The sequence below is a fragment of the Allobosea sp. ASV33 genome (assembly GCF_016428755.1).
Taxonomy (GTDB): domain Bacteria; phylum Pseudomonadota; class Alphaproteobacteria; order Rhizobiales; family Beijerinckiaceae; genus Allobosea.
Genome location: NZ_JAELTI010000037.1, coordinates 1 through 46,126, shown reverse-complemented (window position 1 = coordinate 46,126; position 46,126 = coordinate 1). Strand labels below are relative to the sequence as shown.

The following is a 46,126-nucleotide window of genomic DNA, read 5'->3' as shown; positions in this document are numbered from 1 at the left end:
GTCGATGACGTTGATGATCTCGGCGATATTGGCGGAAGCGCGCTCGATGCGCTCCATCGCCGCAATCGCCGCGGTGACGATGTCGCCGCCGCGATTGGCGATGGCATTGGCCTGTTCGCCCAGCGCCGTCGCCTCCTGCGCCCGCGCCGCGCTCTGCTTGACGGAAGCCGCGAGTTCTTCGGTCGTCGCGGCGGTTTCTTCGAGGCTGCTGGCCTGTTCCTCGGTCCGCTGCGCGAGGTTGCGGCTGTCCTGGTTGATCGTCGAGGAGCCGGCGCTCAGCGTGCCCGAGATGTCGGCCGTCGTCGTCACGACATCGCAGAGCGTCTCGATCAGCGCGTTCACGCCCTCGCAGAGATTGCGCAGGTCGCCGGCCTTGCCGGCCATGTCGATGCGCGGATTGAGGTTCTTCTGCTTGGCGGCCGCGACGACCTCACGGGTTTCTGCGACGGTGAGCTGGAGGGCCTCCTGCGCGCGGCGGCGCTCCGTGATGTCGGAGGCGAACTTGACCACCTTGTACGGCCGCCCCGCCGAATCGAGGATCGGGTTGTAGGTGGCGTGGATCCAGATCCGGCGGCCGCCCTTGCCGAGGCGCAGATACTCGCCCTCGTCGTATTCGCCCCGGCCGAGCTTCGACCAGAAGCGCTTGTATTCATCCGACTGATGCTGCTCCGGCGCGACGAACAGGCGGTGATGCTGGCCCTTGATCTCGTCGAGGCGGTATCCGAGGGCATTCAGGAAATTCTCGTTGGCATCGAGGACGAGGCCGTCGAGGTTGAACTCGATGACGGCCTGCGACTTGCGGATCGCGGCGATCTGGGCTTCCGAATTGGCGATCTCGGCCTTCTGCGCCGTGATGTCGGTCGCGAATTTCACGATCCTGGTCGGTTTGCCGCCGCGCCCCAGGATCGGGGCATAGATCGCCTGCAGCCAGATCGGCGCGCCGTCCTTGCGCAGGCGCAGGAACTGCCCTTCCTGTGGCTCTCCGCGACGCAACGCGCTCCAGAACGCCTTGTAATCGGGAGCGTCGGCCTCGTCCTTGCGCATGAAGAGCGCGTGAGGGCGACCGACGATCTCTGCGAGTTGGTAGCCGGTCGCCGCCAGGAAATTCTCGTTGGCGAGAAGGACCGTTCCCGTGATGTCGAACTCGATCACGGCTTGGGAGCGCTGGATCGCCGCGATCTGCGCTGAAGCGCGGTCACTGCTGAAGAGATTGAAAGCCATTGTCCGTCCCTAACGCGATGTGACGCAGGGAAGAAAGCTCTAGCCAAGTTAAATAACGAATGGTGGCGTCGAAGGGCCTGTTCAACGATTTGTTAAGGAAGTTCAACGGCAAGGCCGCAGTTTACGATTTAGCGCGCTGTTTTGCATATGAACGGCAGTTTTTGGCCGTTTGCGGGCCAAATTCATGGATTTTTGGGAGAAGGAGTGTTAACGCGTTAAGAGGTGTTAACGCATCGCTAACGAGACGCGCGCAGCTTTGTTGTCGTTTGATAACTATAAGATACTATCGGTTGACCTCATCGAGAGCCGATATTCTGCCGGATAAGATGAAATGCTGAGCGCAGCGCTCTGGGAAGACGAAGACTTCGCGCAACTGAAGGTTGAAATCTCAACCTTGAGCAGCGCAATTCCGGCGCCGGTGCGCGCTATGGTGGCAAGCACGGTCCGGCACTTTGCGGTCGAGCTGGTCGACGAACTCTGGAAGGATCTCGCGCACCATGTGCGGGTCCAGGCCCTGTTCGACAGCGAGGTCATCGCTCGCCGGTTTCGGGGCACCCTGTCGCAATGGCTCGTGGATATCTTTCCAAAGGAGCCGATCGAGGCGACGCCCTTCCTCATGCGCCAGGCGGAGATCGGGTCGACGCATGCCCGTATCCAGATTCCGACCTCGCTGAGCCTGCTTGCGGCACGCGTGTTCAAGCGCGGAATCTATAACAATCTCAAGCACACGCGGTTGTCGCGCGACGAATTCGCCCAGGCTGCGCTTTACGTCTCGGGTGTCATCGATGTCGCGACGGCGGCGATCGTCGCCGCCCATCTCAGCGGTCTCGACCGCAACCTGCGGGCGGAGGAAGCGCTTCGCCAGGTCTCGATCGACCATGACTTCCGCGCCGAGCGGGAAAAGCAGAAGGCGTCGCTCGCCGAATGGGCGCAGGCGGTCTTCTTCGGGTCTCATATCGCCGGCGAGGCCGATGGCGTGCTGCCGCTGAGCCGGTCCGAATTCGGTCTGTGGTTCTCCCACCGTGCGAACCTTCTCTTCGGCCGGACCGCGGAATATGCGTCGATCGCCCGGCTGGTGGCCGAGGCGGACGAACTCGTCCGGCGCCTGCATGATGAAGCGGATCCGGCACGACGCGAGAAACTCCTGCGGGAGATCAGGCAGATCGTCGGCCAGATCAACAATCTCCTGAGCGTCCAGTTCAGCCATTCCTTCGACATGGGCAGCGCCAAGGATCCGCTGTCGCGGCTGCTCAACCGCCGCTATCTGCGGGCCGCGATCTCCCGCGAGGTCGCGCTCCGCCGCAAGACGAGCCGGCCCTTCTCGATGATCATGCTCGAGATCTCCCAGTTCGATACGCTGCGCGCCCGTCTCGGCGAGGGCGGCGCCGACACGGTCGTCCAGCAGACGGCCGCCATGCTGCTGAATGCCGTGCGGTCGAGCGACACGGTGTTCAGCATGGGCCGCGAGACCTTCCTGATCATTCGCGTCGGGAGCGATGCCCGGGAGGCGGCGGCGTTCGCCCGCAGCATCGTCGACAGCTATGCGGCGACCCATTTCTCGATCGACGGCCAGACCGTGCTCAAGAACACGCTGAATGTCGGCGTCATCGAATATGACGGCCATCCCGACCCGCGCCGCCTTGTCGACCAGGTCGCGAACGCCTTGCGCAACGAGAAAGGCGGCAAGTGAGCCGCCTGCGCCGGAGGTACGCCGCGATTTTCAGGCTACGCTTTCCGGCTCGCGACAATCCTTTGCCTGGCTTGGGATCGAATCCGCCTCTCGTGTGTTGATCCGCAGCGCCACCGGTTCGGCGCAAGGAGCAGGATATGATGACGATCAGGCAGACAGCCACCACCATCGCCGCCGTTCTGATGCTGGCCACGCCGGCCATGGCGCAGCAACGCGCGCTCGGCCCCTCGACGGGGACCGTACGCCTTGAGCAGGTCCAGGCAGGCTTCATCGCCTCCGGCGAAGCCGGCGGCGGCACTTTGCGCTTTCGCGGCCGCTCCTATCCGGTCACGGTCGGCGGGCTCGGCATCGGCTCGATCGGCGCAGCGCGCTCGGTCGCTATGGGCACGGTCTACGGGCTGCGTCAGGTCTCCGATTTCGCCGGGGCCTATGTCCAGCTCAAGGAGGGCTGGGCGGTCGGTGACGCGGGCCGTGGTACGACTTGGCTGCGCAACGACAAGGGCGTGACGCTCAAGCTCGCCACGCGCCGCCAGGGGCTGCAACTGCAGCTCGGCGCCGATGGCGTGCTGATCGGCTTCCGGAACTAGCCTCGAGCCGCTTCGCTTCACGCGGATAAAGGCGGCGCGGCCTCTAGGCTTTTGCGCCGCCTCGACTATGGTGCGGGCACTTTGGACAACGTGCTCCGCCCTCTGATGATCTGTGCTGCCGCCGCCGTTCTGGCGGCGGTGCTGTGCGTGGTGCTGCGCCCGCTTCTCCTGCGCTATGCGCTGGCGCGGCCGAATGCCCGCTCCAGCCACACGATCCCGACCCCGCAAGGCGGCGGCATTGCCGTGCTCGCCGGGGCTTTCGTCGCATTGGGCCTGCCGCTCTGGCTCGCGCCGGTCGATAGCGAGGCGGCCCGTGCCGTTCTGGTGCTCGCCCTTGCCGTGGCGGGGCTCGGGATCGTCGGTGCCTGGGACGATATCCGGCCCTTGCCGGCCAGTGTCAGGCTGGTGCTTCAGGCGGCCTGCGTCGGTTTCGTGCTGTTTCGCGCCGCGCCGGAACTGCGCCTGTTTCCCGAATTCCTGCCCTTGTCGGTCGAGCGCGCCTTGGCGCTTCTGGCCGGGGTCTGGTTCGTCAATCTCGTCAATTTCATGGATGGGCTCGACTGGATCACGGTCGCCGGCATGGTGCCCGTCGCGGCAGCTCTGGCGCTGGCCGGCATGATGGGCACGATCGACCCGGTCACGGGTTGGCTCGCCGCCGCGCTCTGCGGTGGCCTCCTCGGCTTTGCCCCCTTCAACCGGCCGGTCGCCCGCCTCTTCCTCGGCGATGTCGGCTCGCTGCCGATCGGGCTCCTCACCGCCTACCTGCTTTATCGCCTGGCGGGCACGGGCGCTTTCGCCGCCGCTGTGATCCTGCCGCTCTATCACATCGCCGATTCGACGATCACGCTGCTGCGGCGCCTCGCCCGGGGCGAGAAGGTCTGGGAGGCGCATCGCTCGCATTTCTACCAGCAGGCGACGACGAACGGCTTCAGCGTGATGGGCGTCGTCGGCCGTGTCGCCCTGCTCAACCTGGCGCTTGCCGCGATCGCGGGTGTATCGCTCGCCTGGCCGGCGCTTCCGGTCCAGTTCGCGTGCCTGGCGGTCGGCACCGTGCTGACAGGCCTGCTCCTGCATCGTTTCGCGACAGGGCCTCGCCGTGGCTGAGGGGCGCGTCCTTGTCACCGGCGCGAGCGGCTTCGTCGGCCCGCATGTCGTTGCGGCCCTGATCCAGGCGGGCTATCGTCCGCGCCTCGCCCAGCGCAAGCCGCAGCCGGTCCCGGCCGACGCCGAAGCGGTGGTGACCGGCGATCTGGCGGCTCCCGTCGATTGGCGGGCCGCGCTGGAGGGCGTCGATCATGTCGTGCATCTGGCCGGTCTCGCCCATGCCGGGCCGGGCCTCGACGAGGCTCTCTATAGGCGCATCAACACCGAGGCGACGCTGGAGCTCGCGCGTGCCGCCGAAGCGGCCGGGATCGGGCGCTTTGTCTATCTCTCCTCGATCAAAGCGCTGACCGCCGCCTCCGACGGCCCGCCGCTGCGCGAGGGCATGCCGCCTGTTCCCGGCGACGTCTACGGCCGCTCCAAGCTTGCCGCGGAGCAAGGGCTTGCCGCATGCGATCTCGATTGGATCGCGCTGCGTCCGGTCGTGATCTACGGACCGGGCGTGAAAGCCAACATGGCGGCCTTGCTCAAGCTGGCGCGCTTGCCCATGCCGTTGCCCCTCGGCGGGCTGAAGGCACCGCGCTCGCTGCTTGCTGTCGAGAATCTCGCCGGTGCCATCCTGTTCGCGCTGACGCCGGCTTGTCCGGCGCGGCAGACCTATACGATTGCCGATCCCGAGCCGATCAGTGTCTCGGACATGCTCGCCGCCATGCGCTCCGGGCTGGGGCGTGGCCCCGGCCTGCTGCCGGTGCCGGAAACATGGTTGCGCCGGCTGGCGCGTCTCGCCGGCCGCGAGGAGACCTTCCTGAAGCTGGCCGGCAGCCTCGTGGCCCGGCCGGAGCGGCTGCTCAGCGCTGGCTGGCAGCCGCAGGCAGAGACGAAGACGGCGCTGGCGCGGCTGGCTGCCGCGAGTCGCGCCGGCTGAAATCCGGGATCGCCTCGTCGAGCACGGCATTGGCCGCGGCCTGGTCATTGGCTTTCACGGCGGCCCGGAGCTGCGTCAGCCAGGCCTCGATCCTGGCACGGCCGGCGAAGATCGGCTTGGCAGCCATGATGCCGTCGAGCCCGGTCTCGGCCATCGGTTCGTCGCGGGCGAACAGGATCTCGTTCAAGCGCTCGCCGGGACGGACGCCGGAGACGATGATCTCGATGTCCTCGCCCGGCTCGAAGCCGGCGAGGCGGATCATCCGCTCGGCCAGGTCCATGATCCGCATCGGCTGGCCCATCTTGAGCACGTAGACGGCGGCGCGATCGGCTTCAGCGTCGCCAGCGCGGGCATGGGAGGCGGCGGTCAGCACGAGGTCGCAGGCCTCGCGGATCGTCATGAAATAGCGGATCATCTCCGGGCTGGTGACCGTCACCGGCCCGCCGCGGGCGATCTGCGCCTTGAATTTCGGCACGACCGAGCCGGCCGAGCCCAGCACATTGCCGAACCGCACCGCGACCAGCCGGATGCCGGAATCCGCGGCCACGAGCTCGGCATCCCGCGATTGCGCGTAGATCTCGGCGAAGCGCTTGGTCGCGCCCAGCATCGAGACGGGCTCGATCGCCTTGTCGGTCGAGATCAGCACGAAGGTCCGCGCGCCGGCGGCGACGGCGGCATCAGTGACGTTCACCGAGCCGAAGATATTGGTCTTGATGCCCTCGCTCCAGTCGGCCTCCAGATAGGGCACGTGTTTCAGCGCGGCCGCATGAACGACGATATCGGGCTTGAAGCCGGCGAAGAGCGGCATGATGCGGTCGCGGTCGCGGACATCGGCCAGAACGCCGGAGACCGTGGTGTCGGGCGCCTGAACCGAGAGCTGTTCGCTGATCTGGAAGAGGGCGGGTTCCGAGCTTTCGACGACAAGCAATTCCGCCGCGCCGAAGGCGGCGCAGCGCAGGCAGATCTCGGAGCCGATCGAGCCGCCGCCGCCGGTGACGATGACGCGCTTGCCCTTCAGGAATCCGCCCAGCCGCTCGCGGTCGATGGTGACGGTCGAGCGCACCAGCAGGTCCTCGATCTCCAGCGGGGCGACCTCGGTGTCGCGCACGCCCTCGCCCAGGCTGTCGATGCGCGAGATCGGCAACGCGAGCTTGCGGGTCCGCGCCAGCCATTTTTCCGGCTGCGCTTCCGGCAATAGGGCGGAAGGCGTGGCGACGATGCGTCGGAAGGCTTCCCCGCGCTCAACCGCCTCGCCCGCGATGCGCTCGATATCGCCGAGCAGCCCGAGCACGGGCACGCCGCGGATCGATTGGCCGAGATCGTCGCTGCGCGGCGACAGGATGCCGGCCGGCCGCAAGCGCCGCATCGTGCCGGCTTCCATGGCGCGGATCACCATTTCGACCTCGACGCCGCGCCCGAGCAGCAGCGCAGGCAGGTTCGCCTCGCGCACCGCCGTGGTGCGCGACCGCGCGTATTTGAAATAGCGATAGGCGAGGCGGGGCCCGCCGAGCAGAGCGATCTGGACGAGCCAGTACAGCGCGATCGAGATCTTACCGAAGTAGAAGCCGCCGTAGAAATTCGGCGCGACCAGCACATAGTCGACCGCGAGCAGCGAAACGGTCAGGACCGAGACCGCCTTGACGATGTTCGAGAGGTCCGGCAGCGAGGCGAAGCGCCATTTCGAGCGGTAGAGCGAGAACAGCCAGTAGACCAGCCCGGCATAGGCGACGAAGAAGGGCAGGAAGCGCGGCAGATAGCGCAGATGCTCGACGAGCAGCGCGCCTTCGAAGCGGACGACGAAGACGAGCCAGATCGCCAGTGCCGTGACCGCGAGGTCATGCAGGATGACGGCGAGCTTCTTGAGATTCTGTTTGGGCAGGATGGCCATGTCCGGGCGGTATCCCGCTCCCTCGGCGGCTTGTCAACGCGTCGGAGCATCGGCCTGAAAAGGGGAGAGCGGTTTTCGGGAAAGCCGATGCGAAATCAAAAATCCAGCGGATCGCTCAGTGGGCCTGCGGCCGAGCTTCCAGCGCGCTGAGGACGAAGGCGATCATCTCGTCGGGATTCGGGCCGGGGATGCACTCGCATTGCGTGATCAGCAGCGGGTGCATGAAGCGGATCATCGCCGTGCGGATGCAGCCCGTGGCATGGGCCGGCTCCATCGGCCGGAACTCGCCGCGCGCGATGCCGTCGGCGACGACGCGGCGCAGGACGACATCGAAGCGTTCGATATGGGCGATGATCGCGTCCCAGCTCTCCTCCATCGCGGCGCAGACCATTTCCTGCATCCGGGCATGGCCGGCGAAGCGGGCGGCGTTCAGGCGATAGGAGGTGGCGAGGATGTCGCGCAGCCGCTCGGCGGCCGGCCGGTCCTCGTCGGCGATGGTGGCGATCGCCTCTTCCTGCTCGCGCTTGTAGCGCTCGAGCACGGCCTCGTTGATCGACTTCTTGGAATCGAAGAAGCGATAGACGTTGGCGGGGCTCATCCGCAGGGATTTGGCGATGTCCGCCACGGTCGTCTTCTGGTACCCGATATCGCGGAAGAAGCGCTCGGCGGTGTCGACGATGGTCTGCCTGGTATCGCGTTCGGGGTTGCTCACGGCGCCGCCGGCTGGGTTGTTTCAAACGAATGCAGTGAAGAATTGATCGTTATGACGAATTTCGTCATTCGTCAACATAATGGCGAATAAAGACTTTTGCCTTGATGTGCATCAATCCTCCTGCTCGCTCCTGCCAGGAGAACCGCTGGGGGCGGCTGCGGTTCCCGAAATGACCGCCTACCCCGAAATGCGGGTTTGGGCGAGATCGAGCAGTGTTTGCGTGTCGAAATGGCGTTCCAGATGCGCTGCCAGGGCATCCAGCGTCGCTTCGACCGCGTCTTCGTAATGCAGGCCCGATACGCGCTGCTGGCCGTCGAGGGCAGAAAGCCATGCGGAGCGCACCGCGTCGGAAGCAAAGACGCCATGCAGGTAGCTGCCGGCGACCCGCCCGTCCGGGCTCGCCGCGCCCTCCGCCCGGCCGTCGACGCGGAACGGAGCCCGGGCGGTATCGGCGCCGTCCGTACGGCCGAGGTGTATTTCATAGGCCCGGCCCTCGGTGCCGCTGGCGATATCGGTGAAGCCCACCTCGCGCACGGTCTTCTCGGCGTCGAGCGTGGTTGCGACATCGAGCAGGCCGAGGCCCAGTGCCTCCCCCGGCGGCCCCTCCAGCCCGAGCGGGTCTCGCACGACGCGCCCGAGCATCTGGTAGCCGCCGCAGAGCCCGAGGACGCGCCCGCCCCGGCGGCGATGGGCGAGGAGATCGATATCCCAGCCTTCCCGGCGCAGTGCCGCGAGATCGCGCATCGTCGTCTTGGAGCCTGGCAGGATGACGAGGTCGGCATCGCCCGGCAGCGGTTGCCCCGGGCCGATCATGGCGAGGTCGACATCCGTCTCCAGCTTGAGCGGGTCGAGATCGTCGAAATTGGCGATGCCCGGCAGGACGGGCACGGCGATCCTGATCCGGGCACCGGCTTTGCGTCCCGAGCGGATGTCGAGCCCGTCCTCGGCCGGCAGGCGCACGGCATCGGCAAACCAGGGCACGACGCCGAGGCAGGGCCAGCCAGTGGCCTCGGCGATCGTCGCGACGCCCGGCGCGAACAATTCCACGGCGCCCCTGAAGCGGTTGATCGCGAAGGCGCGGATCATCGCCCGGTCCTCGGCATCGAGCACGGCATGGGTGCCGACGAGGCTCGCGATCACGCCGCCGCGGTCGATATCGCCGATCAGGACGGCCGGCACGTTCGCAGCCCGCGCGAAGCCGAGATTGGCGATGTCGCGCGCGCGCAGGTTCGTTTCGGCCGGCGATCCCGCGCCTTCGACGATGACGAGATCGGCGCCTTCGCTCAGGCGTCCGAAGCTCTCCAGCACCTGCGGCATAAAATCCCCGCGTCGGGCGAAGTCGCGCGAGGCGAGGCGGCCGGCGACGCGTCCTTGCAGGATGATCTGGCTACCCTGCTCGCCCTCCGGCTTGAGCAGCACGGGGTTCATGTCGGGATGCGGCGGGATCCGGGCAGCGCGCGCCTGCAGCGCCTGCGCCCGGCCGATCTCGCCGGCGCCGGTCGCCGCGGCATTGTTCGACATGTTTTGCGGCTTGAACGGGCGCACCTTGAGGCCGCGATTCGCGAAGAGCCGGCACAACCCCGCGACGATCAGCGATTTCCCGACATTGGAGCCGGTGCCGAGGACCATGATCGCGGGAACGGGGGAGCGGGCCATGCGCCTGCTTAGAGCCTGCTGGATTTCGAGGGAAGCAGGGCGTCGTTGCTTCGCTGTGCTCGCAAGGAAGCCGCAGATTCGCGGCCCCGGAGGAGGCGGCAATCTTCACGCAAGGATGGCGAGGGAGCTTGGCGCGGATTTCGCGCGTCGGGAGACGGCTTGCATCATCCTGACAAGGTTCGCCGGCCTCCTACGGCATCCTGCTGCGCCAAAGGGGCGAAGTCGCAACAGGCGTCCGTCGAAGGCCGGCTGAACTGAATAAACACTGAACGCTGACGAATGTCAACATTCATCATTCGCTATTTTCAGCGCCGGGCCGAGATCGATTTTCCGTCGGATGCGCGGGCTGGTCGGGCATGCTAAAGCCAACAGCTCCCGCCTTTGCCGAGCCGATCCGACCGCGATGAATCCGATCCTCTCCGCCCTCCCCACCACCGTCTTCGAGGTGATGTCGCAGCTCGCCCGCGAGACCGGCGCGGTCAATCTCGGCCAGGGCTTCCCGGATGATCCCGGCCCGCTCGATGTCCGCCAGAAGGCCGCCGCGGCGGTCATCGACGGCTGGAACCAGTATCCGCCGATGATGGGCTTGGCCGAACTGCGCGAGGCAGCGGCGAAGCATTACAAGCATTGGCAGGGGCTCGATCTCGATCCCAACAGCGAGATCATGGTGACCTCGGGCGCGACCGAGGCCATCGCCGGCGCGCTGATGGCCCTGATCACGCCGGGCGACGAGGTCGTGCTGTTCGAGCCGATGTACGACGCCTATCTGCCGCTGGTGCGGCGGGCCGGCGGCATCCCGAAATTCGTGACTCTGACCCCGCCGCATTTCGGCCTGACCGAGGAGGCGCTGGCGAAAGCCTTCTCGCCGAAGACCAGGGTCGTGCTGTTCAACAACCCGCTCAACCCGACGGCGACGATCTTCGGCAAGGCCGATCTCGACCTGCTCGCCGATTTCTGCATCCGCCACGATGCGATCGTGGTCTGCGACGAGGTCTGGGAGCATGTCGTCTTCGACGGGCACCGTCACGCATCGGTGCTGGGGCGGCCGGACATGCGCGAGCGCACGGTCAAGATCTCGTCCGCCGGCAAGATCTTCTCGCTGACCGGCTGGAAGGTCGGATTGGTAATGGCCGCGCCGGCTATCATGCGCGTGCTGTCCAAGGCGCATCAGTTTCTGACCTTCACCACCCCGCCGAACCTGCAGGCCGCCGTCGCCTACGGGCTCGGCAAGGATGACGGCTATTTCGAGGGCATGCGCGCCGATTTCCAGCGCTCGCGCGATCGTTTCGCGGCTGGACTGCGCGATCTCGGCTTCACGGTCCTGCCGAGCGCCGGCACCTATTTCCTCAATGTCGACATCGCCCCGCTCGGCGAGAGCGACGATGTCGATTTCTGCCGCAGGTTGGTGACCGAGAACGGCGTCGCGGCGATCCCGGTCAGCGCGTTTTATGCGGAGGGTGCGGTGAAGAACGTCGTCCGCTTCTGCTTCGCCAAGCGCGACGCGACGCTGGATGCGGCGCTGGAGCGGCTGGCCGCCCGCCGGCCGCGCTGAGGTGAAAGTTCGGCGGGATCAGCCGCCGATCAGTTTGGTCGCCGTCGCGCCAGCCGCTCCGAGCCGCTTCTGAAGGTCGGCGGCGACCGCGCCGCCATTGGTGGCCTGCCCAGCGGTCTGGGTGGCTGCCATCAACTGCGTCAGCGCCTGTTGCGCGAGCGTCTTGTCCTTGTTGCGGCGCGCGAGCTGCAGCATGGCCTCGGCCTGGTTCGCTGATGTCTGTGCCCAGAGCAGCGGTGCGCGATCCTGGCGATACTCCTCCAGCGCCGCGGCGAAGGCGGCGATCGCCTCCTCGATCACGACGGGCTCGCTGTAACGCTCGCCCATCGCGGCCAGCACGCCGCCCATCTGGTCCTGCAGCTCGGCCCAGCGCAGGGGCGTGCGGCTGCGATCGGTCGCCTGCGAGACCCGATTCAGGCCGTTGAAGGCGCGCTCGAGCAGGGACAGGTCGCTACGGCGCCGGCCGAGCGTGGCGCGGGCGCGCGAGATCATGTGCTCGGCCTCGAGCCAGCGGGCCTCGTCGTCGCTGCGCTTCCAGACGGCGAGCGCGGTCGCATAGGTCGCGACCGCCTCTTCGAGCAGGTTGTCGTCCTTCTGCGAGACGCCGAGATTGACCGCAAGCCGGCCCAGCCGCAGCTTCAGCGCGCGCCAGAGCGCGGGGGCTTCGTCATGGCGGAGGTCTTCGAGCCCGGCCCGGCAATGAGCCAGCGCCTCGCCGAGCAGCTTGGCGTCGCCGGTGAGCGCGGCCAGTTTGTCGAGTGCGGCGGCCAGCGCGTCTTGGACCCCGGCGAAAGCGATGGTATCGGCCAGGCTGTCCAGGCCTTCGAGCAGGCGCCGGAGCACCGGGATGGCGGCGTCATAGCCGTCGCGCCCCCCGAAATCCTCGCTGATCCGCGCCAGCGCCTTCGCCTGCTCCAGCGCGGCCTCGCGGCTGCGGTCGATCGCGGCGAGGCCGATCAGGGCGGAGGCTTCGCCATGGCGCGCGGCGGCTTCGCGATAGGCCTCGGCGGTGGTGCGCAGGAAACTGAGCGATGCCCGGTCGGCCCGATTCTCGCCGATCAGCAGCCGGCGTTCGAGCGGGAGGGCCGACAGGTCGGTGGAGCCGCCGATGGCGTGCAGTTCGGCCTGGGCGAGGCTCTTATCGGCCTCGGCGAAGCGGCCCGCGGCGATCGCGGTCGCCGCCTCTTGGCGCAGGCGCCTGATCTCGTCGTCGCCCAATGGCGCGGAAAGGCGTGTCGTCAGCGCCAGAAAATCGGTCGCCTTGCGGTTGAGCAGAGCATCGCTCGGCAAGGCGGTGCCGGCACGGCGCAGCCAGTCCGCCATCATGGCCGCCATCGCCATCGGCGATATGCCGCGATGCCCGGCGACGCGCGCCAGGAGCGGAGCGATCTGGTCGGATTGGCTGATGGTTGCCTCCCGCTCCCGCCCGGTTGGTGACAGGGACCGCGGCGCGCCCGCCTGGACGCGCCGCGATCGAACGCGATTTACTTCGCGGCGATGACCGCGATCTCGACGGTGAACTGTGGCGCGGCCAGCTTGGCCTCGACCGTGGCGCGGCCCGGCGTGGCCCCAGCGACGACCCACTTGTCCCAGACGGCATTCATCTCGGCGAAGGTCGACATGTCGGAGAGCCAGATATTGACCATCAGCAGCTTCGTCTTGTCGGTGCCGGCCTCGGCCAGGAGGCCGTCGATGATGCCGAGAATGTCGGCCGTCTGCTCGCCGACGCTCTTGCCGGCAGCCTTGTCCGCGACCTGGCCGGCCAGATAGACGGTGTTGCCGTGCACGACGGCCTTGGACATGCGCGGGCCGACGCCGATACGGTTAATGCTCATAATCTGATCTCCTTGAACGGACGCTTCGCTGGTAGCCCGGCCCGCCCGGTTTCGCAAACGATATGCGGATGACCCAACGGAAGTCTCGCCCGAAAATGCGATCGGCCGGTTCGCGGACGCTCAGGCGAAGCTCGCCCACCCCGCCCAGAGTGCCGCATAGCGCCCGGCCTTGCCGATCAGGACGAGCAGGGTGAAGCGCCAGAACGGATAGTTCAGCGTGCCCGCCGCGAAAGTGAGGGGATCGCCGACGATCGGCAGCCAGGCGAGCAGCAGCGAGGGCCAGCCGAAGCGGGCGAACAGGCCCTGCGCCTGGGCGAAGCGTTTCGGATCGGGTCGCAGCCGGGCCGGCAGCCTGTCGACGCCGTACCGCGCGATCATCAGGCCGAGCCACCAGTTGAGGATCGAGCCGGCCGTGTTCGCGATGCTCGCGGTCAGGAAGAGCGCGAGCGGGTCGACGCTCTTCGCCGCGAGAAGCCCGATGAAGACGGCTTCCGACTGTGCGGGTAGCAAGGTGGCGGCGACGAAGGCCGCGACCGCCATCGCGGCAAGGGAAGACAGAGCGTCCATCACGCGAGCATCGCGGCCAGAGCCTTGACCGTGTTGGCGTTGCGCAGCGTGCCGATGCCGAGCTTCCTGGTCGTCAGGTGCGAGAGCAGCCGCACCTCGCTCGGCTCGCCGGCGAAATCGATCCAGAGATCGCCGTCGACAAGGGCAAGCGCCATGCCGGGCCTCGCGAAGGCCTCGAGCCCGGGCAGGACCGCCGGCCCGAGCGGTTGGCGCATGACGCGGATGCCGATCTCGGCGCCGTTCCTCTCCGGGAAGGGGTTCTGCGCGGCGAGCCGCTTCCAGGCCGGCGCCGTACGCAGGATGATGTCGACGGGCTTGCCGAAGCGGTCGCGGAAACCGGCTTCCAGCCGCTCTTCGATCGTCGCGAGCGGCGCTTCCTCGCCCTCGAAGATCAGGTTGCCCGTGGCAACCCAGGTCCGCGGATTGGCGAAGCCGAGCCCTGACGCCATGGCCTTCAGGTCGGCCATCACCACGCGCCGGCCGGGGCCGAGCACGATCGAGTGCAGCAGGGCGACATAGGTCGTCATCGCGATCGTGCGGCGGGCGCTACAGCCGGCGCAGCGCTACCTGCTGGATGCGATGGCTCGCGCCCTTGGTCAGGATCAGGCTGGCGCGCTGGCGGGTCGGCAGGATGTTGTCCTGCAGGTTCGGCAGGTTGATGCCGGTCCACAGCTTCTCGGCGATGGCGAGCGCCTCCTCCTCGCCGATCTCCGCATATTTGCGGAAGAACGAGCGCGGATCGCGGAAGGCCGTCTGGCGCAGCGTCATGAAGCGGTTGACGTACCAGCGGTGCAGGTCGTTCTCGTCGGCGTCGAGATAGACCGAGAAATCGAAGTAGTCGGAGACGAAGGGGATGGCCGTGCCGTCCTTCGGCATCCGGCTCGGCTGCAGGACGTTGAGCCCTTCGAGGATCAGGATGTCCGGCCGCTCGACGGTCACCGTCTCGCCGGGCACGACGTCATAGACGAGGTGCGAATAGACCGGCGCGCTCACGCGCGGCTTGCCGGCCTTGACGTCCGAGAGGAAGCGCAGGATCGCCGCGCCGTCATAGCTCTCGGGGAAGCCCTTGCGCTGCATCAGCCCGCGCCGCTCCAGTTCGGCATTGGGCAGCAGGAAGCCGTCCGTGGTGACGAGCTCGACCTTCGGCGTGTTCGGCCAGCGCGAGAGCAGCGCCTTGAGCACGCGCGCCGTAGTCGACTTGCCGACTGCGACCGAGCCGGCGACGCCGATGACATAGGGCACCTTGGGCTCGGACTCGGCCATCAGGAAGCGCTGCGTCGCCTTGAACAGCCCCTGCGTCGCCGCGACATAGAGCGAGAGCAGGCGCGACAGCGGCAGGTAGATCGCCACGATCTCGTCGAGCGAGATCGGGTCGTTGATCGATTGCAGCTTGGTGAGGTCGTCGACCGAGAGCGTCAGCGGCTGATCGGCGCGCAGATGCGCCCACTCGTCGCGCGAGAACAGGCGATAGGGCGAGACCAGATCGCGTTCGGGCGGGGAGGAGATCAGGCGCTGGTCCATGACGCGGCCCGCAATCCAGGCTTCGAGGTTCAAGGGAGGGTCATCCTGGCAGGTCCATCCTCACGCAACTCAACCGGCTGATTACCGGGGCCGGGCCGCCTTTTCCGCCAGTCCGGAGCGGGCCGTACGCGCCTCAAGCTGGCTCAAGACGTCTTGCAATGCAACATCGCGCGCCCGGAGCACAACCAAAAGATGATAGAGCACGTCGGCGCTCTCGGCGATCAGCTCGGCCCGGTCGCCCTTCACGGCGGCGATGACGGCCTCCACGGCCTCCTCGCCGAATTTCTTGGCGGCGCGCTCGGGCCCGGCGGCCAGCAGCTTCGCCGTCCAGGATTCCTCGGGCGAGGCCGCGGCGCGCTCGGCGATGCGGGCTTCGAGATCGGCGAGGGTGAAGGTCATGTCTCGTTTGCCTCGCCGTCACTCCGGGGCACTGCGCAGCAGTGAGCCCGGAACCCAGAACCGATGCCCTGTCCGGTTGATGCGATGAAGCCGGCGTCTCTCCCGGAACCGGCCTCGGTCCTGGGTTCCGGACTCGGACCTGCGGTCCGCCCCGGAATGACGGAAGCACCCTGCTTCATCAGTCCAGCCTCATCCGGAGGCCGGCTTCCGCCATATGCGCCTTGGCCTGTCCGACCGTGTAGGTGCCGAAATGGAAGATCGAGGCGGCGAGCACGGCCGAGGCATGGCCTTGCGCGACGCCGGCCACGAGATCGTCGAGATCGCCGACGCCGCCCGACGCGATGACGGGCACCGAGACCGCGTCCGCGATCACCCGCGTCAGGCCGAGATCGTAGCCGACCTTGGTGCCGTCGCGGTCCATCGAGGTGACCAGCAATTCGCCGGCGCCGAGCGAGACGACCTCGCGCGCGAAGGCGGTCGCTTCGATGCCGGTGGCGTTGCGCCCGCCATGGGTGAAGATCTCCCAGCGGCCGGGCGAGACCTGCTTGGCGTCGATGGCGACGGTGATGCACTGCGCGCCGAATTTCTCGGCCGCTTCCCTGACGAATTGGCGGTTGGTCACGGCGGCGGTGTTGATCGCGACCTTGTCGGCGCCTGCGAGCAGCAAGGCGCGGATATCCTCGACCTTGCGCACCCCGCCGCCGACGGTGAGCGGCATGAAGCAGGCCTCGGCGGTGCGTGTCACCACATCGAGCAGGGTGCCGCGGTTCTCATGGCTCGCCGTGATGTCGAGAAAGCAGAGCTCGTCCGCCCCGGCTGCGTCATAGGCCTTGGCCGCCTCGACCGGGTCGCCGGCATCGACGAGGTCGACGAATTGCACGCCCTTGACGACACGGCCGTCCTTGACGTCGAGGCAGGGGATGATGCGGGTCTTCAGGGTCATCGGCGGGTCTCGGCCGGATGGAGGACGGCCCATCTAAACCATTGCGGTGGCAGTTGACAGTGTTTCGCGCAGGTTCCTTCCTTGCAGGCCTCCGTCCCGCATGCCGAGGTTCCCATGATGCGCTTTTCCTCGCTTCTCCGCTTGCGCCTGCTGCTCCCCGTCCTGTCCTTCGGGATGACCCTTGCCGGTGCCGTCCATGCGGAGACGGCGCCGAGCCTGCTCGACACCGTCCAGAGCCGCGGCGCGCTGCAGGTCTGCACCACCGGCGACTACAAGCCCTTCACCCTGGCGAAGGACGGCTCCTTCGAGGGCATCGATACGAGCTGGCGAAATCGCTCGCCAAGGCGCTCGGCGTCGAGGCCAAGTTCGTCCAGACCAAATGGGCCGATCTGCTGACCGATATGGGCTCTGGCAAATGCGACGTCGCGATGGGCGGCATCTCGGTCACGCTCGACCGGCAGAAGAAGGTGTTCTTCTCCGCGCCCTATCTCGTCAACGGCAAGGCGCCGATCGTGCGTTGCGCCGATAAGGCGAAGTTCCAGAGCGTCGCCGATATCGACAAGCCGGAGACCCGCGTCATCGTCAATCCCGGCGGCACCAACGAGCGTTTCGTGCGGGCGAATTTCAAGCAGGCCAAGATCGAGGTCTTCCCGGACAACGTCACGATCTTCGACCAGATCCTCGCCGGCAAGGCCGACCTGATGATCGCCGAGTCGATCGAGGTGAAGGTGCAGGAAAAGGCCAAGCCCGGCCTCTGCGCGGTCAATCCCGACGAGCCGCTGCAATATGGCGAGATGGGCTACATGCTCCCGCGCGGCGACGCGACCTTCAAGGCCTTCGTCGACCAGTGGCTGCATCTGGCCAAGGCGACGGGCGAGTTCGCGAAGATCTACGACCAGTTCGTGCGCTGATCGACAACCACTACGCCGTCATCCCGGACAAGCCGCTCTTGGCGGCGCCGATCCGGGATCCATGCCGGAGCGCTGCCGACGAAGGTTCAGGAATGGATCCCGGGTCCGCGCTTCGCTTGCCCGGGATGACCTGCGTGGGATGAAATTACGCCGCCAGCCGCTTCAGCGCCGTGGCGGGATCGATCCGCCCGTCATAGAGCGCCCGGCCGGTGATCGCGCCTTCGAGGATTGCGGCATCGTCGGCGCAGAGGCGCTCGATATCGGCCATGGAGGCCAGCCCGCCTGAGGCGATGACCGGGATCGACACAGCCTGCGCCAGCGCGATCGTGCCCTCCCAGTTGATGCCCTCCAGCATGCCGTCGCGGGCGATATCGGTGTAGATGATCGCGGCGACGCCGGCATCCTCGAAGCGCCGGCCGAGATCGGCTGCCGCGAGCGAGGAGGTCTCGGCCCAGCCTTCCACGGCCACGAAGCCGTCGCGCGCGTCGATACCAACAGCGACCTGCCCCGGGAATGCCTTCGCCGCCTCGCGCACGAAGCCGGGATCGCGCACCGCCGCCGTGCCGATGATGACGCGCCGGATACCTTTCTCCAGCCAGCCGGCGACCGTCTTCATATCGCGGATGCCGCCGCCGAGCTGCACCGGAAACGCCACGCGCTTCAGGATCGCCTCGACCGCCGCCGCATTCATCGGCTTGCCGGCGAAGGCGCCGTCGAGATCGACGACATGCAGCCACTCGAAGCCCTGGGCCTCGAACTCCGCCGCCTGCGCCGCCGGATCGTCGTTGAAGATGGTAGCCTGAGCCATGTCGCCCTGCTTCAGCCGGACGCAGCGGCCTTCTTTCAGGTCGATTGCGGGAAAGAGGATCATGGTGCCCAGTTCAGAAAATTCGTGATGAGCTTCAGCCCCAGCTTCTGGCTCTTCTCGGGGTGGAACTGCGTGCCGGCAACGTTGCCATGCGCCACCATCGCGGTGACCGGCCCGCCATGGTCGGTCAGGGCCAGCACGTCCTGCGCGCGGGACGCCGCCAGCGCATAAGAGTGCACGAAATAGGCATGCAGCCCTTGCGGGCCGGTCTCGATTCCGTCGAGCAAGGGATGCTCGTCCTGCTTGTGCAGGGTGTTCCAGCCCATATGCGGGATCTTGAGGGCGTCGTCCGTCGGCTTGATCAGCGTGACGTCGCCGGGAATCCAGCCGAGCCCCTGCGTCACCGTGTATTCCAGCCCGCGCGAGGCCAGCAACTGCATACCGACGCAGATGCCGAGGAAAGGCCGGCCCTTCTGCCTGACGACCTCTTCCAGCGTCTCGACCATGCCGGGCACGGCATCGAGCCCGCGCCGGCAATCGGCGAAGGCGCCGACGCCCGGCAGCACGATGCGGTCGGCCGCGCGCACGATATCGGTGTCGCTGGTGACATGGATGGTCGAAGGAAGGCCGGCTTCCGCCGCCGCCCGCTCGAAGGCCTTTGCGGCCGAGTGCAGGTTGCCCGAGCCGTAATCGATGATCGCGACGCTCTGGCTCATCGTCCGCGCGCCTCCGGAAACAGGCCGATGATCGGCAGCGGCCCGCTCGGACGGGGCGCGGCCGGGGTGGGTGCCGGCTCGACGCGCGGCAGCGCCGCTTCGCCGGCCAGCGCCCGCTCGAAATAGCGGCGCTCGGCCTCGGCCAGCGTGCGGGCCTCGACGACATCGGCGGGCCGCCAGCCCTGGCGCGTCAGCTTGCGGACGACGAGATTATTGCCCTCGACGCCTAGGAACACGGCGATCGACCAGTAGATCAGCCCGAGCGCGGTCGGATGCAGCCCGAACCGGCTGTTCAGATAGAAGACGACCGCCCAGACCAGCACGAGGATCAGCGTCGCCAACCAGAGCCGCTTGCCGAGCAGCCAGAGGCCCGTGAGCAGGAAGGCGCCCCAGGCGAAGTGCTCGGGGATCAGCCGCGCCTGCTCGATCTCCTCGCGCCGGTCGCCTTCCGGCGGCGGCGTCATGACGGTGTAGAACGGCATCGGGACCTCCTACAGCGCGCCCTTGGTCGAGGGCACGCGATCGCCCTCGCGCGGATCGACGTCGAGCGCCTGGCGCAGCGCCCGCGCCAGCCCCTTGAAGCAGCTCTCGGCGATATGGTGGGCGTTGTCGCCATAGAGCGTCTCGACATGCAGCGTGATGCCGGCATTGATCGCGAAGGCCTGGAAGAACTCGCGCACGAGCTCGGTATCGAAGGTGCCGATCTTCTGCGCCTTGAATTCGGTGCGGAAGACCAGGAACGGCCGGCCGGAAACGTCGACGGCGACGCGCGTCAGCGTCTCGTCCATCGGCAGATGGACATCGGCATAGCGCCGGATGCCCTTCTTGGTGCCGAGCGCCTGCTTCAGGGCCTCGCCCATGGCGATGCCGGCATCCTCGACCGAATGGTGGTCGTCGATATGCGTGTCGCCCTTCACCTTGACCGTGAGATCGATCAGCGAATGGCGGGCGAAGAGGTCGAGCATATGGTCGAAGAAGCCGACGCCGGTGGCGATCTCGGCCTTGCCGGTGCCGTCTATCAGGAGCGAGACCGCGATATCGGTCTCGTTGGTGCGGCGCTTCACTTCGCCCGAACGCATGCTGGCCTCTCAAGCCTTTAGCGGGAAACGGCCACGCTTTAGCAGGGGCGGGCGACGATGGCCACAGGCGCGACCTTGCCCAAACCCTCGGCGTCATCCCGGACAAGCCGCGAAGCGGCGCCGATCCGGGATCCATGCCTGAACCTTTACCGGAAGCGCTCCGGCATGGATCCCGGGTCTAGCTTCGCTTCGCCCGGGATGACGACGCAGGTTCTTGCGCGAAAAGCCTCAAACCTTCGCCAGCGCCTGCTCCAGATCGGCGATCAGGTCGTCAGGGTGCTCAAGGCCGATCGAGAGGCGGACCAACCCGTCGCTGACGCCCATCGCGGCGCGCACTTCCGGCGTGAAGCGCTGATGCGTCGTCGTCGCCGGGTGGACGATCAGGCTCTTGGCGTCGCCGAGATTGTTCGAGATGCGGATCAGCTTGCAGGCGTCGAGCAGGCGATAGGCGCCGTCCTTGCCGCCTGGCACCTCGAAGGCGATCATCGTCGAGGGGCCGCTCATCTGGCGCTTGATGATCTCGGCCTGCGGGTGGTTCTTGTGGCCGGGGAAGATCACCTTGGTCGGCTTGCTCTGCGCCGCCAGCCAGTCGGCTACAGCTGTGGCGTTCTGCGCCTGCTTGGCGACGCGCAAGGGCAGCGTCTCCAGCGCCTTCAGCATCACCCAGGCATTGAAGGGCGAGAGGATCGGGCCGGTCTGGCGCAGGTAGTTCTGGATATCGGCCTCGATCAATTCCTTCGAGCCGAGGATCAGGCCGCCGAGGCAGCGGCCCTGGCCGTCGATATGCTTGGTCGCGGAATAGACGACGATATCGGCGCCGAGTTCGAGGGGACGCTGGTAGAGTGGCGTGGCGAAGACATTGTCGACGACGAGCTTGGCGCCTGCTTCCTTCGCGATCGCGGCGATGGCGGCAATATCCAGCACTTCCAGCGTCGGGTTCGACGGCGATTCCAGGAAGAACAGCTTGGTGTTGGGGCGAACCGCCTTGCGCCAGGCGTCGAGATCGGTGCCTTCGACCAGCGTCGTCTCGACGCCGTAGCGCGGCAGATGGTCCTCGATGATGTAGCGACAGGAGCCGAACAGCGCGCTCGCGGCGACGACATGATCGCCCGCCCGCACCGGCGCCATCATCGCCGCGGTGACGGCCGCCATGCCGGTCGCGGTGGCGCGGCAGGTCTCGGCGCCTTCGAAGGAGGCCATGCGGGCCTCCAGCATCGCCGTGGTCGGATTGCCGAGCCGGCCGTACTGGAAGCCGGGATCGGTGTTCAGGAAGCGGCCCTCGGCCTGCGCGGCATTGTCGTAGACATGGCCCTGCGTCAGATACAGGGCCTCGGACGTCTCGCCGAACTGCGAGCGCTGGATGCCGTCATGGACGAGGCGGGTCTCGGGATGCAGCTTGGCTGCGGCTTTGTCCGGTGACGGCATGGAACTCTCGATCCGTTCTTTATAACGGACAGGAGCAGTATCAGCTCCCAAGGAGTTCGTAAAGAAGAACGGAATTTCCTTTTTTAGGGAACCCTGGCGGGAGGAAACGCCTCCTGTTCAGGCTTGCCGTTCGCCGGACCGTCCGAGCGGCCTGAGGAAGCCCGTAAGGTCGGCCGTGACATGATGGACATGGCCGGCATCGATCGCGGCTTGCTCCCAGGCTTCGCGGAAGGGGTCGGGCGTCTGCGGGATGATCAACACGGTTTTCATGCCGAGGTCGCTCGGCACGATCAGATTCTTTTCGATATCCTCGAACATCGCGGCGCGGCCGGGATCGACCGAGTGCTTGGCGAGGAAATTCTCGTAGGTCGCGCGCTCGGGCTTCGGCAGGAAGCCGGCATGGACGATGTCGAAGATATCCTCGAACTGGTCGAGGATGCCGAGCTTGCCGGCGACGTTCCTGGCGTGGCCGACCGAGCCGTTGGTCAGGATCAGCTTGCGGCCGGGCAAGGCCGCCAGCGCCGCGCCAAGCTCCGGATTGGGCTCGAGCAGCGTCAGGTCGATATCATGGGCGAAGTCGAGGAACCGATCGGGGTCGATCTGGTGCTCCTCCATCAGCCCTTTCAGCGTCGTGCCGTAGCGATGATAGTAATATTGCCGCAGCGCATGCGAGGACAGGCCGTCCAGCCCGAACAATTCCTGCAGGAACAGCGTGATGCGCTCGTTGACCTGCGGCCAGACGCGGCTCTCATGCGAGTACAGCGTGTTGTCGAGATCGAAGATCCAGTGATCGACATGCGCGAAGTCTTCCGCCGTCAGGGGCGGGGTCGCGGCTGGGGTGTCTGCGAGTATGTTCATCGGACTCCGAGATGTGGCGAGCCGGAGTCTGCGCCGCAAGTCCTTGGCGGGGGCTTAATGGTTGTCGTGCCCGAAACCCTCCCCGCCGTCATTCCGGACAAGCCGCGAGCGCGGCGCCGATCCGGAATCCATCGAAGCGCGCTGCGCTCTATGATGGATTCCGGGTCTTCGCTACGCTTCGCCCGGAATGACGGGGATGGAGACGTTCCGTCAACGCCGGATGATCGTGCCGGCGCCGGTATCGGTGAAGAGCTCGATCAACGCCGCATGCGGCACCTTGCCGTCGAGGATGACGACCGCCTCGACGCCCTTCTCCAGCGCGTAGATGCAGGTCTCGATCTTCGGGATCATGCCGCCGGAGATCGTGCCGTCGGCGATCAGGTGGCGGCATTCCTCGACCGTAAGCTCGGGGATGAGCTGCTTGTCCTTGTTCAGGACGCCCGGCACGTCGGTGAGCAGCAGCAGGCGCTTGGCGTTGAGCGCGCCCGCGATGGCGCCGGCGAAGGTGTCGGCATTGACGTTGTAGGTCTGGCCGTCGGCGGCGGCGCAGACCGGCGCCAGAACCGGGATCAGCTCGGCCTTGAGCACCGCGTCGAGCACAGTCGTGTTGACCTTCTCGGGCTCGCCGACGAAGCCGAGGTCCAGGACCTCCTCGATCTTGGAATCGGGATCGACGACGGTGCGCGTCACCTTGCGGGCGGTGACCATGTTGCCGTCCTTGCCGCAGAGCCCAATGGCGCGGCCGCCCTCGCGGCTGATGTAGCCGACGATCTCCTTGTTGACCGAGCCGGCCAAGACCATCTCGACGACCTCGACGGTCGCCTCGTCGGTGACGCGCAGGCCCTGCTTGAACTCGGACTGGATGCCGAGCTTCTTCAGCATCGCCGCGATCTGCGGGCCGCCGCCATGGCAAACGACCGGTTTCAGGCCGGACTGCTCGAGCAGCACGATATCCTCGGCGAAATCCTCGGCGGTCGCCGCGTCGCCCATGGCGTTGCCGCCATACTTGATGACGATGATCTCCTGGTCGTAGCGCTGCATATGCGGCAGCGCCTGCACCAGCAGCTCGGCGGATTGCGACGGCGTCAGGTTGGGATGGTCGGTCATTCGGGCAGGCTCCGCGCGGCCGCAAGGACAGATGCGGGGCGCTTCTAGCTCAAGATCGACCGAGGCGGAAGAACGCTGACGCCGCTCAGCTGCGCTTCGCGGTCACGGCAGCGACGGCAAGCCCCAGCCAGCCGCCGAGCATGAACCAGCCGCCGATCGGCGCCGCGCGCGGAAACAGCGCCTCGTTGGCGAAGCCGCGCCGGGCGAGATCGGCCGCGAACAGGGCCGCGCCGAGGATGATCGCCGAGAGCGCGATGCGGGCGATGACATCCTGGAGATACCCGCCCTTGCGCGCCGCCGTGGCGCCGATGATCACCGAGGCATGGAACAGCAGCATCTGGCCGGCAGTCTGGACATTGGCCGTGCCGGTGATATGCGCGGCCGCCGCCAGCAGGCCAACGCCGGCAAGGCCCATCAGCGCCGCGAGAACCAAGTGAATGCGTGTCGCGGTCATGCCGGTTCAGCTATGCTCCGCCAGAACCCGGCCGATCGCGGCGCGGAATTCCGGCAAGCCGGCGCCTGTCTCGCTGGAGGTCAGCAGCACCTCGGGGAAAGCCGCCGGGCGGCGCTTGATCTCGTCGAAGGTCGCCTCGGTCATGAATGTCTGGTCGGCCGGCTTCAGCGCGTCGCCCTTGGTCAGCACGACCTGGTAGGAGACGGCGGCCTTGTCGAGCGTCTCCAGTACGGCGCCGTCGACATCCTTGATGCCATGGCGGGCATCGATCAGCACATAGACGCGCATCAGGTTGGCGCGGCCGCGCAGGTAATCGTGGATCAGCCGGGTCCAGGCCGCGACCTTCTCCTTGCCGACGGCGGCGTAGCCGTAGCCGGGCATGTCGACGATCGTCGGCGCATGGGGCGAATAAACCGGAACCGGCTTTTCGCGCGAGCGCTTGCTGCCTTGTGATCCCGCCCCGGCGGGCTCCTCGTGCTCGGTCTGGCGGAAGAAGTTGAGCTGCTGCGTCCGGCCGGGCGTATGCGAGGTCCGCGCCAGCGCGTTGCGCCGCGTCAGCGCGTTGATCAGGCTGGACTTGCCGACATTGGAGCGGCCGGCGAAGGCGATCTCCTGGCCGACCATCGGCGGCAGGTCGTCGATCTTGGTCGAGGCCCAGACGAAATCCCACGGCCCCTCAAAGAGCTTGCGGGCGGCCTCGATCTCCTCGGCGTCATAAGGCTTTGTCGTCGATGTGGTCATGGAACCCTGCCTACACGGCTGCGCGCAGCGCGTCGATATCGGCGCCCTGGATCGCGTCGACATGACGCGCGATCCTGTCGGCCGGCCAATCCCACCAGCGGATCGCCAGCAGCTCCGCGACGATCTCCGGCGGAAAGCGCATCTTGACGACGCGGCCGGGATTGCCGGCGACGACCGCATAGGCAGGCACGTCCCTGGTCACCTGCGCCCGTGTGCCGATGATTGCGCCGTCGCCGATCGTCACGCCCGGCATGATCACCGCCTCGCGCCCGATCCAGACATCGTTGCCGATCACCATGTCGCCGCGATTGTTCGGGCCGGGTCGCTTCAGGCTCTCGGGGTCGCCGAGGCCGAACATCTGGAAGGGGAAGGTCGAGAAGCCGCCGATCGGGTGGTTGGCACCGTTCATGATGAACTGCGCCGCCTGCGCGATCGCGACGAATTTCCCGATGATCAGCCGGTCGCCGATGAAGTCGAAATGATAGCGCACGCAGCGCGCGACGAAGTGCTCCGGCCCGCGCGAGTCGTCGTAATAGCTGTAGTCGCCGATGTCGATCAGCGGATGGTCGACCACCGCCTTCAGGAAGGCCGTGCCCTTCCAGCCGGGAATCGGATGGCGCGTGCTCGGATCGGGCAATGGCATCGGGTCGAAGGCCTTCAAAAGCGAAGGGCGGGAAACCCCGCCCTTCGATCTCTCACTTCTTGTTGGTGTTGGCGGGGTTGGGCGCGCCGCCTGCGGCTGCCGGCTTCTTGCCGAACATGCCCTTGAGGTTGTCGAACAGCTCGATCTTGACCCCGTTCTTCCTCATGATGAAGCCCTGCTGGGTCACCGAGAGCAGGTTGTTCCAGCTCCAGTAGATCACCAGGCCGGCCGGGAACGAGCCGAGCAGGAAGGTGAAGAACACCGGCATCCAGGTGAACATCATCTTCTGCACCGGGTCCGGCGGCTCCGGGTTCATCTTCATCTGGATGAACATCGTCACGCCCATGATCAGCGGCCAGGCGCCGAGATGCAGGAAGGCCGGCGGCGTGAACGGGATCAGCCCGAACAGGTTGAACAGGTTGGTCGGGTCCGGCGCCGCGAGATCGTGGATCCAGCCGAAGAACGGTGCGTGCCGCATTTCGATGGTGATGAACAGGATCTTGTAGAGCGCGAAGAACACCGGGATCTGCAGCAGCACCGGCCAGCAACCGGCGACCGGATTGATCTTCTGCGTCTTGTACAGCTCCATCAGAGCCTGCTGCTGCTTCATCTTGTCGTCGGCATAACGCTCGCGGATCGCCGTCATTTCCGGCTGCATCGCCTTCATCTTTGCCATCGAGGCGTAGGACTTGTTGGCGAGCGGGAAGAACAGGCCCTTGAGCAGCACCGTGACGATCAGGATCGCGACGCCGAAATTGCCGATATGCTTGTAGATCCAGTCGAGCACGAAGAAGAGCGGCTTGGTGATGAAATAGAACCAGCCCCAGTCGATCAGCAGCTCGAAACGCTTGATGCCGAGATTCTTCTCGTAGCCGTCGATGGCCGCGACTTCCTTGGCGCCGGCGAACATGCGGGCGTTCGAGGAGGCCGTGGCGCCCGGGGCGATCGCGACGCCTTCGCCGAGGAAATCGGCCTGGTAGGTGCGGCCGGTGCCGGTCTGGACCGAGGAATAGCGGCCCTCGTACTTGCGCTGCTGGTCGGGGATGACCGCGGCGGCCCAGTACTTGTCGGTGATCCCCACGAAGCCGCCGACGGCATCCTTCCAGGTCTTGCCGGTGGTGCCCGGCGAGAGCAGCGGCTCCTTGTCGAGCTTGTCGTAGGTATATTCCTGCAGGCCCTGCTCGCCGAGATTGCCGACGAGGCCCTCGTGCAGCACGTAATAGCCGAGCGTATGCGGCTTGCCCTGGCGCACGATCTGGCCATAGGGGAACAGGGTCACGGCGGCGCCGCCCTTGTTCTCGACCTCGTCGCGGATCGTGAACATGGCGTTGTCGTCGACGCTGACGATGCGCTTGAAGGTCAGGCCCTGGCCGTTGTCCCAGCTCAGCGTCACCGGCTTGGCCGGGGTCAGCACCTGGTTGTCGGCAGTCCAGACCGTCGTCGCGTTCGGCAGCGGCACGCTCGTGCCTGGGGCCGCGACCCAGCCGAAATCGGAATAATAGGCATCCGGGCCGCCGACCGGCGAGAGCAGCACGATGATCGGGCTCTTCGGGTCGACGGTTTCGCGATAGGCCTTGAGTGAGACGTCGTCGATGCGCGCTCCGGTCAGCGAGATCGAGCCGGCGATCTTCGGCGTGTCGATCTTGACGCGGGGGCTAGCCGCCAGCGCCTGCTCGCGGGTGCCGATCGCCTGCGTCGCGGCTGCGCCGGGCGCGGCCGAGCCTGCGGGCTGGCCGGGCGTGGCGGGGGCCGGGGTGGAGCCGGATGTCGCGGCTGTCTGCTGGCCCTGGGCCTGCTGGTTCTGCCGGGCGATCTCCTGCTGCTTGTCCATCTGCGGCTTGGCGTAGAAGAACTGCCAGCCGAGCAGGATGATCACCGACAGGACGATCGCGAGAAGCAGATTGCGGTTGTCTTCTTTCATCATGGTCGAAAACGGATCTCGCTTGGTCCGGTAAAGGCGCGGCGGGTCAGGCTTGCGACGGCGCGCCGCGCTTGGAATGCGGGCGGCGCTTATCGGCATGCGGCTTGTGAGGCTTTGCCCGGTCGATGGCAATCGAAAGATCGGCGACGAGCGTCTTAAATTGCGCGGTCAGCACGTCGGAGCGTGCGACGATCACGATGTCGCAGGGGCGCCCGGTCTGATTGACGAGCGCCTGTTCGGCCGCTTCGCGCAGGCGCCGGCGGATGCGATTGCGCTTCACGGCATTGCCGGTCTTGCGCGAGGCGGTGAGGCCGAGCCTCAAGGCCACGGGTTCGCCGCCCTTGCGGGGCTCGTCGGGTGCGGCGTCGCGCACCTGCGCCATGAAGGCGGACGAACGAAAACGGCGGCCGTGATCGGCCGCCGCCAGGAATTCTTTGCGTTGCGTCAGACGGGCGAGGCGCATGGCGATTGGCCTGTCTTCCGAAACCGGCGCGCTGTCGTGACGCGCCAGGGCTCGTCAGGCCGACAGGCGTTTGCGGCCGTGGGCGCGGCGGGCGGCGATGACCTTGCGGCCACCCTTGGTCGCCATGCGGGCGCGATAGCCGTGGCGGCGCTTGCGAACCAGCTTGCTGGGTTGATAGGTTCTCTTCACGGTCCGTCTCCGGGGCCTTTATGAGCACGACGGCCGCGGCTTTCCCAGGGAAAGCATGGCCAACCGAGCCTGTCATGCGATAAGGGTCTGCGCCGCCTCTCGGCTGCGCAAGTCGCGGGCTTATGACGGATGGACGACACCAAGTCAACGCCAAACTGGCAGATTTGGCGCCGGCTGCGACGAAGCTTCGCGCCGCTGCGATGCCGGCTTGCGATTCTCCGAGACATCCCCGATATAGCGGGCGGGAGGTTGGCGAGGGACGTCTCACTCGCCAACCGGGTCAGGTCCGGAAGGAAGCAGCCCTAACGAGACCGAACGGGTCTTCGTCCAGCCTCCCACCTCATGCGCCCGATAAAGCGCCGGACCGAACACGGAGCCGGCGCGGCGCCATTGACCCTCGCCTTCCGATTGGCGAAACCAGTCCGCATGACCGACCCAATCGACGCCGCCTCTGCTGACGAACCGGGATTTGCCGGTTTCGATCCGGCGCCTGCGCCGCCGCCCGCCGCCACCGGGGCGCCGGCGCCCTATCGCGTGCTCGCGCGCAAGTACCGTCCGGCGCATTTCGGCGACCTGATCGGCCAGGAAGCGATGGTGCGCACCCTGACCAACGCCTTCGCGGCCGGCCGCATCCCGCAGGCCTGGATGCTGACCGGCGTGCGCGGCGTCGGCAAGACCACGACCGCCCGCATCCTGGCGCGCGCGCTCAACTTCCAGACGCCGGACGGCCAGGGCGCGCCGACCACGGACCTGCGGGAATTCGGCATCCATTGCCGCGAGATCATCGAGGGCCGCCATATCGACGTGATGGAGATCGACGCCGCCTCCAACAACAGCGTCGACAATATCCGCCAGATCAACGACGCCGTGCGCTATGCGCCCGTCTCGGCCCGTTACAAGGTCTATATCGTCGACGAGGTGCACATGCTCTCGACCGGCGCCTTCAACGCCTTCCTGAAGACGCTGGAGGAGCCGCCGCCGCATGCGAAGTTCATCTTCGCGACGACGGAAATCCGCAAGGTGCCGATCACGGTGCTGTCGCGTTGCCAGCGCTTCGACCTGCGCCGCGTCGAATCCGACGTGCTGGTCGACCATCTCGCCACGATCTGCCGGGCCGAGAGCGTCGATGCCGAGCAGGAGGCGCTCGCGGCGATCGCCCGTGCCGCGGAGGGCTCGGTCCGCGACTCCCTCTCGATCCTCGACCAGGCCATCGCGCATGCGGCCGGCCGGATCACGCTCGACGATATCCGCTCGATGCTCGGCCTTGCCGACCGGGCCCGCGTCATCGATCTCTTCGAAGCCGTGATGAAGGGCGACATCGCTTCGGCGCTCGGCGAATTGCGGGCGCAATACGATGCCGGCGCCGATCCGGTCGTGGTGCTGAACGACCTTGCCGAGTTCACCCACCTCGTGACGCGCCTCAAGCTCGTGCCCGAGGCGGTGAAGGATAACAGCCTCGCCCAGGCCGAGCGCGTGCGCGGCGGCGATTTCGCCCAGCGCCTCTCGGTCCGCATCCTCGCCCGTACCTGGCAGATGCTGCTCAAGGGGCTCGGCGAGGTGAAGCAGGCCGACCGGCCGGTCATGGCCGCCGAGATGGTCCTCGTCCGCCTCGCCCACGCCGCCGATCTGCCGACGCCGGACGAGGCGCTCAAACTGCTGCGCGACGGCATGGGCTCGGTTCCGGCCGGAAACGGCCAAGGAAGCGGGAATGGCGGCGGCAATGGCATGGGCATGCCCCGCCCGCCTTCCGGCGGCGGAAATACCGCGCTCGCCGCCCGCCCGATCCTCGCCAGCGCCAACCCCGCGCCCGCTCCGGTCGCGCGCGCGGCGGCTGCGCCGATGGCGATCGTCGCGACGCTGGAGGATGTCGTCGCGCTCGCCTCCCAGCATCGCGACATCACTCTCAAGATCGCGCTGGAGCGTGATATCCGGCCCGTGCGCTTCGAGCCCGGCCGCATCGAATTCTCGTTGGCCGAGGGCGCTTCGCGAACCCTCGCGCAGGATTTGTCGCGCCGCCTCAAGGAATGGACCGGCCAGACCTGGATGGTCGCCGTCGTCAACGCGGAGGGCGGCGCCACCATGCGCGAGCAAGCGGCGGCCGCGAAGGACCAGCGCGAGAGCGACGCGGCGGCTCACCCCGCCGTCAAGGCGGTACTGGAGCGCTTTCCCGGCGCGCGCATCGTTGATGTCCGCGATCCTCGCGCCATCGCCGCTGCCGAGGCGGCGGCCTCCGTGCCGACCGAAGACGAGTACCTGCCCGATGCCGAACCCCTGTTCGACGATTCCGAACCGGATTTCGACGGCATCGATTTCTGACGATTGCGAGGAGGATGTCCCGTGCGTGACATGATGGGCCTGATGAAGCAGGCGCAGCAGATGCAGCAGAAGATGGCCGACATGCAGGCCGAACTCGACAATATCGAGGTCGAGGGCGGCGCCGGCGGCGGCATGGTCACGGTGACGATGACGGCCAAGGGCGCGCTCAAGGGCGTGAAGATCGATCCGAGCCTGATGGTGCCGGACGAGCGCGAGATCCTCGAGGACCTGATCGTCGCAGCCGCCAACGACGCCCGCACCCGCGGCGAGCGCGTCATGCAGGAGCGCATGGCCGAGATCACCAAGGGCCTGCCGATCCCGCCGGGCATGAAGCTGTTTTGAGATGTTCCGGTTTCTCCGCTGTCATTCCGGGCGGAGCGAAGCGCAGACCCGGAATCCATTGTAGAGCGCAACGCCCTTTGATGGATTCCGGGTCTCCCTCCGGTCGCGCGGAATGACGGTTTCGTTCTTTTCGAGAAGATCATGTCCCGCGCGATTGCCGGCCCCGAGATCGAAAGGCTGATCCAGCTCCTGGCCAAGTTGCCGGGGCTCGGGCCGCGCTCGGCAAGGCGCGCGGCGCTGCATCTCGTCAAGAAGCGCGAGCAATTGCTCGGCCCGCTTTCCGAGGCGATGGCGGTGGCGCGCGAGCGCATCGTCGTCTGCGCCCGCTGCGGCAATGTCGATACCAGCGACCCCTGCGGGCTCTGCACCGATCCGCGCCGCGACGATTCGCTCATCGTCGTCGTCGCCGACATCTCCGATCTCTGGGCGCTGGAGCGCTCGGGCGCGGTCTCCGGCCGCTATCATGTGCTCGGCGGCGTGCTCTCGGCGCTCGACGGCATCAGGCCGGAGCATCTCTCGCTCGACGCTCTGGTGGCGCGCGCCTCCGATCCGGCGGTGAAGGAGGTCATCCTGGCGCTCAACGCGACGGTCGACGGCCAGACCACGGCGCATTTCATCACCGACCTGCTGGCGCATCTGCCGCTGAAGGTGACCAAGCTCGCCCATGGCGTGCCTGTGGGAGGCGAGCTCGACTATCTCGACGATGGGACGCTGGCCGCCGCCATCCGCCAGCGCACGGGATTTTGAGACGTCGCGCGTCATTCTCGGGCGGAGCGAAGCGCAGACCCGAGAATCTCAGGCAGAATGGGGCGCGGGAGCCAACGCGTCACCAGATGCTCGGGTCAAGCCCGAGCATGACGGCTAGGCTGAAGCGTCTTCAGAACTTGTAGGCGACGCTGGCGCGGGCGCTGTGGCTCGACAGTTCCTGCGAGCCGGTCAGGCCCGGGAAGGCGCCTGAGCTGGCGAAGCGGTTCCGCCCGAAATCGGTGTAGCGGTATTCGGCGCCGAGGATCAGGTGGTCGGTGAAGGCGAAATTGACGCCGGCGCCGACATTCCAGCCGGTCCGCGCGCTGGTCAGCCGCTCACTGAGGCCGCCGCCGGGCGCGAAGACCCGCCGCTCGTATTCTGTGAAGGAGGCGCCGCCGGTGCCGAAGATCATCCAGCGGTCGAAGGCGAGACCGAGGCGGGCGCGGGCCGAGCCCTGCCAATCCTGGCTGACGCGGCCGGACAGGCCGAGCCCGTCGAAGCGGCTGCGGCTGTCGAGCGCTTCGACGTCGCCCTCGACGCCGATCACGATGCCGCCGAGCTGATAGTTGAAGCCGCCATGGGCGCCCCCAAAGGCCGTATCCTCGCCGGCGCGGAAGCTGACGGGAGCGAAGGCTCCGCCGGTCGTTCCGATCCGCACCTTGTTGCTGCTCCAGGCATAGCCGCCCTGAACGCCGGCATAGAAGCCGGTCCAGGAATAGAGCGCCGGCAGCTCGGGAGCCGGCGGCAAGGCGACCTTGCGCAGATCGGCCGCACCGGCCGCGCCCGACAGCAGGATCGCGAGGCCTGTCAGGCCGGTTCTGAAGAGCTTCGTCATCGGGCTTATCCGGAAGGGCAGACAAGCGCCTGCCGCTCGCGGCCGCGCCCCGTCATAACGAAGCATTAAGGTTAACAATCGGCTAAGCGGTCCTGTCGCCGCCTCCTCATCGGAACGATTGCGAACGCGGCCCGTTGCTCGCAAGCTGCGATGGAACGGCAGGTGGAGCGCGAATCCCGACATGGCTTTCCTCAAACGGATCACGGGCGCCGCCGGGATCGGGGTCGCGCTCGGCTATCTGTCGGGAGTGGTGACCGACAAGCTCGGGCGGCGCCGTGAAGAAGCCGTGCGCGGCCGCCTCGCCAGATCCCCGCTGCAGATGACCTGGCTCGGCTGGAAGGACGTGCTGCTGCGCTTCATCGGCAATGTCGCCGATAACCGCCTGACCTCGCTGGCCGGCGCGGTCGCCTTCTTCACGCTGCTCTCGCTCGTGCCGGCTTTGTCCCTGCTGGTCACGATCTACCGCTACTTCACCGACCCCGCGACCATCGCAGAGCAGCTCGACACGGTCACGACCATGTTCCCGCAAGCCGCGCGCGAGCTCATCCACGAGCAGGCGATGCGGCTTTCGCGGCAATCCGGCTTCAACCTGTCGCTGACCTTCTGGATCAGCCTGGGCGTCGCCACCTGGTCGGCCAATGCGGCGGTGAAGGCGCTCTTCGATGCGCTCAACATCATCTATCGCGAGATGGAAAAGCGCAGCTTCCTCAAGCTCAACGCCATCTCGCTCTTCACCACCGTCAGCGGCGTCGTGCTGCTCACGGCCGCGTTGATCGCGATCGCCAGCCTGCCGCTGGTGACCGCGCTGTTCCCCTTCCATTTCGAGCTCGAGCGCCTGATCCGCCTTGTCCGCTGGCCGTCCTTCTTCGTGATGGCGACGCTCTCGATCGCGGTGCTCTACTGGATCGGCCCCAGCCGCGAGCGCGTGCGCTTCGTCTGGGTCATGCCTGGCGCTATCGCCGCCGCGCTGTTCTGGGGCGCGGCCTCCTACCTGTTCTCCTGGTATGTCTCGACGCTCGGCAACTACACGGCAGCCTATGGCTCGCTCGCGACCGTCGTCGTGTTCATGACCTGGCTCTGGCTGTCGGCGACGATCGTCCTGGCGGGGGCCGAGCTCAATGCCGAGCTGGAGCACCAGACGGCGCATGACACCACGATCGGGCGGCCGAAGCCGCTCGGCCAGCGTGGGGCGACCATGGCAGACCGGGTCGGCCCGGCAAGGGCGGATTGATGCTCGACCCCCAGACGACACGCCACGACGACCTGCGCACGGGCAAGGGCCCCTGGCTCGACGGCTTGGCGCGCCCCCCGAGTCGCGAGCTCGAGGCCGATACGCGTTGCGACGTCGCCATCGTCGGCGCCGGCATCACCGGCGCGATGGTCGCCGAGCACCTGACGGCGATGGGCCGCGATGTCGTGCTGATCGACCGCGAGGGCGAAGGCTTCGGCAGCACGGCGGCATCGACCGCGATGCTGCAATGGGAAATCGACCTCAAGCTGTCCGAACTCGCGGCCCTCTACGGCTTTTCGGCCGCTGCCGAGGTCTACCGGCTGAGTTTCGAGGCCGTTCAGGGCTTGCGCAGCTTGATCGGCGAGCTCGCCATTCCCTGCGGTTTCTCGCCTCGCCAGACCGTCTATCTCGCGGCAGGCGAGAGCGGCCCGCGTGAGCTGCTGGAGGAGGCCACGCTGCGCGAGCGGGCCGGGCTGCCCGGCAGCTTCGTCGAGCATGCCGCCCTGCGCGAGGCCTTCGGCTTCGACCGCGCCGCTGCCATCGTCTCGCCGGGCTCGGCCGAGGCCGATCCGCTCAGCCTCTGCCATGGGCTTCTCGCCATCTCCGCGCGGCGGGGGGCCAGGTTGATCCGCGACGAGGCCGTGGCCTTCGAAGGCGCCGGCACCGCAGCCGCAGTCACTCTCGCGAGCGGGCGGATCGTTGAGGCCAGCCAAATCGTGCTCGCGACCGGCTATGTGATGCCGGATTGTGTCCAGGACGACCTGCACCGTGTCGCGTCGAGCTGGGCGATCGCGACGGTGCCGCAACAGCCGCAGGCATTATGGCCCGGCCCGGCCCTCGTCTGGGAGGCGTCGGAGGATTATTGCTACTGCCGCACCACGACGGATGGCCGCATCGTCTTCGGCGGCGAGGACGAGGAATTCGACGATCCCGAAAAGCGCGAGGCCGTCGGTCCAGAAAAAACGAAGGCGTTGCAGGCGCGCCTGCACGCCCTGATCCCGCAGGCTTATCTCGATCTGAGCCATGCTTGGTCCGGCGCCTTCGGCCAGACCGAAGATGGCCTGCCCTTGATCGGGCGCGTGCCGGGGCAGCCGCGCCTGCTCGCGGCTTACGGCTATGGCGGCAACGGCATTACCTTCAGCTTCATGGCCTCGCGCCTGATCGGCGCGCTGGCGAGCGGGCGGGAGAAGCGCTGGTTCCGCCATTTCGCCATCGACCGGCCGCGCCCCGGCTGACGACGTGATTGCAGCCGTGCAATCGCAGCCTTGCCGGTCGGGGAGGCGACAAGACCAGGTGGAAGCGCCATTTTAGGGATGCGGCCGGCATGGCCGCCGCGAAAGGATGTCCCATGGTCGCAACCATCGAACGGACGGCCCCCGCCGCCACCCTCGAAGCCCACAAGGCGCCGGTCTTCATCGGCGCGGTGACGCTGCGTGCGCATGATCTTCCGGCACTGACCGCCTATTACCGCGACGCGATCGGGCTTCGCCTGATCCGGCAGGACGCGACGAGCGCCGAGCTCGGCATCGGCGGGCGGGTGCTCGTCCGGCTGGTGGCGGGTGCGGCCCGGCCGACCTCCGCCGCCGGCCTGTTTCATCTTGCCATCCTGCTGCCGTCCAGGCGCGATCTCGCCAACTGGCTGAGGCATGCCGCGGTCACGCGCATTCCGCTTGAGGGCGCTTCCGACCATCTCGTCAGCGAGGCGCTCTATCTCTCCGATCCCGAAGGCAACGGCATCGAGATCTATCGCGACCGGAAGCGTGAGGAATGGCCGCGCAAGCCCGATGGCGGCATCGCAATGGCGACCGAACGGCTCGACCTCGACAAGCTGCTCGGCGAAGCCGATGAGGCGACCTATGCCGGCATGCCCGAGGGCACGGGCATGGGCCATATCCATCTGCGCGTCGGCGATACCGCGGCGGCGGAAGCCTTCTATCGCGACCTGCTCGGCTTCGACCTGATGGTGCATTATCCCGGCGCGAGCTTCCTCTCGAGCGGCGGCTATCACCATCACATCGCCGGCAATATCTGGGGCAGCCGCGGCGCCGGTCCGCGCCAGCCGGGCGAAGCAGGGCTCGATCGCTTCGAACTGGTCGCGCGCGACGAAGCCGATTTCGCGGCGATGCGCCAGCGCATCTTGGCCGCTGGCGGCAGCGAGGCCGACGGCGTGCCGACGGTCACCGATCCCTGGAACAACCGGCTGGTTTTGGTGCGCTGATAATACAGCCGTCATGCTCGGGCCTGACCCGGGCATCTCGGAAACCAGTGCCTTTTCATCCTGAGATTCTCGGGTCCGCGCTGCGCTTCGCCCGAGAATGACGGACTGCTACTTAGCGCGTCAGCAGATGCGAGCGGCGCGTTCCGCCGGTATCGGGCGCGAAGCCGTTCGCTTCCCAGAAGGCGCTCGCGCGCGGATCGGCGGCGCGCAACGACAAGCGCGGCGCCAAATCCAGCCCCTGCTGGATGAGCGCTGTGGCCAGCACGCGCCCGATACCGGCTCCGCGATGCAGCGGCCTGACATAGACATGCCGGACCCGCAACAGGTCGGGCGCCGGATCGTAGGGATCGGGCGTCAGCGCGCCGACCCCGGCCAACTCGCCCTCATGGAAGGCGGCGAAGGTGACGAAGCGCTCGTCCTCGCCGCCATAATGGCCGGCGAGCCATTCCTCGCGCAAACCCTCGACGAAGCGGTAGCTTTCGGCGCTCGCCTCGTGGCGCAAGGCTTCGAAATCGTCCGGCAGGCTCTCGGCCAGCCGGACGATCTGGATCGCCGTTGCGGTCACAGACCCTCGAACAGGGCGCTGGAGATGTAGCGCTCGGCGAAGGAGGGGATGATCACCACGATGGTCTTGCCGGCATTCTCCGGCCGGGCGCCGACTTCGAGCGCGGCCGCGACCGCCGCGCCCGACGAGATGCCGGCCGGGATGCCCTCGCTTTTGGCGAGCGCGCGGGCCGTCTCGAAAGCCGTCTGGTTGCCAACGGTGACGACCTCGTCGATGATCCCGCGATCGAGGATGCCCGGCACGAAGCCGGCGCCGATGCCCTGGATCTTGTGCGGACCGGCCTGTCCACCCGACAGGACTGGGGAATCCTCCGGCTCGACCGCGACCATCTTCACGCCCGGCTTGCGCGCCTTCAGCACCTGGCCGACGCCGGTGATGGTGCCGCCGGTGCCGACGCCGGAAATCACGATATCGACCGCGCCTTCAGTGTCGTTCCAGATCTCCTCTGCGGTGGTCTTGCGGTGGATCTCGGGATTATGCGGGTTCTCGAACTGCTGCGGGATGATGGAACCCGGGATCTCGTTCTTGAGCTCCTCGGCCTTGGCGACCGCGCCGCGCATGCCGCCCGGGCCGGGCGTCAGCACGAGCTCGGCGCCGAGCAGGGCGAGCATCTTGCGCCGCTCCAGCGACATCGTCTCGGGCATCACCAGGATCAGGCGATAGCCGCGCGCCGCGGCAACGAAGGCGAGCGCGATGCCGGTATTGCCCGAGGTCGGCTCGATCAGCGTGCCGCCCGGCTTCAGCGCGCCGGAAGCCTCCAGCGCATCGATCATGTTGACGCCGATGCGGTCCTTCACGCTCGAGATCGGGTTGAAGAACTCGAGCTTGGCGAGGATCGTCGCCTTGACCCCGCGCTCGGCCGGCAGGCGGTTGAGCTTGACCAGCGGCGTATCGCCGATCGTATCGGTGATCGAATTGTAGATGCGTCCGCGTCCGGGCGCCTTCGTCGTCTTCTGTGTTTCGGCCATGACATGACTCCTCTGGACGAGAGAACGTTTGGTCGCGACGCTAGATCAATTCACAGAAACTGTCGATTGAAAGAAATGAATCACATCATCAGATCGTGAAATCAGCCTTCGCATCGGGATCGCCGAAGACGGATTTCGCCTGCGCCCGGCGGCACAGTTCCTCGACCGTGACGGTGTCGAGAGCGGCCAGGAACGCGGCTGAGGCCTGCGCGACCTCCGGCCCGACGACCTCGTCGACCAGGCGCGACTGCGGCTCCGGCCCCAGCCCCTCCTCGATGGCCTCCTGCATCGCGGCGCGCGCGATGTCGCCGGCGGTGATCTTGCGCCGCTCGCGGGCGAGCTCGTAGCCGCCGCGCGGGCCGCGCACGCCCTTGAGGATGCCGACGCGCACCAGCGTCTGCAGCAGGGTTTCGAGATGGCGGGGCGGCAGGGCATGGCGCGCGGCGAGCAGTTTGGCCGCGACCGGCTGCGGCCTTGCATGCAGCGCGATATCGACTACGGCGGCGATGGCGAGCAGGCTGCGGCGCGAGAGCAGGATCATGACCGCTCCTCGCCGCTGCCATAACGAACGCCGGTCGAGCCGAAACCGCTCGCGCCGCGCGCCGTGGCACTCAGGCCCATGACCTCGGTCGGAATCACTCGCGTCACCGGCGCGATCACCATCTGCGCGATCCGGTCGCCGCGAGCGATGGCGAAGGGTTCCTGCCCGAGATTGATGAGGGGCACCTTGACCTCGCCGCGATAGTCGCTGTCGACCGTACCGGGCGCGTTCAGCACGGTCACGCCATGCTTGACGGCAAGCCCCGAGCGTGGCCGGACCTGCCCTTCGAACCCCTCCGGGAGCTCCATCGCCAACCCGGTCGGGATGAGCGCGCGCTCACCGGGCGCTAGCGTCACGTTCTCGCCGATCGCGGCACGTAGGTCGAGCCCGGCCGCCCCTTCCGTCTCATAGGCCGGCAAGGGCAGGTCGGCGCCATGCGGGAGGCGTTGCAGCAGGAGTGCGACCATCGTCAATCCGCCTGCCGGGCGGACGCCAGCCCTGCGATATGGGCGACGAGCCGCGCCGCGACCTCGCCCTTGGGCAGGGTCGGCCAGGTCTCGAGGCCCGATGCCGTGACCAGATGCACGGTATTGGCGTCGCCGCCCATCACGCCGGTGCCACCGACATCATTGGCGACGATCAGGTCGCAGCCCTTCTTCGCAAGCTTGGCGCGGGCATAGTCGATCACGTTCTGCGTTTCCGCCGCGAAGCCGACGACCAGCGGCGGCCGCCCGCTCTTGCGATGCGCGACGGTCGCGAGGATGTCGGGATTCTCGACCAGGGCGAGCGGCGGCAAGGCCTTGCCGTCCTTCTTCAGCTTGTCGGAGGCCGCGTCGGCCACGCGCCAATCGGCGACGGCGGCGGCGAAGATCGCGATATCGGCCGGCAGCGCGGTCTCGACGGCGGCGAGCATCTCGCGCGCCGATTCGACATGGATGGTCTCGACGCCGGTCGGATCGGGCAGGTTCACCGGCCCGCTGACCAAGGTGACCCGCGCCCCGGCAGCGGCGGCCGCGGCCGCGATGGCATGGCCCTGCTTCCCGGAGGAGCGGTTGGCGATGTAGCGCACGGGGTCGATCGGCTCATGCGTCGGCCCCGAGGTGATCAGCACATGCTGCCCGGCCAGCGAGCCGGTCGCCTGTTCGCCGCCCGGCAGCCGGCCGAGGAAGCCGATGGCGCGCTGGGCATTGGGTTTTTCACCGGCCAGCGCCGCCTCGATCGCGGCGAGGATTTCCGGCGGCTCGGCCATGCGGCCCGGCCCGCTCTCGCCGCGCTCCGCCATCGCCCCGACATTGGGGCCGACGACGAGGACGCCGTCCTTTTCGAGCTGCGCCATGTTCCGCCGCGTCGCCGGGTGCTGCCACATGCGCGGGTTCATCGCGGGGGCGATCAGCACGCGCTTGTCGGTGGCGAGCAGCGCCGTCGAGGCGAGGTCGTCGGCATGCCCGTTCGCCATCTTGGCGATCAGGTCTGCGGTCGCGGGGGCGACCACGACGAGGTCGGTCGAGCGCGAGAGCTGGATATGGCCGATATCGGCCTCGTCGGTCAGCGAGAACATATCGGTGAAACAGCGCTCGCCCGCCAGCGACGAGACGGTGAGCGGCGTGACGAACTGCTCGCCCGCCTTGGTCACGATGCAGCGCGAGGCGATGCCGCGATCCTTCAATCGGCGGATGACCTCCAGCATCTTGTAGGCGGCAATGCCGCCGCCGATGATCAGGAGAACGGAGCGGGAAGCGGACAAGGCGGCTCCTCGGGCACGCGGATGGCGAACGGCCCGTTACGTAGCATCTGCCGTGCCGCGCTGGGAAGCGTAGCGGGAATTCAATCGTAGCCCTCATCCTGAGGAGCCGCGAGATTCAAGGATATCGTTTCAGGTGCGGGGCAGGTCCGGCACCTTGTAGGCCGTCGTCGCCTTGATCCGCTCCATCGCGAAGCGCGAGGTGACGTTCTTGAGCGGGATCGTCTCGATCAGCTTCTTGTAGAAGCCGTCATAGGCGGCCATGTCGGCGACGACGACGCGCAGCATGTAGTCGACATCCCCCGCCATCCGGTAGAACTCCATCACCTCCGGCATGGCGGCCACCATCTGGGCGAATTTCTCCAGCCAGGGGCCGGAATGGTCCGCCGTCTCGATCTGGACGAAGACGGTGAGGCCGAGCCCGATCTTCTCGGGCGCCACCAGCGCGACGCGCTTCAGGATCACGCCGGCCTGTTCGAGCTTCTGGATACGCTTCCAGCACGGCGTCTGCGAGAGCCCGACGCGGTCGGCGAGCTCCGCGATCGAGATGTTCGCGTCCGCCTGGAGCACGGTCAGAATCTTGCGGTCGATGGCGTCCATTCTCTCAAGCTCGCTATCTGTAGAAATTTGTTTCGCAGATTTCGCAAGAAAGAGATCAATCATCTTTTTCGAGCCAATCTATTGCATCCAGATAGAAAATCCTTTTCTCAGATGTCAATGGGGTCGCGTTCGACCCTACTTTCGAAAGGGATTTGAACGATGGATCGCCGCCAGTTCCTCATTGCCGGGTCGAGCCTTGCGGCGGCCATGCCCTTCGCCGGTCCGGCCCGCGCCCAGAGCGTTGCCGCGCGCGTCGGCTACATCCCGGTCGTCGGGACGGCGCCCTTCTTCGTCGCCAATGGCGAGGGCTGGCTGAAGCAGGGCGGCATCGATGTCGCCGTCACCGTCTTCGAATCCGGCCCGAACATGATCCAGGCGCTCGCCTCGGGCACGATCGACGTCTATGTCGCCGGCGTCGCGCCGCTCGCCGTCGCCCGCTCGCGCGGCATCGACATCCGCGTCGTCGCCTCGACCGCGATCGGCGAGAACGTCGTGGTCAGCGCGCCCTCGCTGACCAAGTTCTTCACGGCGGGCACCAATGCCGCCGCCGCCTTCAAGGCCTTCCGCGCCGCCAACGGCAAGGCCGCGCGCTTGGCGACCCAGCCAGCGGGCTCGGTGCCCAACACGACGCTGCAATACTGGCTCTGGGAGGTCGCGAAGGTCGACAAGGCCGATGTCGAGATCGTGCCGATGGGCATCGATGCGACCCAGCAGGCGATCCTCGCCGGCGCGGTCGATGGCGGCTCCGTCCGCGAGCCGGCGCTGACCATCCTCCAGACCCGCAACCCGCAGATCAAGCTCGTCGCCGGTGGCGAGGAAGTCTTTCCGGGCCAGCCCGGCACGGTCGTCGCCGTCTCCGGCGCCTTCGCCACCAAGAACCCGCAGGCCGTGCAGAACCTCGTCTCCGGCCTCGTCAAGGCGGCGGCGCTGATCAAGGCCGACCCGACCAAGGCCGCCCCCCATGTCGGCGCCGCGCTCGGCAAGGGCATCGTCGATCCCGAGCTGATCCAGAAGGCGCTGGTCTCGCCGGCGAGCCGCTTCGAGATCGACCCGCGCAAGATCATCGAGCCCGCCCGTGCGATGCAGGCCTACCAGGTCAAGCTCGGCTCGCTGGAGAAAGAACTCCCCTTCGACGGGCTGTTCGAGACCCAGTACTACGAGCGCGCGATCAAGGCGGGCGGCTGAACGGCCCCGGTTGTGGGATGAAGGTGAAAAACACGCCATCATTCCGGCTCTCCGCTTCGCTCCGGCCGGAATGACTTTGCGTTATCCGATCGTAAAGGAAACGATTTGCAGTCGCTGCGGGCTCCGGCCCTCGCATTCCTGGGCCTTGTCGCCTTCCTCCTGCTCTGGGAGGCGATGCCCTATTTCGGACTGGTGAACCCGGCCTTCCTGCCGGGGCCGAGCGCCCTGCCGAAGGCCTTCATGCGGGAGCTCTCTTCCGGCGCCTGGCTCGCGGCCATACTCGGTTCGCTCTGGCACTACTTCGTCGGCCTGTTCGTCGGCGCCGGGCTCGGCATCGCCTTCGGTGTGCTCATCGGTATGTCCCGCATCGCCGAGGAGGCGACGGCCTGGGTCGTTCGGGTCCTACGCCCGATTCCTGGCCTCGCCTGGGTGCCCTTCGCCATCATCTGGTTCGGCGTCACGCCGGGCGCAGCGGTCTTCATCATCGCCATCGGCGTGTTCTGGATCGTCTTCTTCGCGGCGCAGGGCGCGATCCGCGGCGTCGATCGCGATCTCATCGAGGTCGCGGATGCCTTCGGCTTCCGCTCGCCCTGGCAGCGCCTGTTCAAGATCCTGCTGCCGGCGGCCCTGCCGGGCATCCTCGTCGGCATCAGGACGGCGCTCGGCCAGGCCTGGATGGCCGTGGTCGCGGCCGAGATCTTCGGCGTCGCCGGTGTCGGCCAGCGCATGATGCAGGCGTCGAGCCTCCTCGCGACCGATATCGTCGTGGTCTACATGCTGACGATGGCGGCGCTCTACGGCCTGCTCGACACCGGCTTCGTCGCCTTCCAGAAATGGGTGCTGCGTTGGAAAGCGTGACCGAGAAGAGTGCGATTGAGATTCGGGGCCTGTCGCTGACCTTCACCCGCGATGGCGAACAGACCGAGGTTCTGCGCAAGCTCGACCTGAATGTCGGGCGCGGCGAGTTTTTGGCTATCGTCGGCCCCTCCGGCGTCGGCAAGTCGACCCTGCTGCGCGTCATCGCCGGCCTCGCCAAGCCGAGTGGCGGCGAGGTCGTGATCGACGCGAAGGACAAGGCGCGCCGGCCGGTCGCGCTGGTCTTCCAGGATTCGCGCCTCCTGCCCTGGCGCAAGGTCGTCTCCAACGTCGGCTTTGGTCTTGAAGGCCGGACATCGCGTGGCGAGCGCCTGAAGAAGGCGCAGGAGATGCTCGATCTCGTCGGATTGGGCAGTCTGGCGCAGCGCTGGCCGCATCAGCTCTCCGGCGGCCAGCGCCAGCGTGTCTCGCTCGCTCGCGCGCTCGCCGTCGAGCCGGAAATCCTGCTGATGGACGAGCCCTTCTCGGCGCTCGATGCCCTGACGCGCGAGAACCTGCAGGACGAGTTGATCCGCGTCTGGCAGCGCACGGGCAAGACCGTGCTCTTCGTCACCCATGATATCGACGAAGCTGCCTATCTCGCCGACCGCGTCGTCGTGTTGTCGGGCGCGCCCGGCCAGATCATCGCCGAGCACCGCATCGACGCGAGCCGTCCGCGCAAGCGCGGCGCCGCGGCGGAGGCCGAGATCGTGCGCGCGGTCCGCCAGGGCCTCGGCGCCGATATCGTCACGGACGGCGCCGCGATCTGATCCACGACCGTCATGCTCGCCCTTGTGGCGAGCATCCACGTCTTGAACGCTGCATCGCCTGAAGGAAGACGCGGAGGGTTGGGACAAGCCCGACCACGACGGAAATCACGCAGCCTCCCGAATGGAGCGGCGACATCATGGCGCGCTGCGTGCCGGCGCCGGATCGCTCAGAATGGGCCTGACCCCGCCTCACTGCCTTGTCATTGGCAGGTGAGGGCGGATTGGGGCATGGGGTCGGGATGATCAGGGATTGCGACGGCATCATGCGGCGGTACTTCGGCACGCGTATCCTGCCCGGGGCCATGCTGGCGCTCGGGCTGTTTGCGCCCGGCCTCCCGCTCGCCGCGGAATCCGCCGCCGTCACCTCGCCGCGCGTCACCGCGACCCTGCTGTCGAGCCGCGATACGGTCGCGCCGGGTGAGCGTTTCAAAGTCGCGCTCGTCCAGAAGCTGGCGCCGCACTGGCACACCTATTGGCTGAATCCCGGCGATTCCGGCGAGCCGACCCAGATCAAATGGGACCTGCCGGCCGGAGCGACTGCCAGCGAGATCCAGTGGCCGGCGCCCAAGGCGATCCGGGTCGAGCCGCTCGTCAATTTCGGTTTCGAAGGCACGGTCCTGCTGCCGCTCGAGATCACGGTGCCGGCCGATGCCAGGCCCGGCGAGACTTTCGAGCTGAAGGCGGAGGCGACCTGGCTGGTCTGCGAGAAGATCTGCATTCCCGAGGAAGGTACTTTCTCGCTCGACCTTCCCATCGCCGCCGTGGGCACGGTGGATGAAGCCGCCGCAGCGCGGATCGATGCCGCGATCGCGGCGCTGCCAAAGCCGGCCGCCTTCCGCGGCAAGCTGCGTGACGATGCCGGCAAGCTGGTCCTCGATCTGCCCGGCCTGCCTGCGGGCGTCACCGATCTGCGCTTCTTCCCGGTTTCCGACACGCTGATCGAGCACGCCGCCGATCAGCCCTTCACGGCCGGTGACAAGCCGGCGCTGACGCTGACCCGGTCGGGTGCCTTCAAGCTGGCGACGCCGGAAGTCCCGGGCGTCCTCACCTTCACCGAAGGCGGCGCGCCACGCGCGATCACGCTGCTCGCCGATGCCGATCCGGCCTTGATGGCGGCCGGCGGGACGGTTGCGCCGGAAGCCCGCCCGGCGGTGGTGCGGATTCCGATGCCGGCCGAGGGCGCAGACCTGACGCTGTGGGCGGCACTGGCCTTCGCCTTCGTCGGCGGCCTGATCCTCAACCTGATGCCTTGCGTCCTGCCGGTGCTGTTCATCAAGGCGCTCGGCTTCGCCCAGCTCGCCCATCGCAGCCGTTCCGAAGTGCGCGAGCAGGGCCTGCTCTTCCTCGCTGGCGTGCTTTTGACCTTCATGGCCCTGGCCGTTGCGGTGATCGCGCTGGGCAGCCTCGGCAGCAGCGTCGGCTGGGGCTTCCAGCTCCAGTCCCCGCCGCTCGTCATCGCGCTCGCCGTCGTGATGGTCCTGATCGGCCTCAACCTGCTCGGCGCCTTCGAGATCGGCACCTCGGTCACCGGCCTCGGCGATGGCCTCGCCAGCCGGGGCGGGCGCCTCGGCGCCTTCATGACCGGCGTGCTCGCGGTCGTCGTCGCGACGCCCTGCACGGCGCCCTTCATGGGCGCGGCGATGGGCTATGCGGTGACGCAGCCGCCGGCCGTCGCCCTCTCCGTGTTCATGGCGTTGGCGCTGGGCTTCGCCTTGCCGGTGGTCGCGCTCTCCTTCGCGCCCGGCCTGCTGCGCCTACTGCCGAAGCCCGGCCGCTGGATGCTGGTCCTGAAGCAGGCCTTCGCCTTCCCGATGTTCGCCACCGCGATCTGGCTGATCTGGGTCGCCTCGGTGCAGAGTGGCCCGCAGGGCGTGCTCGCCGCGCTGGTCGCGGTGCTGGCGGCAGGCTTCGCCGTCTGGCTCGTCGGCGTGACGCGCGGATCGTTCGCGCGCCGCGCCTTCGGCTCGGCGCTGGCGGCGCTGGTCGTGCTCGGCGCCGGCTGGTTCACTCTGCAGAACGCCGTTCCCGGTGCGGCGACCGACGCGCGGGCCGGCGATATCGAAGCCTGGTCGCCCGAGCGGGTCGCGGCCTTGCAGGCGCAGGGCAAGCCGATCTTCGTCAATTTCACGGCGGCCTGGTGCATCACCTGCCTCGCCAACGAGCGCGTCGCGCTCTCCCGGCAGGAGGTGAAGGACGCCTTCGCCAAGCTCGGCGTCGTCTATCTCAAGGCCGACTGGACCAATCGCGACAGCCGCATCGCCAAGGCGCTGGCCGAGCAGGGCCGCGCCGGCGTGCCGCTCTATCTGTTCTACCCCGCCCGCCAGGAGGCGCAGGCCGAGATCCTGCCGCAACTCCTAACGGCGGACACGCTGATCGCGGCGGCCGAACGCGCCGGCGGTCGCAACGCCAAGACGGCGGCCCTGCCATAGGTTTCGACTTCAACCAAGGGAGACAGACATGCAAAGCCTGACCAGGCAGACTTTCATCGCCGGCCTCGCCCTCGCGGGCCTCGCCTTCCCGGCAGCCGCCTTCGCGCAGGGCGCGGCCAAGGTCGGCGCGCCCGCCCCCGCCTTCCAGGCGGTCGATGTCGAGGGCAAGACGCGCAACCTCTCCGAGTTCGCCGGCAAGACGGTGATCCTCGAATGGACCAATCACGACTGCCCCTATGTCCGGAAGCACTATAACAGCGCGACCATGCAGAACCTGCAGAAGGATATGGCGAAGGAGGGCGTCGTCTGGCTCTCGGTGATCTCCTCGCCGCCGGGCGAGCAGAGCCATGTCGACGCGGCCAAGGCCAAGGACTTGACGGTCCAGCGTAACGCCGCCCCGGCTGGCATCCTGCTTGATCCCAAAAGCGTGATGGCACGCGCCTATGGCGCCCAGACCACGCCGCACATGTACATCATCGATCCCGAGGGCACGCTCGCCTATATGGGAGCGATCGACGACAAGCCGACCTCGGCCGCATCGAGCCTCGAAGGCGCCAAGAGCTATGTCCGCCAGGCCGTCGCCGAGCTGAAGGCCGGCAAGCCGGTCTCGGAAGCCAGCACCAAGGCCTATGGCTGCGTCGTGAAATACGCGCCGCTGAGCTGACGAAACGCAACGCCGTCATTCCGGGTTCGGGCCTGAAAGGCCCGAACCCGGAATCCATGAACACGACCTTGTTCCAGCTTCGTCATGCTCGCCCTTGTGGCGAGCATCCACGTCTTGAACACACTCGACCCTGTCTCTTATACACATCTAAAAAAGGGGGGGGGGGGGGGGGGGGGGGGGGGGGGGGGGGGGGGGGGGGGGGGGGGG

49 protein-coding genes and 1 other RNA gene are annotated in these 46,126 nt (G+C 67.3%); 19 read left to right on the top strand and 31 right to left on the bottom strand.

Going from position 1 to position 46,126, the window contains the following annotated elements; genetic code table 11:
- Window positions 1-1,221, bottom strand: a 1,221-nt coding sequence (locus JHD80_RS13165; RefSeq protein ID WP_199087883.1) for a methyl-accepting chemotaxis protein, incomplete at its 3' end; no start/stop codon positions are given.
- A gap of 394 nt (window positions 1,222-1,615) precedes the next feature.
- Here JHD80_RS13165 and JHD80_RS13160 point away from each other — a divergent pair.
- The 4 genes from JHD80_RS13160 (at window position 1,616) to JHD80_RS13145 (ending at window position 5,524) form a co-directional block, all read left to right on the top strand.
- Window positions 1,616-2,911 (top strand): GGDEF domain-containing protein, encoded by a 1,296-nt coding sequence (locus tag JHD80_RS13160; protein WP_199087881.1) that lies wholly within the window; start codon window positions 1,616-1,618, stop codon window positions 2,909-2,911.
- A gap of 137 nt (window positions 2,912-3,048) precedes the next feature.
- On the top strand, window positions 3,049-3,498 hold the full coding sequence (locus JHD80_RS13155; RefSeq protein WP_199087873.1) for a hypothetical protein: 450 nt from the start codon (window positions 3,049-3,051) through the stop codon (window positions 3,496-3,498).
- A 105-nt stretch (window positions 3,499-3,603) separates the two neighbouring features.
- Window positions 3,604-4,602, top strand: coding sequence for an MraY family glycosyltransferase (locus JHD80_RS13150; RefSeq protein WP_199087899.1), 999 nt, complete (start codon window positions 3,604-3,606; stop codon window positions 4,600-4,602).
- Window positions 4,595-5,524 (top strand): NAD-dependent epimerase/dehydratase family protein, encoded by a 930-nt coding sequence (locus tag JHD80_RS13145; protein WP_199087871.1) that lies wholly within the window; start codon window positions 4,595-4,597, stop codon window positions 5,522-5,524. The genes JHD80_RS13150 and JHD80_RS13145 overlap by 8 nt, the downstream gene beginning before the upstream one ends.
- On the opposite strand, the gene JHD80_RS13140 is transcribed toward JHD80_RS13145, so the two are convergent.
- From JHD80_RS13140 to JHD80_RS13130, 3 genes are all read right to left on the bottom strand, one after another.
- Window positions 5,448-7,403 carry a nucleoside-diphosphate sugar epimerase/dehydratase gene (locus tag JHD80_RS13140; protein ID WP_199087897.1) on the bottom strand — a complete coding sequence of 652 codons (1,956 nt, stop codon included), beginning with the start codon at window positions 7,401-7,403 and terminating at the stop codon, window positions 5,448-5,450. The genes JHD80_RS13145 and JHD80_RS13140 overlap by 77 nt on opposite strands.
- Window positions 7,404-7,527: 124 nt before the next feature.
- Complete coding sequence (locus JHD80_RS13135; RefSeq protein ID WP_199087869.1) at window positions 7,528-8,124, bottom strand: TetR family transcriptional regulator; 597 nt, start codon at window positions 8,122-8,124, stop codon at window positions 7,528-7,530.
- 177 nt (window positions 8,125-8,301) lie between these two features.
- Entirely contained in the window at window positions 8,302-9,780 is a 1,479-nt protein-coding gene (locus tag JHD80_RS13130; protein ID WP_199087867.1) for a cobyric acid synthase, read from the bottom strand.
- A 403-nt stretch (window positions 9,781-10,183) separates the two neighbouring features.
- Between JHD80_RS13130 and JHD80_RS13125 the strand changes: the two genes are divergently transcribed.
- Window positions 10,184-11,332 carry an aminotransferase gene (locus JHD80_RS13125; protein ID WP_199087865.1) on the top strand — a complete coding sequence of 383 codons (1,149 nt, stop codon included), beginning with the start codon at window positions 10,184-10,186 and terminating at the stop codon, window positions 11,330-11,332.
- Between the two features lie 18 nt (window positions 11,333-11,350).
- On the opposite strand, the gene JHD80_RS13120 is transcribed toward JHD80_RS13125, so the two are convergent.
- The 7 genes from JHD80_RS13120 to hisF form a co-directional block, all read right to left on the bottom strand.
- Window positions 11,351-12,673: a hypothetical protein gene (locus JHD80_RS13120; protein ID WP_199087863.1), complete on the bottom strand. Its 1,323-nt coding sequence runs from the start codon at window positions 12,671-12,673 to the stop codon at window positions 11,351-11,353.
- A 143-nt stretch (window positions 12,674-12,816) separates the two neighbouring features.
- Window positions 12,817-13,167, bottom strand: coding sequence for a RidA family protein (locus JHD80_RS13115; protein WP_199087861.1), 351 nt, complete (start codon window positions 13,165-13,167; stop codon window positions 12,817-12,819).
- 120 nt (window positions 13,168-13,287) lie between these two features.
- Window positions 13,288-13,734, bottom strand: a complete 447-nt coding sequence (locus JHD80_RS13110; protein ID WP_211201058.1) for a YqaA family protein — start codon at window positions 13,732-13,734, stop codon at window positions 13,288-13,290.
- Window positions 13,734-14,261, bottom strand: a complete 528-nt coding sequence (locus JHD80_RS13105) for a DUF1697 domain-containing protein (RefSeq protein WP_199087859.1) — start codon at window positions 14,259-14,261, stop codon at window positions 13,734-13,736. The genes JHD80_RS13110 and JHD80_RS13105 overlap by 1 nt, the downstream gene beginning before the upstream one ends.
- Window positions 14,262-14,280: 19 nt before the next feature.
- Window positions 14,281-15,255, bottom strand: a complete 975-nt coding sequence (coaA, locus tag JHD80_RS13100) for a type I pantothenate kinase (protein WP_199087893.1) — start codon at window positions 15,253-15,255, stop codon at window positions 14,281-14,283.
- Between the two features lie 81 nt (window positions 15,256-15,336).
- A complete protein-coding gene (locus JHD80_RS13095; protein ID WP_199087857.1) occupies window positions 15,337-15,654 on the bottom strand; it encodes a phosphoribosyl-ATP diphosphatase in 318 nt (105 codons plus the stop codon).
- Window positions 15,655-15,832: 178 nt separating this feature from the next.
- Window positions 15,833-16,597: an imidazole glycerol phosphate synthase subunit HisF gene (gene hisF, locus JHD80_RS13090; RefSeq protein WP_199087855.1), complete on the bottom strand. Its 765-nt coding sequence runs from the start codon at window positions 16,595-16,597 to the stop codon at window positions 15,833-15,835.
- Window positions 16,598-16,711: 114 nt separating this feature from the next.
- Between hisF and JHD80_RS29275 the strand changes: the two genes are divergently transcribed.
- Together JHD80_RS29275 and JHD80_RS13085 are read left to right on the top strand one after the other, a co-directional pair.
- Complete coding sequence (locus JHD80_RS29275; RefSeq protein WP_349237262.1) at window positions 16,712-16,993, top strand: hypothetical protein; 282 nt, start codon at window positions 16,712-16,714, stop codon at window positions 16,991-16,993.
- A complete protein-coding gene (locus tag JHD80_RS13085; protein WP_349237261.1) occupies window positions 16,921-17,508 on the top strand; it encodes a transporter substrate-binding domain-containing protein in 588 nt (195 codons plus the stop codon). The genes JHD80_RS29275 and JHD80_RS13085 overlap by 73 nt, the downstream gene beginning before the upstream one ends.
- A gap of 145 nt (window positions 17,509-17,653) precedes the next feature.
- On the opposite strand, the gene hisA is transcribed toward JHD80_RS13085, so the two are convergent.
- The 13 genes from hisA to rpmH form a co-directional block, all read right to left on the bottom strand.
- Window positions 17,654-18,388: a 1-(5-phosphoribosyl)-5-[(5-phosphoribosylamino)methylideneamino]imidazole-4-carboxamide isomerase gene (hisA, locus tag JHD80_RS13080; RefSeq protein ID WP_199087891.1), complete on the bottom strand. Its 735-nt coding sequence runs from the start codon at window positions 18,386-18,388 to the stop codon at window positions 17,654-17,656.
- Window positions 18,376-19,032: an imidazole glycerol phosphate synthase subunit HisH gene (gene hisH, locus JHD80_RS13075; protein ID WP_199087853.1), complete on the bottom strand. Its 657-nt coding sequence runs from the start codon at window positions 19,030-19,032 to the stop codon at window positions 18,376-18,378. The genes hisA and hisH overlap by 13 nt, the downstream gene beginning before the upstream one ends.
- Window positions 19,029-19,514 (bottom strand): DUF2628 domain-containing protein, encoded by a 486-nt coding sequence (locus JHD80_RS13070; RefSeq protein WP_199087851.1) that lies wholly within the window; start codon window positions 19,512-19,514, stop codon window positions 19,029-19,031. Before JHD80_RS13070 ends, hisH begins: the two co-directional genes overlap by 4 nt.
- A gap of 9 nt (window positions 19,515-19,523) precedes the next feature.
- On the bottom strand, window positions 19,524-20,111 hold the full coding sequence (gene hisB, locus JHD80_RS13065; protein ID WP_199087849.1) for an imidazoleglycerol-phosphate dehydratase HisB: 588 nt from the start codon (window positions 20,109-20,111) through the stop codon (window positions 19,524-19,526).
- Window positions 20,112-20,339: 228 nt separating this feature from the next.
- Entirely contained in the window at window positions 20,340-21,536 is a 1,197-nt protein-coding gene (metZ, locus tag JHD80_RS13060; protein WP_199087840.1) for an O-succinylhomoserine sulfhydrylase, read from the bottom strand.
- Window positions 21,537-21,653: 117 nt separating this feature from the next.
- On the bottom strand, window positions 21,654-22,394 hold the full coding sequence (locus JHD80_RS13055) for a pyrimidine 5'-nucleotidase (protein ID WP_199087838.1): 741 nt from the start codon (window positions 22,392-22,394) through the stop codon (window positions 21,654-21,656).
- Between the two features lie 210 nt (window positions 22,395-22,604).
- Window positions 22,605-23,501, bottom strand: a complete 897-nt coding sequence (gene argB / locus JHD80_RS13050; RefSeq protein ID WP_199087836.1) for an acetylglutamate kinase — start codon at window positions 23,499-23,501, stop codon at window positions 22,605-22,607.
- 85 nt (window positions 23,502-23,586) lie between these two features.
- On the bottom strand, window positions 23,587-23,955 hold the full coding sequence (locus JHD80_RS13045) for a DUF423 domain-containing protein (RefSeq protein ID WP_199087834.1): 369 nt from the start codon (window positions 23,953-23,955) through the stop codon (window positions 23,587-23,589).
- Window positions 23,956-23,961: 6 nt separating this feature from the next.
- The gene (locus JHD80_RS13040; protein ID WP_199087832.1) at window positions 23,962-24,696 is read right to left on the bottom strand and encodes a GTP-binding protein; all 735 of its coding nucleotides are present in this window, start codon (window positions 24,694-24,696) and stop codon (window positions 23,962-23,964) included.
- Between the two features lie 10 nt (window positions 24,697-24,706).
- A complete protein-coding gene (locus JHD80_RS13035) occupies window positions 24,707-25,339 on the bottom strand; it encodes a CatB-related O-acetyltransferase (RefSeq protein ID WP_199087829.1) in 633 nt (210 codons plus the stop codon).
- A 52-nt stretch (window positions 25,340-25,391) separates the two neighbouring features.
- Complete coding sequence (gene yidC / locus JHD80_RS13030) at window positions 25,392-27,260, bottom strand: membrane protein insertase YidC (protein ID WP_199087885.1); 1,869 nt, start codon at window positions 27,258-27,260, stop codon at window positions 25,392-25,394.
- Between the two features lie 46 nt (window positions 27,261-27,306).
- Window positions 27,307-27,723, bottom strand: coding sequence for a ribonuclease P protein component (gene rnpA / locus JHD80_RS13025; protein ID WP_199087827.1), 417 nt, complete (start codon window positions 27,721-27,723; stop codon window positions 27,307-27,309).
- A 54-nt stretch (window positions 27,724-27,777) separates the two neighbouring features.
- The gene (rpmH, locus tag JHD80_RS13020; RefSeq protein ID WP_038364779.1) at window positions 27,778-27,912 is read right to left on the bottom strand and encodes a 50S ribosomal protein L34; all 135 of its coding nucleotides are present in this window, start codon (window positions 27,910-27,912) and stop codon (window positions 27,778-27,780) included.
- Between the two features lie 243 nt (window positions 27,913-28,155).
- Here rpmH and ffs point away from each other — a divergent pair.
- From ffs to recR, 4 genes are all read left to right on the top strand, one after another.
- Window positions 28,156-28,252: signal recognition particle sRNA small type (gene ffs / locus JHD80_RS13015), an RNA gene on the top strand.
- Between the two features lie 86 nt (window positions 28,253-28,338).
- The gene (locus tag JHD80_RS13010) at window positions 28,339-30,228 is read left to right on the top strand and encodes a DNA polymerase III subunit gamma/tau (protein ID WP_199087825.1); all 1,890 of its coding nucleotides are present in this window, start codon (window positions 28,339-28,341) and stop codon (window positions 30,226-30,228) included.
- A gap of 21 nt (window positions 30,229-30,249) precedes the next feature.
- A complete protein-coding gene (locus JHD80_RS13005) occupies window positions 30,250-30,570 on the top strand; it encodes a YbaB/EbfC family nucleoid-associated protein (RefSeq protein WP_047572605.1) in 321 nt (106 codons plus the stop codon).
- Between the two features lie 141 nt (window positions 30,571-30,711).
- Window positions 30,712-31,317, top strand: a complete 606-nt coding sequence (gene recR, locus JHD80_RS13000) for a recombination mediator RecR (RefSeq protein WP_199087822.1) — start codon at window positions 30,712-30,714, stop codon at window positions 31,315-31,317.
- Between the two features lie 130 nt (window positions 31,318-31,447).
- Here recR and JHD80_RS12995 read toward each other — a convergent pair whose 3' ends face one another.
- Window positions 31,448-32,152 carry an outer membrane protein gene (locus tag JHD80_RS12995; RefSeq protein WP_199087820.1) on the bottom strand — a complete coding sequence of 235 codons (705 nt, stop codon included), beginning with the start codon at window positions 32,150-32,152 and terminating at the stop codon, window positions 31,448-31,450.
- Window positions 32,153-32,333: 181 nt separating this feature from the next.
- On the opposite strand from JHD80_RS12995, the gene JHD80_RS12990 reads away from it, so the two are divergent.
- The 3 genes from JHD80_RS12990 to JHD80_RS12980 all read left to right on the top strand — a co-directional run bounded on the left by JHD80_RS12990 (window position 32,334) and on the right by JHD80_RS12980 (window position 35,601).
- The gene (locus JHD80_RS12990; RefSeq protein ID WP_199087818.1) at window positions 32,334-33,383 is read left to right on the top strand and encodes a YihY/virulence factor BrkB family protein; all 1,050 of its coding nucleotides are present in this window, start codon (window positions 32,334-32,336) and stop codon (window positions 33,381-33,383) included.
- Window positions 33,383-34,618, top strand: coding sequence for an NAD(P)/FAD-dependent oxidoreductase (locus JHD80_RS12985; RefSeq protein WP_199087816.1), 1,236 nt, complete (start codon window positions 33,383-33,385; stop codon window positions 34,616-34,618). The genes JHD80_RS12990 and JHD80_RS12985 overlap by 1 nt, the downstream gene beginning before the upstream one ends.
- A gap of 113 nt (window positions 34,619-34,731) precedes the next feature.
- Window positions 34,732-35,601: a VOC family protein gene (locus JHD80_RS12980; RefSeq protein ID WP_199087814.1), complete on the top strand. Its 870-nt coding sequence runs from the start codon at window positions 34,732-34,734 to the stop codon at window positions 35,599-35,601.
- A 112-nt stretch (window positions 35,602-35,713) separates the two neighbouring features.
- Here the strand turns inward: JHD80_RS12980 and JHD80_RS12975 are convergent, their stop codons facing one another.
- The 6 genes from JHD80_RS12975 to JHD80_RS12950 form a co-directional block, all read right to left on the bottom strand.
- Entirely contained in the window at window positions 35,714-36,166 is a 453-nt protein-coding gene (locus JHD80_RS12975; protein ID WP_199087812.1) for a GNAT family N-acetyltransferase, read from the bottom strand.
- Complete coding sequence (cysK, locus tag JHD80_RS12970; RefSeq protein WP_199087810.1) at window positions 36,163-37,134, bottom strand: cysteine synthase A; 972 nt, start codon at window positions 37,132-37,134, stop codon at window positions 36,163-36,165. Before cysK ends, JHD80_RS12975 begins: the two co-directional genes overlap by 4 nt.
- An 88-nt stretch (window positions 37,135-37,222) precedes the next feature.
- Window positions 37,223-37,675, bottom strand: a complete 453-nt coding sequence (locus JHD80_RS12965) for an RrF2 family transcriptional regulator (protein WP_199087808.1) — start codon at window positions 37,673-37,675, stop codon at window positions 37,223-37,225.
- The gene (gene dut, locus JHD80_RS12960) at window positions 37,672-38,142 is read right to left on the bottom strand and encodes a dUTP diphosphatase (RefSeq protein ID WP_199087806.1); all 471 of its coding nucleotides are present in this window, start codon (window positions 38,140-38,142) and stop codon (window positions 37,672-37,674) included. Before dut ends, JHD80_RS12965 begins: the two co-directional genes overlap by 4 nt.
- 2 nt (window positions 38,143-38,144) lie before the next feature.
- On the bottom strand, window positions 38,145-39,419 hold the full coding sequence (locus JHD80_RS12955) for a phosphopantothenoylcysteine decarboxylase domain-containing protein (protein ID WP_199087804.1): 1,275 nt from the start codon (window positions 39,417-39,419) through the stop codon (window positions 38,145-38,147).
- Between the two features lie 129 nt (window positions 39,420-39,548).
- Window positions 39,549-40,016: an Lrp/AsnC family transcriptional regulator gene (locus JHD80_RS12950; RefSeq protein WP_248311537.1), complete on the bottom strand. Its 468-nt coding sequence runs from the start codon at window positions 40,014-40,016 to the stop codon at window positions 39,549-39,551.
- Window positions 40,017-40,175: 159 nt separating this feature from the next.
- On the opposite strand from JHD80_RS12950, the gene JHD80_RS12945 reads away from it, so the two are divergent.
- From JHD80_RS12945 to JHD80_RS12925, 5 genes are all read left to right on the top strand, one after another.
- Window positions 40,176-41,201: an ABC transporter substrate-binding protein gene (locus JHD80_RS12945; RefSeq protein ID WP_199087800.1), complete on the top strand. Its 1,026-nt coding sequence runs from the start codon at window positions 40,176-40,178 to the stop codon at window positions 41,199-41,201.
- A gap of 105 nt (window positions 41,202-41,306) precedes the next feature.
- On the top strand, window positions 41,307-42,059 hold the full coding sequence (locus JHD80_RS12940; RefSeq protein ID WP_199087790.1) for an ABC transporter permease: 753 nt from the start codon (window positions 41,307-41,309) through the stop codon (window positions 42,057-42,059).
- Complete coding sequence (locus JHD80_RS12935) at window positions 42,035-42,826, top strand: ABC transporter ATP-binding protein (protein ID WP_199087789.1); 792 nt, start codon at window positions 42,035-42,037, stop codon at window positions 42,824-42,826. The genes JHD80_RS12940 and JHD80_RS12935 overlap by 25 nt, the downstream gene beginning before the upstream one ends.
- Window positions 42,827-43,089: 263 nt before the next feature.
- Window positions 43,090-45,255, top strand: coding sequence for a protein-disulfide reductase DsbD family protein (locus tag JHD80_RS12930; protein ID WP_199087787.1), 2,166 nt, complete (start codon window positions 43,090-43,092; stop codon window positions 45,253-45,255).
- Window positions 45,256-45,283: 28 nt separating this feature from the next.
- Entirely contained in the window at window positions 45,284-45,919 is a 636-nt protein-coding gene (locus JHD80_RS12925; protein WP_199087785.1) for a thioredoxin family protein, read from the top strand.
- The last annotated feature ends 207 nt before the right edge of the window (window positions 45,920-46,126 follow it).

What these genes read in the sequence shown, in the direction of transcription:
- JHD80_RS13155 (WP_199087873.1), top strand. Translation starts at nt 3,049, where the DNA reads ATGATGACGATCAGGCAGACAGCCACCACCATCGCCGCCGTTCTGATG.
- JHD80_RS13150 (WP_199087899.1), top strand. Translation starts at nt 3,604, where the DNA reads ATGATCTGTGCTGCCGCCGCCGTTCTGGCGGCGGTGCTGTGCGTGGTG.
- JHD80_RS13130 (WP_199087867.1), bottom strand. Translation starts at nt 9,780, where the DNA reads ATGGCCCGCTCCCCCGTTCCCGCGATCATGGTCCTCGGCACCGGCTCC.
- JHD80_RS13125 (WP_199087865.1), top strand. Translation starts at nt 10,184, where the DNA reads ATGAATCCGATCCTCTCCGCCCTCCCCACCACCGTCTTCGAGGTGATG.
- JHD80_RS13120 (WP_199087863.1), bottom strand. Translation starts at nt 12,673, where the DNA reads ATGGCGATGGCGGCCATGATGGCGGACTGGCTGCGCCGTGCCGGCACC.
- JHD80_RS13115 (WP_199087861.1), bottom strand. Translation starts at nt 13,167, where the DNA reads ATGAGCATTAACCGTATCGGCGTCGGCCCGCGCATGTCCAAGGCCGTC.
- JHD80_RS13110 (WP_211201058.1), bottom strand. Translation starts at nt 13,734, where the DNA reads ATGGACGCTCTGTCTTCCCTTGCCGCGATGGCGGTCGCGGCCTTCGTC.
- JHD80_RS13105 (WP_199087859.1), bottom strand. Translation starts at nt 14,261, where the DNA reads ATGACGACCTATGTCGCCCTGCTGCACTCGATCGTGCTCGGCCCCGGC.
- coaA (WP_199087893.1), bottom strand. Translation starts at nt 15,255, where the DNA reads ATGGACCAGCGCCTGATCTCCTCCCCGCCCGAACGCGATCTGGTCTCG.
- JHD80_RS13095 (WP_199087857.1), bottom strand. Translation starts at nt 15,654, where the DNA reads ATGACCTTCACCCTCGCCGATCTCGAAGCCCGCATCGCCGAGCGCGCC.
- hisF (WP_199087855.1), bottom strand. Translation starts at nt 16,597, where the DNA reads ATGACCCTGAAGACCCGCATCATCCCCTGCCTCGACGTCAAGGACGGC.
- JHD80_RS29275 (WP_349237262.1), top strand. Translation starts at nt 16,712, where the DNA reads ATGATGCGCTTTTCCTCGCTTCTCCGCTTGCGCCTGCTGCTCCCCGTC.
- hisH (WP_199087853.1), bottom strand. Translation starts at nt 19,032, where the DNA reads ATGAGCCAGAGCGTCGCGATCATCGATTACGGCTCGGGCAACCTGCAC.
- JHD80_RS13070 (WP_199087851.1), bottom strand. Translation starts at nt 19,514, where the DNA reads ATGCCGTTCTACACCGTCATGACGCCGCCGCCGGAAGGCGACCGGCGC.
- hisB (WP_199087849.1), bottom strand. Translation starts at nt 20,111, where the DNA reads ATGCGTTCGGGCGAAGTGAAGCGCCGCACCAACGAGACCGATATCGCG.
- metZ (WP_199087840.1), bottom strand. Translation starts at nt 21,536, where the DNA reads ATGCCGTCACCGGACAAAGCCGCAGCCAAGCTGCATCCCGAGACCCGC.
- JHD80_RS13055 (WP_199087838.1), bottom strand. Translation starts at nt 22,394, where the DNA reads ATGAACATACTCGCAGACACCCCAGCCGCGACCCCGCCCCTGACGGCG.
- argB (WP_199087836.1), bottom strand. Translation starts at nt 23,501, where the DNA reads ATGACCGACCATCCCAACCTGACGCCGTCGCAATCCGCCGAGCTGCTG.
- JHD80_RS13045 (WP_199087834.1), bottom strand. Translation starts at nt 23,955, where the DNA reads ATGACCGCGACACGCATTCACTTGGTTCTCGCGGCGCTGATGGGCCTT.
- JHD80_RS13040 (WP_199087832.1), bottom strand. Translation starts at nt 24,696, where the DNA reads ATGACCACATCGACGACAAAGCCTTATGACGCCGAGGAGATCGAGGCC.
- JHD80_RS13035 (WP_199087829.1), bottom strand. Translation starts at nt 25,339, where the DNA reads ATGCCATTGCCCGATCCGAGCACGCGCCATCCGATTCCCGGCTGGAAG.
- yidC (WP_199087885.1), bottom strand. Translation starts at nt 27,260, where the DNA reads ATGAAAGAAGACAACCGCAATCTGCTTCTCGCGATCGTCCTGTCGGTG.
- rnpA (WP_199087827.1), bottom strand. Translation starts at nt 27,723, where the DNA reads ATGCGCCTCGCCCGTCTGACGCAACGCAAAGAATTCCTGGCGGCGGCC.
- JHD80_RS13010 (WP_199087825.1), top strand. Translation starts at nt 28,339, where the DNA reads ATGACCGACCCAATCGACGCCGCCTCTGCTGACGAACCGGGATTTGCC.
- recR (WP_199087822.1), top strand. Translation starts at nt 30,712, where the DNA reads ATGTCCCGCGCGATTGCCGGCCCCGAGATCGAAAGGCTGATCCAGCTC.
- JHD80_RS12995 (WP_199087820.1), bottom strand. Translation starts at nt 32,152, where the DNA reads ATGACGAAGCTCTTCAGAACCGGCCTGACAGGCCTCGCGATCCTGCTG.
- JHD80_RS12990 (WP_199087818.1), top strand. Translation starts at nt 32,334, where the DNA reads ATGGCTTTCCTCAAACGGATCACGGGCGCCGCCGGGATCGGGGTCGCG.
- JHD80_RS12985 (WP_199087816.1), top strand. Translation starts at nt 33,383, where the DNA reads ATGCTCGACCCCCAGACGACACGCCACGACGACCTGCGCACGGGCAAG.
- JHD80_RS12980 (WP_199087814.1), top strand. Translation starts at nt 34,732, where the DNA reads ATGGTCGCAACCATCGAACGGACGGCCCCCGCCGCCACCCTCGAAGCC.
- cysK (WP_199087810.1), bottom strand. Translation starts at nt 37,134, where the DNA reads ATGGCCGAAACACAGAAGACGACGAAGGCGCCCGGACGCGGACGCATC.
- JHD80_RS12965 (WP_199087808.1), bottom strand. Translation starts at nt 37,675, where the DNA reads ATGATCCTGCTCTCGCGCCGCAGCCTGCTCGCCATCGCCGCCGTAGTC.
- dut (WP_199087806.1), bottom strand. Translation starts at nt 38,142, where the DNA reads ATGGTCGCACTCCTGCTGCAACGCCTCCCGCATGGCGCCGACCTGCCC.
- JHD80_RS12950 (WP_248311537.1), bottom strand. Translation starts at nt 40,016, where the DNA reads ATGGACGCCATCGACCGCAAGATTCTGACCGTGCTCCAGGCGGACGCG.
- JHD80_RS12945 (WP_199087800.1), top strand. Translation starts at nt 40,176, where the DNA reads ATGGATCGCCGCCAGTTCCTCATTGCCGGGTCGAGCCTTGCGGCGGCC.
- JHD80_RS12935 (WP_199087789.1), top strand. Translation starts at nt 42,035, where the DNA reads ATGGGTGCTGCGTTGGAAAGCGTGACCGAGAAGAGTGCGATTGAGATT.
- JHD80_RS12930 (WP_199087787.1), top strand. Translation starts at nt 43,090, where the DNA reads ATGCGGCGGTACTTCGGCACGCGTATCCTGCCCGGGGCCATGCTGGCG.
- JHD80_RS12925 (WP_199087785.1), top strand. Translation starts at nt 45,284, where the DNA reads ATGCAAAGCCTGACCAGGCAGACTTTCATCGCCGGCCTCGCCCTCGCG.